Source organism: Pseudomonas sp. KU26590, from assembly GCF_026153515.1.
Classification (GTDB): Bacteria; Pseudomonadota; Gammaproteobacteria; order Pseudomonadales; family Pseudomonadaceae; genus Aquipseudomonas.
Genome location: NZ_CP110644.1, coordinates 2,300,672 through 2,358,342, shown reverse-complemented (window position 1 = coordinate 2,358,342; position 57,671 = coordinate 2,300,672). Strand labels below are relative to the sequence as shown.

Annotated in this window: 51 protein-coding genes and 1 pseudogene (2 of these 52 running past the window's edge); all 52 read right to left on the bottom strand. The window is 61.2% G+C overall.

From position 1 onward, the window contains the following. Nucleotides 1-490, bottom strand: partial view of a flagellar motor protein gene (locus tag OKW98_RS10525; RefSeq protein WP_265389089.1) — the 5' portion only. 251 nt of this gene lie to the left of the window's left edge; only the first 490 of its 741 coding nucleotides appear in the window; the start codon lies at nucleotides 488-490; its stop codon lies beyond the left edge, outside the window. Beyond that, nucleotides 490-1,641, bottom strand: coding sequence for a protein-glutamate methylesterase/protein-glutamine glutaminase (locus OKW98_RS10520; protein ID WP_265389088.1), 1,152 nt, complete (start codon nucleotides 1,639-1,641; stop codon nucleotides 490-492). The genes OKW98_RS10525 and OKW98_RS10520 overlap by 1 nt, the downstream gene beginning before the upstream one ends. A 328-nt stretch (nucleotides 1,642-1,969) precedes the next feature. Next, nucleotides 1,970-4,387, bottom strand: coding sequence for a chemotaxis protein CheA (locus tag OKW98_RS10515; RefSeq protein WP_265389087.1), 2,418 nt, complete (start codon nucleotides 4,385-4,387; stop codon nucleotides 1,970-1,972). Between the two features lie 144 nt (nucleotides 4,388-4,531). Next, the gene (locus OKW98_RS10510; RefSeq protein WP_265389086.1) at nucleotides 4,532-5,320 is read right to left on the bottom strand and encodes a protein phosphatase CheZ; all 789 of its coding nucleotides are present in this window, start codon (nucleotides 5,318-5,320) and stop codon (nucleotides 4,532-4,534) included. A gap of 19 nt (nucleotides 5,321-5,339) precedes the next feature. Further along, the gene (locus OKW98_RS10505) at nucleotides 5,340-5,714 is read right to left on the bottom strand and encodes a chemotaxis response regulator CheY (protein ID WP_172612850.1); all 375 of its coding nucleotides are present in this window, start codon (nucleotides 5,712-5,714) and stop codon (nucleotides 5,340-5,342) included. A gap of 240 nt (nucleotides 5,715-5,954) precedes the next feature. Continuing rightward, nucleotides 5,955-6,698: an RNA polymerase sigma factor FliA gene (gene fliA / locus OKW98_RS10500; protein ID WP_074892894.1), complete on the bottom strand. Its 744-nt coding sequence runs from the start codon at nucleotides 6,696-6,698 to the stop codon at nucleotides 5,955-5,957. Then, nucleotides 6,695-7,528, bottom strand: a complete 834-nt coding sequence (gene fleN / locus OKW98_RS10495) for a flagellar synthesis regulator FleN (RefSeq protein WP_037011520.1) — start codon at nucleotides 7,526-7,528, stop codon at nucleotides 6,695-6,697. Before fleN ends, fliA begins: the two co-directional genes overlap by 4 nt. A gap of 118 nt (nucleotides 7,529-7,646) precedes the next feature. Continuing rightward, nucleotides 7,647-8,990 carry a flagellar biosynthesis protein FlhF gene (gene flhF / locus OKW98_RS10490; protein WP_265389085.1) on the bottom strand — a complete coding sequence of 448 codons (1,344 nt, stop codon included), beginning with the start codon at nucleotides 8,988-8,990 and terminating at the stop codon, nucleotides 7,647-7,649. 11 nt (nucleotides 8,991-9,001) lie between these two features. Next, nucleotides 9,002-11,131: a flagellar biosynthesis protein FlhA gene (flhA, locus tag OKW98_RS10485; protein WP_265389084.1), complete on the bottom strand. Its 2,130-nt coding sequence runs from the start codon at nucleotides 11,129-11,131 to the stop codon at nucleotides 9,002-9,004. Nucleotides 11,132-11,887: 756 nt separating this feature from the next. Beyond that, the gene (locus OKW98_RS10480) at nucleotides 11,888-12,619 is read right to left on the bottom strand and encodes an anti-sigma factor domain-containing protein (RefSeq protein WP_265389083.1); all 732 of its coding nucleotides are present in this window, start codon (nucleotides 12,617-12,619) and stop codon (nucleotides 11,888-11,890) included. Beyond that, nucleotides 12,616-13,179 (bottom strand): sigma-70 family RNA polymerase sigma factor, encoded by a 564-nt coding sequence (locus tag OKW98_RS10475; RefSeq protein ID WP_265389082.1) that lies wholly within the window; start codon nucleotides 13,177-13,179, stop codon nucleotides 12,616-12,618. Before OKW98_RS10475 ends, OKW98_RS10480 begins: the two co-directional genes overlap by 4 nt. Before the next feature lie 111 nt (nucleotides 13,180-13,290). Next, a complete protein-coding gene (locus tag OKW98_RS10470; RefSeq protein ID WP_265389081.1) occupies nucleotides 13,291-13,833 on the bottom strand; it encodes a DUF3455 domain-containing protein in 543 nt (180 codons plus the stop codon). A 234-nt stretch (nucleotides 13,834-14,067) separates the two neighbouring features. Next, nucleotides 14,068-14,625 (bottom strand): fasciclin domain-containing protein, encoded by a 558-nt coding sequence (locus OKW98_RS10465; protein ID WP_265389080.1) that lies wholly within the window; start codon nucleotides 14,623-14,625, stop codon nucleotides 14,068-14,070. A 74-nt stretch (nucleotides 14,626-14,699) separates the two neighbouring features. Beyond that, nucleotides 14,700-15,392 carry an anti-sigma factor domain-containing protein gene (locus OKW98_RS10460; protein ID WP_265389079.1) on the bottom strand — a complete coding sequence of 231 codons (693 nt, stop codon included), beginning with the start codon at nucleotides 15,390-15,392 and terminating at the stop codon, nucleotides 14,700-14,702. Between the two features lie 11 nt (nucleotides 15,393-15,403). Further along, the gene (locus tag OKW98_RS10455; RefSeq protein WP_265389078.1) at nucleotides 15,404-15,982 is read right to left on the bottom strand and encodes a sigma-70 family RNA polymerase sigma factor; all 579 of its coding nucleotides are present in this window, start codon (nucleotides 15,980-15,982) and stop codon (nucleotides 15,404-15,406) included. Nucleotides 15,983-16,954: 972 nt separating this feature from the next. Beyond that, entirely contained in the window at nucleotides 16,955-18,094 is a 1,140-nt protein-coding gene (gene flhB, locus OKW98_RS10450; protein WP_265389077.1) for a flagellar biosynthesis protein FlhB, read from the bottom strand. Nucleotide 18,095: 1 nt separating this feature from the next. Continuing rightward, on the bottom strand, nucleotides 18,096-18,881 hold the full coding sequence (fliR, locus tag OKW98_RS10445; RefSeq protein ID WP_265389076.1) for a flagellar biosynthetic protein FliR: 786 nt from the start codon (nucleotides 18,879-18,881) through the stop codon (nucleotides 18,096-18,098). A gap of 7 nt (nucleotides 18,882-18,888) precedes the next feature. Next, nucleotides 18,889-19,158 carry a flagellar biosynthesis protein FliQ gene (gene fliQ, locus OKW98_RS10440; protein ID WP_065987304.1) on the bottom strand — a complete coding sequence of 90 codons (270 nt, stop codon included), beginning with the start codon at nucleotides 19,156-19,158 and terminating at the stop codon, nucleotides 18,889-18,891. A gap of 25 nt (nucleotides 19,159-19,183) precedes the next feature. Next, nucleotides 19,184-19,927, bottom strand: coding sequence for a flagellar type III secretion system pore protein FliP (fliP, locus tag OKW98_RS10435; protein WP_265389075.1), 744 nt, complete (start codon nucleotides 19,925-19,927; stop codon nucleotides 19,184-19,186). 119 nt (nucleotides 19,928-20,046) lie between these two features. Further along, nucleotides 20,047-20,439 (bottom strand): annotated as a pseudogene (gene fliO, locus OKW98_RS10430) (flagellar biosynthetic protein FliO); the annotation flags it as partial. Nucleotides 20,440-20,499: 60 nt separating this feature from the next. After that, entirely contained in the window at nucleotides 20,500-20,958 is a 459-nt protein-coding gene (gene fliN, locus OKW98_RS10425) for a flagellar motor switch protein FliN (protein WP_265389074.1), read from the bottom strand. 62 nt (nucleotides 20,959-21,020) lie between these two features. Next, on the bottom strand, nucleotides 21,021-21,989 hold the full coding sequence (gene fliM / locus OKW98_RS10420; RefSeq protein WP_237251446.1) for a flagellar motor switch protein FliM: 969 nt from the start codon (nucleotides 21,987-21,989) through the stop codon (nucleotides 21,021-21,023). Between the two features lie 9 nt (nucleotides 21,990-21,998). Then, complete coding sequence (gene fliL, locus OKW98_RS10415) at nucleotides 21,999-22,505, bottom strand: flagellar basal body-associated protein FliL (RefSeq protein ID WP_265389073.1); 507 nt, start codon at nucleotides 22,503-22,505, stop codon at nucleotides 21,999-22,001. 521 nt (nucleotides 22,506-23,026) lie between these two features. Continuing rightward, a complete protein-coding gene (locus OKW98_RS10410; RefSeq protein WP_265389072.1) occupies nucleotides 23,027-24,472 on the bottom strand; it encodes a flagellar hook-length control protein FliK in 1,446 nt (481 codons plus the stop codon). Nucleotides 24,473-24,611: 139 nt separating this feature from the next. Continuing rightward, nucleotides 24,612-25,004, bottom strand: a complete 393-nt coding sequence (locus OKW98_RS10405) for an Hpt domain-containing protein (RefSeq protein ID WP_265389071.1) — start codon at nucleotides 25,002-25,004, stop codon at nucleotides 24,612-24,614. 29 nt (nucleotides 25,005-25,033) lie between these two features. Continuing rightward, nucleotides 25,034-26,743 carry an ATP-binding SpoIIE family protein phosphatase gene (locus tag OKW98_RS10400; protein ID WP_265389070.1) on the bottom strand — a complete coding sequence of 570 codons (1,710 nt, stop codon included), beginning with the start codon at nucleotides 26,741-26,743 and terminating at the stop codon, nucleotides 25,034-25,036. Continuing rightward, nucleotides 26,743-27,045 (bottom strand): STAS domain-containing protein, encoded by a 303-nt coding sequence (locus OKW98_RS10395; protein WP_265389069.1) that lies wholly within the window; start codon nucleotides 27,043-27,045, stop codon nucleotides 26,743-26,745. The genes OKW98_RS10400 and OKW98_RS10395 overlap by 1 nt, the downstream gene beginning before the upstream one ends. 1,190 nt (nucleotides 27,046-28,235) lie before the next feature. Beyond that, nucleotides 28,236-28,685 carry a flagellar export protein FliJ gene (gene fliJ, locus OKW98_RS10390; protein WP_265389068.1) on the bottom strand — a complete coding sequence of 150 codons (450 nt, stop codon included), beginning with the start codon at nucleotides 28,683-28,685 and terminating at the stop codon, nucleotides 28,236-28,238. A 6-nt stretch (nucleotides 28,686-28,691) separates the two neighbouring features. Beyond that, nucleotides 28,692-30,050 carry a flagellar protein export ATPase FliI gene (gene fliI, locus OKW98_RS10385; RefSeq protein WP_265389067.1) on the bottom strand — a complete coding sequence of 453 codons (1,359 nt, stop codon included), beginning with the start codon at nucleotides 30,048-30,050 and terminating at the stop codon, nucleotides 28,692-28,694. Continuing rightward, a complete protein-coding gene (fliH, locus tag OKW98_RS10380; RefSeq protein WP_265389066.1) occupies nucleotides 30,040-30,855 on the bottom strand; it encodes a flagellar assembly protein FliH in 816 nt (271 codons plus the stop codon). Before fliH ends, fliI begins: the two co-directional genes overlap by 11 nt. A 15-nt stretch (nucleotides 30,856-30,870) precedes the next feature. Continuing rightward, entirely contained in the window at nucleotides 30,871-31,887 is a 1,017-nt protein-coding gene (gene fliG / locus OKW98_RS10375) for a flagellar motor switch protein FliG (protein WP_265389065.1), read from the bottom strand. Then, nucleotides 31,880-33,658 carry a flagellar basal-body MS-ring/collar protein FliF gene (gene fliF, locus OKW98_RS10370; RefSeq protein WP_265389064.1) on the bottom strand — a complete coding sequence of 593 codons (1,779 nt, stop codon included), beginning with the start codon at nucleotides 33,656-33,658 and terminating at the stop codon, nucleotides 31,880-31,882. Before fliF ends, fliG begins: the two co-directional genes overlap by 8 nt. A 14-nt stretch (nucleotides 33,659-33,672) precedes the next feature. Further along, the gene (fliE, locus tag OKW98_RS10365) at nucleotides 33,673-34,002 is read right to left on the bottom strand and encodes a flagellar hook-basal body complex protein FliE (protein ID WP_065987290.1); all 330 of its coding nucleotides are present in this window, start codon (nucleotides 34,000-34,002) and stop codon (nucleotides 33,673-33,675) included. Nucleotides 34,003-34,250: 248 nt separating this feature from the next. Beyond that, nucleotides 34,251-35,657 (bottom strand): sigma-54-dependent transcriptional regulator, encoded by a 1,407-nt coding sequence (locus OKW98_RS10360; RefSeq protein WP_265389063.1) that lies wholly within the window; start codon nucleotides 35,655-35,657, stop codon nucleotides 34,251-34,253. Continuing rightward, complete coding sequence (locus OKW98_RS10355) at nucleotides 35,654-36,901, bottom strand: sensor histidine kinase (RefSeq protein ID WP_265389062.1); 1,248 nt, start codon at nucleotides 36,899-36,901, stop codon at nucleotides 35,654-35,656. Before OKW98_RS10355 ends, OKW98_RS10360 begins: the two co-directional genes overlap by 4 nt. A gap of 139 nt (nucleotides 36,902-37,040) precedes the next feature. Next, a complete protein-coding gene (gene fleQ / locus OKW98_RS10350; RefSeq protein ID WP_265389061.1) occupies nucleotides 37,041-38,516 on the bottom strand; it encodes a transcriptional regulator FleQ in 1,476 nt (491 codons plus the stop codon). 169 nt (nucleotides 38,517-38,685) lie between these two features. Further along, entirely contained in the window at nucleotides 38,686-38,982 is a 297-nt protein-coding gene (gene fliT / locus OKW98_RS10345) for a flagellar protein FliT (RefSeq protein WP_122534872.1), read from the bottom strand. Between the two features lie 11 nt (nucleotides 38,983-38,993). After that, entirely contained in the window at nucleotides 38,994-39,389 is a 396-nt protein-coding gene (gene fliS / locus OKW98_RS10340) for a flagellar export chaperone FliS (protein WP_265389060.1), read from the bottom strand. A gap of 121 nt (nucleotides 39,390-39,510) precedes the next feature. Then, nucleotides 39,511-40,938 carry a flagellar filament capping protein FliD gene (fliD, locus tag OKW98_RS10335; protein ID WP_265389059.1) on the bottom strand — a complete coding sequence of 476 codons (1,428 nt, stop codon included), beginning with the start codon at nucleotides 40,936-40,938 and terminating at the stop codon, nucleotides 39,511-39,513. A gap of 77 nt (nucleotides 40,939-41,015) precedes the next feature. Then, entirely contained in the window at nucleotides 41,016-41,405 is a 390-nt protein-coding gene (locus OKW98_RS10330; protein ID WP_265389702.1) for a flagellar protein FlaG, read from the bottom strand. A gap of 73 nt (nucleotides 41,406-41,478) precedes the next feature. Continuing rightward, nucleotides 41,479-42,330, bottom strand: coding sequence for a flagellin domain-containing protein (locus OKW98_RS10325; RefSeq protein WP_265389058.1), 852 nt, complete (start codon nucleotides 42,328-42,330; stop codon nucleotides 41,479-41,481). 299 nt (nucleotides 42,331-42,629) lie between these two features. Continuing rightward, a complete protein-coding gene (locus tag OKW98_RS10320; protein ID WP_265389057.1) occupies nucleotides 42,630-43,766 on the bottom strand; it encodes a flagellin in 1,137 nt (378 codons plus the stop codon). A 287-nt stretch (nucleotides 43,767-44,053) separates the two neighbouring features. Next, the gene (locus OKW98_RS10315; RefSeq protein WP_265389056.1) at nucleotides 44,054-44,302 is read right to left on the bottom strand and encodes a hypothetical protein; all 249 of its coding nucleotides are present in this window, start codon (nucleotides 44,300-44,302) and stop codon (nucleotides 44,054-44,056) included. Then, the gene (locus OKW98_RS10310; protein ID WP_265389055.1) at nucleotides 44,299-45,594 is read right to left on the bottom strand and encodes a motility associated factor glycosyltransferase family protein; all 1,296 of its coding nucleotides are present in this window, start codon (nucleotides 45,592-45,594) and stop codon (nucleotides 44,299-44,301) included. The genes OKW98_RS10315 and OKW98_RS10310 overlap by 4 nt, the downstream gene beginning before the upstream one ends. A 117-nt stretch (nucleotides 45,595-45,711) precedes the next feature. After that, on the bottom strand, nucleotides 45,712-46,644 hold the full coding sequence (locus OKW98_RS10305) for a ketoacyl-ACP synthase III (protein ID WP_265389054.1): 933 nt from the start codon (nucleotides 46,642-46,644) through the stop codon (nucleotides 45,712-45,714). Nucleotides 46,645-47,559: 915 nt separating this feature from the next. Next, nucleotides 47,560-48,612, bottom strand: a complete 1,053-nt coding sequence (pseI, locus tag OKW98_RS10300; protein WP_265389053.1) for a pseudaminic acid synthase — start codon at nucleotides 48,610-48,612, stop codon at nucleotides 47,560-47,562. A 70-nt stretch (nucleotides 48,613-48,682) separates the two neighbouring features. Beyond that, nucleotides 48,683-49,804, bottom strand: a complete 1,122-nt coding sequence (gene pseG, locus OKW98_RS10295; RefSeq protein WP_265389052.1) for a UDP-2,4-diacetamido-2,4,6-trideoxy-beta-L-altropyranose hydrolase — start codon at nucleotides 49,802-49,804, stop codon at nucleotides 48,683-48,685. After that, entirely contained in the window at nucleotides 49,801-50,508 is a 708-nt protein-coding gene (pseF, locus tag OKW98_RS10290; protein ID WP_265389051.1) for a pseudaminic acid cytidylyltransferase, read from the bottom strand. Before pseF ends, pseG begins: the two co-directional genes overlap by 4 nt. A gap of 30 nt (nucleotides 50,509-50,538) precedes the next feature. Continuing rightward, nucleotides 50,539-51,717, bottom strand: coding sequence for a UDP-4-amino-4,6-dideoxy-N-acetyl-beta-L-altrosamine transaminase (gene pseC, locus OKW98_RS10285; RefSeq protein ID WP_265389050.1), 1,179 nt, complete (start codon nucleotides 51,715-51,717; stop codon nucleotides 50,539-50,541). Then, nucleotides 51,714-52,715, bottom strand: coding sequence for a UDP-N-acetylglucosamine 4,6-dehydratase (inverting) (gene pseB, locus OKW98_RS10280; protein WP_265389049.1), 1,002 nt, complete (start codon nucleotides 52,713-52,715; stop codon nucleotides 51,714-51,716). The genes pseC and pseB overlap by 4 nt, the downstream gene beginning before the upstream one ends. Before the next feature lie 25 nt (nucleotides 52,716-52,740). Further along, nucleotides 52,741-55,635, bottom strand: coding sequence for a glycosyltransferase family 2 protein (locus tag OKW98_RS10275; protein ID WP_265389048.1), 2,895 nt, complete (start codon nucleotides 55,633-55,635; stop codon nucleotides 52,741-52,743). Between the two features lie 1,325 nt (nucleotides 55,636-56,960). Then, nucleotides 56,961-57,671: the final stretch of a glycosyltransferase gene (locus OKW98_RS10270; protein ID WP_265389047.1), read on the bottom strand. It continues 2,865 nt past the right edge of the window; only the last 711 of its 3,576 coding nucleotides appear in the window; its start codon lies beyond the right edge, outside the window; the stop codon is at nucleotides 56,961-56,963.

Sequence of the window (57,671 nt, the reverse complement as noted above, 5' to 3'; positions counted from 1 at the left end):
CCATGACCGCGCCGATGATGCCTATCGTGGGCGCATAGCCGCCCATGCTTTCGTAGACCTTGGCGGCCTGGATGTCGCGGCTTTCCTGGGTGATGAAATCCACTTCCAGAATGCCGCGTATAGCCGCCGGTTCAGCGCCGTCGACCAGCAGTTGCAGGCCTTTGCGTGAATAGTTATCGGGCTCCGAATCCGCCACGGCTTCGAGGCCAAGCAGGCCCTCCTTGCGCGCGGTGAGGCTCCAGGACACGACGCGATCGATGCCGCCCGCCAGATCAATCCGTGGCGGAAACAGAATCCAGATGAAGATCTGCATCGCCCGCTTGAACGCGCTCATCGGCGTCTGCACCAGGCAGGCCGCCAGCGTCCCGCCGAGCACAATCAGCGCGGCCGGACCGTTGAGCAAGGCGCCCAGGTGACCGCCTTCAAGGAAGTTGCCGCCGATGATCGCGACGAACGCCAGAATGATCCCTATGAGCGTCAAGACATCCATCAGCTGCAGGCCTCCACCAGGTGGCGCCCGATGTCGTCGAGGCTGTAAACGGCGTCGGCCAGTTCGGCTTTGACGATCGCCATGGGCATGCCGTAGATCACACAACTGGCTTCGTCCTGCGCCCAGATCTGGCTGCCGCTCTGTTTGAGCAGACGCGCGCCTTCACGGCCGTCAGCGCCCATCCCGGTGAGGACGACCGCGAGGACTTTATCGCTGTAGGATTTTGCCGCCGAGCCGAACGTGATGTCGACGCAGGGCTTGTAGTTCAAGCGCTCGTCCCCCGGCAGGATTTTCACCGCACCGCGACCATCGACCATCATCTGTTTGCCGCCCGGGGCCAGCAATGCCAGACCGGGACGCAGGATGTCGCCGTCTTCGGCTTCCTTGACGCTGATGCGGCAAAGCTTGTCGAGACGCTCGGCGAAGGCTTTGGTGAACGCGGCTGGCATGTGCTGGATCAGCACGATGGGCGCCGGGAAGTTGGCCGGCAGTTGGGTCAACACCCGCTGCAAGGCCACCGGGCCACCGGTGGAGGTACCGATCGCCACCAGTTTGTAGGCTTTGCGCTTGGGCGCACCCGAGGTTGACGCGTGATGATGGGACGCCGGCGCGGCTGAACGTGCAGGCGCAGGGGCTGGCCCCGGACGCGACGGGCTGGGTGCGGCAGACGTGCTGCGCGGGGCAGCAGGTGCAGCAGACGGCGCGGGTGCCGAAGTGGCAGAAGGCGTGCTGCCGTAACCGCTGAAACGACGGTTGCTGCGGGAGATGCTGTGTACTTTCTCGCACAGCATCTGTTTGACCTTCTCGGGGTTGCGCGAGATGTCTTCGAAATTCTTCGGCAGGAAATCCACCGCGCCAGCGTCCAGCGCATCGAGGGTCACTCGGGCGCCTTCGTGGGTCAGGGAGGAGAACATCAACACCGGGGTCGGGCAGCGCTGCATGATGTGACGGACCGCGGTAATGCCATCCATCATCGGCATTTCGTAGTCCATGGTGATCACGTCAGGCTTGAGGGCCAGGGCTTGGTCAATGGCTTCCTTGCCATTGGTGGCGGTACCGACCACCTGGATCGTGGGATCTGAAGAGAGAATTTCCGAAACACGACGTCGGAAAAAACCCGAATCGTCCACGACGAGAACCTTGACTGCCATAAACACTCCAAAGAGCGCGCCGCCCCATGAGGAGTCTGCGCGCCCTGTATTACGTAGCTTGGGTCACATTGGCGAGTGGAACAGGCCAGTGGGACCGGTTTTCGCGCTTTAAACAGGGCCTGTAGGACCGGCTTTAGCCGGGAAGGCGTCGGACGTCACACCGCAAAATCCGGAGTGTCCATACCGGGCTCTTCCCGTGTAGGACCGGCTTTAGCCGGGAAGGCGTCGGGTGTCACACCACAAAACCAAGGGTGTTCACCCTGCCCTCTTCCCGGCTAAAGCCGGTCCTACAGAACATCACAATCCGCCCTACCGAAGCCGATCCTGCTTAACCCATCCGTCGTGCTGCGTAGCGCTTGAGCATGCTCGGGACATCGAGAATCAGTGCGATGCGGCCGTCACCGGTGATGGTGGCGCCCGACATGCCCGGCGTGCCTTGCAGCATTTTGCCCAGCGGCTTGATCACCACTTCTTCCTGACCGACCAACTGATCAACCACGAAGCCGATGCGTTGCGTGCCCACCGACAGAATCACCACGTGGCCTTCGCGCTGCTCCTCGTGAGCCGCCGAGCTGACCAGCCAGCGCTTGAGGTAGAACAGTGGCAGCGCCTTGTCGCGGACGATGACCACTTCCTGACCGTCGACGACGTTGGTGGTCGACAGGTCCAGGTGGAAGATCTCGTTGACGTTGACCAGCGGGAACGCGAAGGCCTGGTTGCCGAGCATGACCATCAGCGTCGGCATGATCGCCAGGGTCAGCGGCACCTTGATGATGATCTTCGAACCCAGGCCTTTGGTGGAATCGATGCTGATCGAGCCGTTGAGCTGGGCGATCTTGGTTTTCACCACGTCCATGCCCACGCCACGCCCGGACACATCGGAAATCTCGGTTTTGGTCGAGAAGCCCGGCGCGAAGATCAGGTTGTAGCAGTCGGTGTCGCTGAGGCGATCCGCTGCATCCTTGTCCATCACACCACGCTTGACCGCGATCGCACGCAGAACCGCAGGGTCCATGCCTTTGCCGTCATCGGAAATCGACAGCAGGATGTGATCGCCTTCCTGTTCGGCCGCCAGAATCACACGACCGTTGCGGGGCTTGCCCGACGCTTCCCGCTCTTCCGGCGACTCGATACCGTGATCGACCGCGTTGCGCACCAAGTGGACCAGCGGGTCGGCCAGGGCCTCGACGAGGTTTTTGTCCAGGTCGGTTTCTTCACCCACCAGTTCAAGGCTGATTTCTTTCTTCAGCTGACGTGCCAGATCGCGAACCAGTCGCGGGAAGCGACCGAACACTTTCTTGATCGGCTGCATGCGGGTCTTCATGACCGCGGTCTGCAGGTCAGCGGTGACCACGTCTAGGTTGGACACGGCCTTGGACATGGCTTCGTCGGCGCTGTTGGCGCCCAGGCGCACCAGGCGGTTACGCACCAGCACCAGTTCGCCGACCATGTTCATGATCTCGTCCAGCCGCGCGGTGTCGACGCGCACGGTGGTTTCCGCTTCAGACGGCGGTTTTTCGCTAGGCGCGGGAGCAGCAGCACGAGCCGGTGCAGGGGCAGCGGCAGGGGCAGCGGCAGCGGCAGCGGCAGCGGCAGCGGCAGCGGCAGCGGCAGCGGCAGCGGCAGCGGCAGCGGCAGCGGCAGCGGCAGGAGCGGCTTTGGCCGGAACCGCCGCAGCAGGCGTTGCTTTTACCGGTTCGGCTTTGACAGGCTCGGGCTTCTTGGCCGGTGCAGCAGGCGCGGCAGCAGGTGCGGCGGCAGCGACTGCAGGTTCGAACTTGCCTTTGCCGTGCAACTGATCCAGCAAGTCTTCGAATTCGTTGTCGGTGATTTCGTCCGGGGCAGCGGCTTTCGACGGGGCAGCGGGCGCAACCGGTGCGGCAGGTGCAGGGGCAGCAGGAGCCGCAGCGCCAGGAGCAGCAGCGCCAACGGCATCCGACGAGAACGAGCCTTTGCCATGCAACTGGTCCAGCAGCGACTCGAATTCGTCGTCAGTGATTTCGTCACTGGCCGGTGCGGCAGACGGCGTCGCAGCCGCCGGCGGTTGCACGGCATCGACGGCGAACTGCCCTTTGCCATGCAGCTGATCGAGGAGTGATTCGAATTCGTCGTCGGTGATTTCATCGCTGGCCGCAGTGCCGGCCGGTGCAGCGGAAACCGCTGCCGCCGGTGAGGCTGCAACAGTTGCCGCGGCTACTGGTGCAGACGCAGCCGGCGCAGGAGCGCCTGCCGCTTGCGCCTTGACGGCGTTCAGCGAATCCAGAAGCTGTTCGAATTCAAGATCGGTGATGTCTTCGGAAGGCGCTTCAGCAACCGGCTCTTCAACCACCGGTGCCGCAGCGATCTCTTCTGCCGATGCCGGCTCGGCCAGGCGAGCCAGCGCGGCGAGCAATTCAGGCGTGGCCGGGGTGACGCTGGAACGCTCGCGCACTTGACCGAACATGCTGTTGACGGTGTCGAGTGCTTCGAGCACCACGTCCATGAGCTCCGAGTCGACGCGGCGTTCACCCTTGCGCAGGATGTCGAACACGTTCTCGGCGATGTGACAGCATTCAACCAGCTCGTTGAGCTGGAGGAAGCCGGCGCCCCCTTTTACAGTGTGAAAACCGCGAAAAATTGCATTGAGCAGGTCCGCATCGTCAGGTCGGCTTTCCAGCTCGACCAACTGCTCTGACAACAGCTCGAGAATCTCGCCGGCCTCTACCAGAAAATCCTGAAGGATTTCTTCATCGGCGCCGAAGCTCATTGGGGGGTGCTCCTAAAATTAACCGTCAAACCGATCCGGAGGCTGCACTGAGGGCCTGCGCGCATTGCTCTCGTCGAAGCATTGGCGCGCGGGCCCAGCAGCCACTTTCACAGAAAACCTGAAGTCCGAATAAGAATGACCGAATCAGAATCCGAGGCTGGATAGCAGATCGTCAACATCATCCTGTCCGGATACAACGTCTTCACGTTTATCGGCATGAATCTGCGGACCTTCACCCTTGGAGTGAAGTTTTTCTTGTTCTTTTTCCTGACGGAACACTTCCTGGTCGTGCTCGATGCCCGCGAAGCGGTCCACCTGGCTCGCCATGAGCACCAGCTTGAGCAGGTTGCGCTCGACTTCGGTGACCAGCGTGGTCACGCGCTTGATCACCTGACCGGTGAGGTCCTGGTAATCCTGAGCCAGCAGAATGTCATTCAGGTGCGCGGAGACTTCGGTGGTCTCCTTTTCGCTGCGGGTCAGGAACACATCGACGCGGCGTGCCAGATCACGAAACTCTTCAGCGCTGATCTCTCGGCGCATGAAGCGTCCCCAGTCGGCGCTCAACGACTTGGCGTCATCCGTGAGCCCGTGCATCAACGGCGTGCTCAGCTCCACCAGGTCCATGGTCCGGTTGGCCGCGTTTTCAGTCAGCCTGACCACGTACGACAGCCGCTCGGTGGCGTCGGTGATCTGAGAGACCTCCTCGGCCTGCGGCATGTTCGGGTCGATCTGGAAGTTGACGATCGCGCTGTGCAGCTCGCGCGTCAGTTTGCCGACTTCCTGATACAGGCCGCGGTCGCGGGTCTGGTTAAGCTCATGGATCAGTTGCACGGCGTCGCCGAACTTGCCTTTTTCAAGGCTCGCGACCAGCTCTTGTGCGTGTTTCTTCAGGGTTGACTCAAAGTCACCCATTGTCGAATCTTTGGAATCCATAGCGCCCTCGCAGCGGACATCAGCTATTGACGCGCTCGAAGATCTTTTCGATTTTCTCTTTGAGCACTTGCGCCGTGAACGGCTTTACCACGTAGCCGTTCACACCGGCCTGAGCGGCTTCGATGATCTGCTCGCGCTTGGCTTCGGCAGTGACCATCAGCACCGGCAGACTGCGCAGACGCTCGTCGGCACGCACCTGACGCAACAAGTCGATGCCGGACATGCCAGGCATGTTCCAGTCAGTGACGAGGAAGTCAAAGGCGCCGCTTTGCAGCATCGGCAATGCGGTGAGTCCGTCATCTGCTTCGGCCGTGTTGGTGAACCCAAGGTCACGCAACAGGTTTTTTATGATCCGCCGCATCGTTGAGAAGTCATCAACGATGAGGATTTTCATGTTCTTGTCCAATTCGACCTCCAAGCAGTCTTTAACGCGTTCAGCACCTGAACGCGCGTTCAATCAATACCGGCTGTGCCGAACATGAAGAGGGGTTTTAATCGACGGGGACAAGCGCAGCGAAACCGGATCCTCTACGACCCGGTTCGACCGACTCCTGCCGTGTCTCTTTACTTCCCGCTCACGTCTTGCACAGCCGGTCTTACACGCAACGCGCAGGCCTCGCAGCCTGCGCCTCATTCATGAACGTGCGCGCCACTCGCCAAGACGACCGCGCAAACGCGCCGCGCATTGGCTGTGCAGCTGGCTGACCCGCGACTCGCTGACCCCCAGGACCTCACCGATTTCCTTGAGGTTCAGCTCTTCGTCGTAGTACAGCGACAACACCAGGCGTTCACGTTCGGGCAAGTTGGCAATGGCCTCGGCCAGCGCAGCCTGGAAGCGCTCGTCTTCCAGATCCCGCGACGGTTCGAGGGACTGGCTCGCGCCGTCCTCGTGCAGCCCTTCGTGTTCGCCGTCCTGCAACAGGTCGTCGAAACTGAACAGGCGGCTGCCCAGGGTATCGTTCAAAATCCCGTAGTAATCGTCGAGACTCATTTCAAGTTCGGCAGCAACCTCGTGATCTTTAGCGTCACGACCGGTTTTCGCTTCGATTGCACGAATTGCGTCGCTGACCATGCGCGTGTTGCGGTGGACCGAGCGCGGTGCCCAATCCCCCTTGCGCACTTCGTCGAGCATCGCGCCACGGATACGAATACCCGCGTACGTCTCGAAACTGGCCCCTTTGGTGGAGTCGTATTTGGTCGAGACTTCGAGCAAGCCAATCATGCCCGCCTGGATCAAGTCCTCGACCTGCACGCTGGCCGGCAGACGCGCCAGCAAGTGGTAGGCGATTCGTTTGACCAGCGGGGCATACCGCTCGATCAGCTCATACTGGGAGTCTTTGGACGATTTGCTGTACATGCGATAGCCACTTGCTGTCATGAGACGGGCCCTGCGCTGGTGTGATGCACGAGGCGTTCTACGAAAAATTCCAGATGGCCGCGCGGGTTCGCCGGGAGCGGCCAGGTGTCGACTTTCTGCGCGATGGCCTTGAACGCCAACGCACATTTGGAACGCGGAAACGCTTCGTACACGGCGCGCTGTTTCTGCACGGCCTTGCGTACGCATTCGTCGTACGGCACAGCGCCTACATATTGCAGGGCCACGTCGAGAAAACGGTCGGTGACTTTCGTCAGCTTGGCGAAGAGGTTGCGCCCTTCCTGCGGGCTCTGGGCCATGTTGGCCAGGACGCGGAAGCGGTTCATGCCGTAATCGCGGTTGAGCAGTTTGATCAGGGCGTAGGCGTCGGTGATCGACGTGGGCTCGTCGCACACCACCAGCAGCACTTCCTGGGCGGCGCGGACGAAGCTCACCACCGACTCGCCGATGCCGGCGGCGGTATCGATGACCAGCACATCGAGGTTGTCGCCGATGTCACTGAACGCCTGAATCAACCCGGCATGCTGCGCCGGGGTCAGGTGGACCATGCTCTGGGTGCCCGATGCCGCCGGCACGATGCGTACGCCGCCCGGGCCCTGCAGCAGGACATCGCGCAGTTCGCACCGCCCCTCGATGACGTCAGCCAGGGTGCGTTTGGGGGTCAGTCCCAATAATACGTCGACGTTGGCCAGACCCAGATCGGCGTCCAGCAGCATGACGCGACGTCCCAGCTCGGCCAGTGCCAGTGAAAGATTCACTGAAACGTTGGTCTTGCCTACGCCACCTTTGCCACCGGTTACCGCGATAACCTGTACGGGATGCATGCTGCCCATGTTAATTGTTTACCTTGTCTTGCTTAGACCTAAGCCACATGTCGGGCTGCACGTTCAGTGCCTGAACAATGCCTGGCAGACCATCGATGCAGGAAAATTCCACTGTCATTTTCTATACCTAGCCCGCGCGCTTGCCGGTGCTGTGATAAAGATCCGCAAACATATCCGCCATCGCTTCCTCGCTAGGCTCCTCCTGCATCTGCACGCTGACTGCCCGGCTCACCAATTGGTGCCGACGCGGCAAATGCAGATCATCCGGTATCCGTGGGCCATCAGTGAGATAGGCCACAGGCAGTTCGTGTGTCACGGCCAGGCTGAGCACTTCGCCCAGGCTGGCCGTTTCGTCGAGCTTGGTCAGGATGCACCCGGCCAGGCCGCAACGTTTATAACTGTGATAAGCCGCTGACAGCACCTGCTTCTGGCTGGTTGTCGCCAGCACCAGGTAGTTGCGCGCCTTGATGCCACGCCCGGCGAGGGTTTCCAGTTGCAGACGCAGGGCCGGATCGCTGGCTTGCAGGCCGGCGGTGTCGATCAACACCACGCGCTTGCGCAACAGCGGCTCCAGCGCCTGTGCCAGGGACTGGCCCGGGTCGACGTGGGTGACCGGTACATTGAGGATCCGACCCAGGGTTTTCAGCTGTTCCTGAGCGCCAATGCGGAAACTGTCCATGCTCACCAGCGCGATATTTTGCGCGCCGTATTTCAACACATATCGGGCCGCCAGTTTAGCCAGCGTGGTGGTTTTGCCCATGCCGGCAGGGCCGACCATGGCAATCACACCGCCCTCTTCCAGTGGCTCGACGTCAGGCGTGGCAATCATGCGGGCCAGATGGGCCAGCAGCATGCGCCAGGTGTGGGCCTGATCACTGGATTCCGGGACCATCGCCAGCAGATCGCGGGACAGCGGGCCGGAGAGGCCGACGCGTTGCAGACGGCGCCACAGGTTGGCCTGCTGCGGACGGCTGCCTTGCAGCTGGTTCCAGGCCAGCGAGCCCAGCTGGACTTCCAGCAGTTCGCGCAGACCGTTCAATTCGGAGCGCATCGCTTCGTAGGCACGATCGCCCACCGCCGGCTCAGCCTTGCGCTCGGCACGTTCAGCGGCCACAGCGGCGTGGATCGACGGGCGAAACGGTTCTTCCAGGGTCGGTTCGATCTGCTTGCTGTCATCCATCGCCAGGCCAGCGAACAACTGGCGATTGGCAACAGTGTCCAGCTCGCTGCGATGGGTCAGCTCAGCCTGAGCGGTGACGATGCGCGACTGGGTCTTGCGCAGCTCTTCTTCGAGTTCGATGTTCGGTACACGCGGGGCCAGCGCAGACAACTTGTAATCCAGGGCGGCGGTCAGTTCCACGCCGCCGGCGATCCGCCGGTTCCCGATGATGGCAGCTTCAGCGCCCAGCTCATCGCGAACCAGTTTCATGGCTTGTCGCATATCGGCGGCGAAAAAACGCTTAACTTGCATGACTCACTACCTCAGCCGTTAGGCCCGACAGTCGCTACGATGGTGACTTGCTTATTGTCAGGAATTTCCTGGTAAGCCAAAACATGCATATTCGGTACAGCCAACCGTCCAAAGCGGGACAACATGGCGCGAACCGGACCTGCGACCAACAAAATAACCGGCTGCCCCTGCATCTCCTGACGCTGCGCCGCTTCGATCAACGAGCGCTGAAGTTTCTCAGCCATGCTCGGTTCGAGGAGAACGCCTTCTTCCTGACCCTGACCTGCCTTCTGCAGACTATTTAGCAATATCTGTTCCAACCTTGGCTCAAGGGTGATCACAGGCAGCTCCGGCTCAATGCCGACAATGCTTTGGACGATTGCGCGGGACAATCCGACCCGTACGGCAGCCACCAGCGCGGCAGTATCTTGACTACGCGCAGCGTTGTTGGCGATGGCTTCGGCGATGGAACGGATGTCGCGAACCGGCACCTGTTCGGACAGCAGCGCCTGTAGCACCTTCAGCAGGGCCGACAGCGACAGCACGCCCGGTACCAGTTCTTCTGCCAGTTTTGGCGATCCCTTGGCCAGCAGGGTCATCAATTGCTGGACTTCCTCGTGGCCGATCAGCTCATGAGAGTGCTTGTAGAGAATCTGGTTCAAGTGGGTCGCCACCACGGTACTGGCGTCCACCACGGTGTAACCGAGGGATTGCGCCTGGGCACGCTGGCTGATTTCGATCCACACGGCCTCCAGACCAAACGCCGGGTCTTTGGCAGTGATGCCGTTGAGGCTGCCAAATACCTGGCCGGGGTTGATGGCCAGTTCGCGGTCCGGGTAGATCTCGGCTTCGGCCAGGGTCACGCCCATCAGCGTCAGGCGATAGGCGCTGGGCGCCAGGTCGAGGTTGTCGCGGATGTGCACGGTCGGCATGAGGAAGCCCAGCTCCTGGGAGAGCTTCTTGCGCACACCCTTGATCCGCGCCAGCAACTGACCACCCTGGTTGCGGTCCACCAGCGGAATCAGGCGGTAACCGACTTCCAGACCGATCATGTCGATCGGGGTGACGTCGTCCCAGCCCAGCTCCTTGGATTCCTGCGCACGGGTCGGCGATGGCAGCAGCTCTTGCTGACGCTTGACCTCTTGCACCGCCGCGAGCTTGACCTGGTTCTGTTTCTTCCACAGCAGGTAGGCGCCGCCGGCAGCCACCAGACCGAGGCTGATGAAGGAGAAGTGCGGCATGCCCGGGACCAGGCCCATGACGATCATGATCCCGGCCGAAACCGCGAGCGCCTTGTGGGAGGCGAACATCTGGCGGCCAACCAGTTTGCCCATTTCTTCCGAACCGGACGCACGGGTCACCATGATCGCGGCAGCGGTGGACAGCAGCAGGGATGGCAATTGCGCCACCAAACCGTCACCGATGGTCAGCAGTGCATAGACCTTGGCGGCGTCGCCGAAGCTCATGCTGTGCTGCAGGACGCCGACCAGGACGCCGCCGATAAGGTTGATGAAGAGGATCAGCAGGCCGGCGATGGCGTCACCGCGGACGAACTTGCTGGCACCGTCCATGGAGCCGTAGAACTCGGCCTCCTGGGCGACTTCGAGGCGACGGCGTTTGGCTTCGGGCTGGTCGATGAGGCCGGCGTTGAGGTCGGCGTCGATGGCCATTTGTTTGCCGGGCATGGCGTCGAGGGTGAAGCGCGCGCTCACCTCGGAGATGCGGCCGGCACCTTTGGTCACCACGACGAAGTTGATGATCATGAGGATGGCGAAGACGACGACACCGACGACGTAGTTGCCGCCGATGACGACTTCACCGAAGGCCTGGATGACTTTACCGGCGGCGGCGTGGCCGTCCTGGCCGTGGAGCATGACGACGCGGGTGGAGGCGACGTTGAGTGCCAGTCGCAGCAGGGTGGCGACGAGGAGGATGGTCGGGAATACGGAGAAGTCGAGGGGCCGCAGGGCGTAGATACAGACGAGCAGGACGACGATGGAGAGGGCGATGTTGAAGGTGAAGAAGACGTCCAGCAGGAACGGCGGCATGGGCAGCATCATCATGGCGAGCATGACGAGGAGCAGCAGCGGTACGCCAAGTTGTCCACGGCCCAGGCCGATCAATCCGGTTCTGGCGTGGGAGATGAGTTGTGAGCGTTCCACCGTTTGGGCACCTGCGCGTTAAATCAATCTTTTGACGCCGAAGCGTTGTATCGGGGTTATTGCAAGAAGGGGTCCAACATTTGGGATTGGGGTAAAATATCAGAGTGCCAGTATTAAGATTTGTGGTCGTCCGACGGTTTTGCATTGCTGCGGTGGGGATCAAGATCAAGAGCGTCGGCCTAACGGCCTCGGTTTCGCCTTCGGCGAGTTACTTGGAAAAGCACCCCAAGTAACCAAGGGTGCCTGCTCCTGGTTGGGCTCCTCCTTCGTCGGAGTACCCTCACTCCGACGACGCTCCGTGGGCCCGCGCCGAACGGACATCCATGTCCGCAACGGCGCTCTCGCCGCATCCATGCGGCTCGGCCCACTGCGCGTCGTCTGCGTTCAGCCTGCACCCAAGTCGCGTTTTGTGGTGTCTGGACTTTTTGTGTTCGGAGATCAAAAGCAAAAGCTTCCCGGCTAAACCCGGTCCCACTGACTGCACGCGGTTTTACTGGCTGAATGCATTCCCCTGTAGGAGCGCGCTTGCCCGCGAACGCGGTGGTTCGGCTGCATTTCAATTCCCTGACACCCTGGGTTCGCTGGCACGCTCTGCAAACCCGATCGTTCCCCCTGAATGCACGCGCTGCTTTTTGGGGGACCGGCTTTAGCCGGGAAGGCGTCAGGTGTCACGGCGCAAATCTGGCGTCGCGCACCGCTGATCGTTCCCACGCTCTGCGTGGGAATGCCGCCCTAGACGCTCCGCGTCCAGCCGGTTCAGATCACTTTCACAGCGCGCCCGATGAACTGAATCGGGCCGGTAGGCTTGCCGGTCGGGGAGCCGTTGGGGTTTTCGAGGGTGAGTTCGAAGAGTTGGTTGGCTTGCAGCGGCGGCAGTTTGTTTACGGGGATGGAGAGGGTCTGGCCGGGTTTGACCAGGCCCAGGGACACGGGGCCCTGCCAGCCGTCAGCCTTGGTCCAGAATTGGAGGGCTTTGTCGGTCGGGACTTGGGTGGCGCCCAGGGGGATCAGCTGGATTTCTTCCGGGTTGCTGGCCTGGATGACCCACCCAGGGGCCTGGTTCTGTGGGGCGACCAGCACCACCAGATACGTCGTGGGGTTCACCGGGGCAGTTCGGGTCAGGAGCATCGAGCCCAGCAGCAGTGTCGCCACCAAGCCTGCGCCGGCCAGTCCGCGCCACAGCGCAAGCACATCCCACCACGAATGCCGTTCAACAGCAGGCGTTGCTCGGGGGGCTCGGCGTGCCTGGCTTTCCATGCTGCGCTCGATCCGTCCCCACAGCCGCGGGCTTGGGGCTTGTGGTTCGGCGAGTTCGGTCAAGGCGAGCAGGCGCGCTTCCCATGCGTCCACCGCCGCGCGCAAATCGGCATCCGTGGCGAGGCGGTTTTGCACGTCGAGTCGTTGCTCGGCCGGTAACGTACCCAATACGTATTCGCTGGCCAGTGCGTCCAGTTCATCGGCGCTGTCTTTCAACGGATAGCCTGTCATCCCATGCACTCCCGCAATGCCACCAGACTGCGTTTGATCCAGGCTTTCACCGTGCCCAGCGGCGCGCCGACTTTCTGCGAGATCTCCGCGTGCGAGTATCCGTCGACGTACGCATGAAGGATGCAGTTGCGACGCGCCGGTTCCAGTTGTTCAAGGCACCCGTAGATGCGCCCCGAGCGGGCGCGGTATTCAAAACTGTCGACTTCGGTTGCAACGTCCATCGCAGCCTCGGCCAGCACCGCGTTTTCACTTTCCTCGCTGACCTGAATGATGTGCGCGCTATCACGCATGAAGTTCAGCGCCAGGTGCCGCGTCACGCTGAAGATCCAGCCACGGGCAGTGCCTCGCGCCGCGTCGAAACTGCCGGCGCGGGTCCAGATTTTGATGAAGGCGTCGTGCACGATGTCCTCGGCCAGCGCGTCGCTGCGGGCGATCCGCTTGGCGACGCCGAGCAGGCGTGCGCTTTCCTGGGTGTAGAGGTCGTGCAAGGCCCGCCGCTCACCTCGAGCGCAGGCCGCCAGACAGGCTTCGTAGTCAAAACAGTCTTCAGGTAGGGACAAAATGTTCAACCGCCAACGAAAAGAAATACCCCGGCCCAAAGGCCGGGGTTGCGTCGATGCAGCGTAGATGACTTTGTGCGTCAGCGGCGCGGCATGACGTGGGACGTTGGTCTACTTGGCGGCCCAGAAAATATAGTCCGCCTGATATTTCACGACTTCTTGCTTGCCCTTGGTCGCCATCGAGCACTCCATCTTCGGCGCCACACCGCCTTTGGTCGCCACGCGCTGGATGTAACTGACGTTGCTCATCGCGCCCTTGCCTTCGGCAGGGTTGGCTTTCACCAGCTGATACGGAATATCGCCCGTGCCGGCGGGGGCCACGGCGAGCTGGGTACCGGTGATCTTCGAACCGTCAGCGGCCTGCCACGTCGCCGGTGGACCGAAGTACGTGCCGACCTGCTTGCCGCTGCGATCATTCAACACCGCTTTCGGGCCGACGAATGTCCACTCTGTCTGGCCGGCAGCGTTGGGCTTGTCGCGGCACTCATAGGTGATCTCGCCCACGCCCACCGTCTCCATCGCGATCTTGTGACCGTCCGGAACCTTCACCGCGTCAGGCAGCGCCATCTGCGCGTAAGCCGCCGGCGCCGTGGCCAGCAGGCAAGAGGCTGCCAATGAAACACCGAACGAGCCCAGCCATTTTTTAGCGTTCATGCGATCTCTCCATTAGATAAACAGGTCAGCAGCCATCGCTACTTCTTGTACTACCCGGGGGAGAACGAACTGGATGCAGTGAATTGAAAATAAATGTGCGCAGGGAATAGCGGCGGTGCGGGAGGATGAGCAGAGGGAGTCCGTTGCCCGACATGACGTCAGTCGCCAGTCAGGCCCTGGACCCCGGTGGACAGGGCTTATGTCCACCGGGTACAGCAGCGATTACACCCGTGGTTAAGGCATCAGTACCGAGTCGACCACGTGAATGACGCCGTTAGACTGCATCACGTCAGCGATGCTGACCGCGCTTTTGCCGCCTTTGGCGTCCATCACCCACAGCTTGCCGTCATGGGGCATCACGGTGAGGGATTCGCCTTGTACGGTTTTCAGCATCACCTTGCCGCCATTCATTTTGGCGTCCGCCATCAATTGTTTGGCGGTGTGGGTACCGGCGACGACGTGGTACGTCAGAATTTTGGTCAGGTCCGCTTTGTTCTCAGGCTTGACCAGGGTCTCGACGGTGCCGGCGGGCAGTTTGGCAAAGGCCTCGTTGGTGGGGGCGAAGACGGTGAACGGGCCCTTGCTGTTCAGCGTGTCCACCAGACCTGCAGCTTTGACCGCCGCAACGAGGGTGGTGTGGTCCTTGGAGTTGACGGCGTTCTCGACAATGGTCTTGGTCGGGTACATGGCGGCGCCACCGACCATGACGGTATCGGCGGCAAAGCCTGGCGATGCAGCAAGGCAGAGTGCGGCGAAGGAGGCAGCGGCAATGCGTTTGGCAATGGTCAACATGGTACTTCTCCTAGATTCTTCGGTCCTTCGGATGAAGGTGAGAGATATACGGAGCAGCAGCCAGAACGGATGCATCACAGCGAAGATATTTTTCCCTGGGCGACGACCGGTCCGGTCGGCAGCCCGCTCGGTGACCCGTTCAACGGCTCGAGGGTGACGGCGAGCACCGCGCCGCTGGCGAGCAGGTCAGCCAGTTGCGGCGTGACGTTCAACGTCGCGGAAGCATTGGCCGGCAGCACGCCCAGCGACCGTGGTTTGCCATCGGCGGCGATCACCCAAACCTCAGCACTTTTGCCCGGCCATTCAGCGTGGCCCGTGTTGACGAACAGCACGCCTCGGCGGTCAGGGTTTATCGTGGCGGCAAACAGGGTATTGCCGTCGCTCTGATCGAGACGCGCCAGCAGTGCAGGCCCCGTTCCAGAACCAGGCTGCTGAAGGGTCAGCACCGACGCCAGCAACCCGGCAGCCAGCGCGGCTGACGTCCAGCGCCAGAGCCCAAGGTTGTTCCACCAGCCTGACGCCCGTGACGGCGAACGGCTGGCACCGGCAAACAACCGCTGCTCAATCTTGCTCCAGGTACCCAGCGGAGGACTGGACGCGGGCAATTGGCCGAGCCACTCGGCAAACTGCTCCTGCCATTGTGCCAGGGCGCGTTGATGACGAGGGTCCAGCGCAATCATCGCCTCCACCCGCTCCCGCTCTTCGCGGCTGAGCACGCCCAGCACGTACTCTGCGATAAGCAGGTCCGGGTTCTCTTCGGGAGACACGGGATGCTCGTTCATAGGCCGAGGCACAGGCGCAGTCGAAGGAGCCCGCGACGAATCCAGCTTTTCATCGTCCCCAGCGCAATACCGTGACGCTCGGCCAGTTCGGCATAGGAGCAACCCTCGAAGAACGCGACGCGGATATAGCGTTGCTGTGCCTCTTCCAGGGTTTCCAGGCAGCGATCCAGCTGACTGCCCTGCTGCTCGCGCTCGAGGGAGTCCGGGATGGAGTCGTCTTGGGTGGGTAATTCGGGGATCGTTTCAAGAGTGTCGTGAGGGCGATGGGCCCTGCGCCGGTCAATTGATTTGTTGCGCGCCATGGTCGAGAGCCAGGTCATGGCGCTGGCCAGTTGAGGATCGAATCGAGATGCCTTCAGCCACGCCATGATGTACACCTCTTGAAGCACCTCTTCAGCCTCGGCCCGATTGCCGGAATAGTGCAGGCAGATACCGAACAGCCTCGCTGATGTGGCGTGATACATCGCTTCGAACGCCAGTCGATTGCCTTTGGCGCACGCCAGTAACAGGACATTCAACGCCTCGGCGCTGGATTGAGCGTCAGTGGATTGCGCTGCATTCGATCGAATGGTCAAGTGGCAAGGCCTTGAAGGAGACTGCGGTCACTCTAGACGGTTTTTGTTTGCGCTGTCATCAGGCTTGCCCTAAGCACGAAGATCAAGAGCGTCTGCCTGGGGGCAGACTGTTTCGCCTTCGGCGAGTTCCTTTTAAAAAGCACTAAAAGTAACCAAAAGTGCCTGCTCTCGGTTGGGCCCGACTTCGTCGGGTTCCCTCACTCCGACGACGCTCCGTGGGCCCGCGCCGAACGGACATCCATGTCCTGACGGCGCTCTCGCGGCATCCATGCCGCTCGGCCCACTCCGCGTCGTCTGCGTTCGGCCTGCACCCAAGTCGCGTTTTGTGGTGTCTGGACTACCGCGTAGAAGATCAAAAGCGAAAGCAAAGCAACAGCAGAAGCTTCCCGGCTAAAGCCGGTCCTACGGGGTGCGCGGTGTGTCAGTTGATCGTTCCCACGCTCCGCGTGGGAATGCATCCCGTGACGCTCCGCGTCACCTGCCCCGGCTTTGAGGCGCGTCGTATGCGGGACGCGGAGCGTCCGGGGCGGCGTTACCACGCGGAGCGTGGGAACGATCAAAGCAAAAGCTTCCCGGCTAAAGCCGGTCCCACAAACAGCAGCGCATGCAGTCAGTGGGACCGGCGGCGAGCCCTGTAGGACCGGCTTCAGCCGGGAAGCTTTTGCTTTTGATTTTCGAACACAAAAAGCCCAGACACCACCAAACGCGACTTGGGTGCAGGCTGAACGCAGGTCTCGTGGAGTGGGTCGAGCCGCATGGATGCGGCGAGAGCGCCGTCAGGACATGGATGTCCGTTCGGCGCGGGCCCACGGAGCGGGACCGGAGTGAAGGAACCCGACGAAGTCGGGCCCAACCAGGAGCAAGCACCCTTGGTTACTTGGGGTGCTTTTCCAAGTAACTCGCCGAAGGCGAAACAGTCTGCCCCCAGGCAGACGCCCTTGATCTTGATCTTGATCTCAACGATCTAAAGCCCTACGAATCGCGCCTCAAATCCGGCGGAATCGGCAGATTATCCCTAAGCGGATCAGGCCGCTTGCCACGCCCCGCCCGATACTGCCGAATCTGATACACATACGCCAACACCTGCGCCACCGCCAGATACAACCCCGCCGGAATCTCCTGATCCAACTCCGTACTGTAATAAATCGACCGCGCCAGCGCCGGCGACTGCAACAACAAAATCTGATGCTGCGCCGCAATCTCCCGAATCTTCAGCGCCATGAAATCACTGCCCTTGGCCAACAGAATCGGCGCCCCGCCCCGCTCCGCGTCATACTTCAACGCCACCGCATAATGCGTCGGGTTCGTGATAATCACATCCGCCTCGGGAATCGCCGCCATCATCCGCCGCTGCGACATCTCCCGCTGCAACTGACGAATCCGCTGCTTGACCTCCGGACGACCCTCACTGTCCTTGTGCTCATCGCGCACCTCCTGCTTGGTCATCAGCAGCTTCTTGTGGGCGTCCCACAACTGCACCGGCACATCGATCGCCGCGATGATCAACAGCCCCAGCGCCATCCACAGCGTGCTCCAACCCACCAACTGCAAACTGTGCACCACCGCCATCTCCAGCGGCTCATGGGCGATGGACACCAGATCGCCCTTGTCCTTCATCAGCACCACCAGCGCCACCGCCAGCACAATCAAAAACTTCGCCAGCGACTTCAGCAGCTCGATCAGCGCCTTGGGCGAAAACATCCGCTTGATGCCGGCAGCCGGGTTCATGCGGCTGAACTTGGGCGCCAGCGAGCCGGCAGCAAACAGCCAGCCGCCCAGGGAAATAGGACCGACGAACGCCGCCACGGTCAACGCCAGCAGAATCGGCTGCACCGATAACAAGGCCGCCTTGCCCGAGGCCATCAGCATGATCGCCATGCTGCGCTCGTCGAGAATCGCCTCGCGGGTGATGGTGAAATTGTCGCGCATCAACTGCATCATCATTTCCGCCATGGAGCCGCCAAACGCCAACAGCCCCGCAGCGCCCACAATCATCACCACAACCGTGTTCAGCTCCTTGGAGCGTGCGATCTCGCCCTTCTCCCGGGCGTCGCGCTTGCGTTTGTCCGTGGGGTCTTCTGTCTTGTCCTGACCACTCTCGCTTTCGGCCATGTCAGCGCGCCTTGACCAGGTCTCTGAGCAACTGCAGGGCGTCGACCGCCAGCGGTTGATATTGGTTGAGAATGTCGCCGAGGGTGATCCACAGAATCACCATGCCCAGCACCAGCGTCAGCGGGAAACCGATGGAAAAGATGTTCAACTGAGGTGCCGCGCGGGTCATCACGCCCATCGCGATGTTGACCACCAGCAGCGCCGCGACGGCCGGCAGCACCAGCACCAGCGCCGCGCCGAGCACCCAGCCCAGACGCATCACCAACAACCAGATGTCCGCCGTAGCGAAGCCCTGCCCGACGGGCAAGGTGGTGAAGCTCTCGATAAGGATTTCGAACACCACCAGGTGGGCGTTCATGGCCAGGAACAGCAGGGTCACGAGCATGGTGAAGAATTGCCCGACCGTCGCGATCGACACGCCGTTGACCGGGTCGACCATGGACGCAAAGCCCATGCCCATTTGAATCCCGATGATCTGCCCGGCGATCACAAACGCCTGGAAAAACAGCTGCAGCGACAGGCCCAGCCCGGCGCCGATGATGATTTGTTGCGCGATCAGCAGCAGTCCGCTGAGGTCGAGGGCACTCACGGCGGGCATCGGTGGCAGGCTTGGCGCAACCACGACGGTGATCGCCAGCGCCAGATAAAGCCGCACGCGCTTGGGCACCAGCGCGGTCCCGATCATCGGCATGGTCATCAGCAGCGCGCCGATGCGAAACAGCGGCAGCATGAACGCCGCCACCCATGTGCTGATCTGGATGTCGGTCAACGCCAGCAGAGGTTGCATCGAGGGGTCAGCCGATCACTTGGGGAATGCTGGTGTACAGATTGGTGATGTACTCCATGAAGGTGCGCACCATCCACGGGCCGACCACGATCAGCGTGACCAGCATGACCAGCAGGCGCGGCAGGAAGCTCAAGGTCTGTTCGTTGATCTGCGTCGCGGCCTGAAACATCGAGACGATCAGGCCGACGATCAGGCTCGGCACCACCAGAATGGCGACCATGGTCGTGGTCAGCCACAGCGCTTCGCGAAACAGGTCGACAGCTACTTCCGGGGTCATGCTGCGCACTCCACGTCAAACAGGTTCATACGCCACCAAAACTGCCGGCCAGGGTGCCGATGATCAGCGCCCAGCCATCCACCAGCACGAACAGCATGATTTTGAATGGCAGGGAAATGATCAGCGGCGACAGCATCATCATGCCCATGGCCATCAGAATACTTGCCACCACCAGGTCGATGATCAGAAACGGAATGAAGATCATGAAGCCGATCTGAAACGCCGTTTTCAATTCGGAGGTCACGAACGCCGGCACCAGAATCGTCAGCGGCGCCGCATCAGGGGTCTGAATATCGGTGCGCTTGGACAGTCGCATGAACAGCTCAAGGTCGCTGGAGCGGGTCTGCGCCAGCATGAAATCCTTGATCGGCACTTCGGCCTTGGCCACAGCGTCCTGGGCAGTGAGTTTTTCTGCCAGATAAGGCTGCAGGGCATCGTTGTTCACCCGGTCGAACACGGGCGCCATGATGAACATCGTCAGGAACAGTGCCATGCCGGTGAGGATCTGGTTGGACGGCGTCTGTTGCAGGCCGAGGGCCTGACGCAGGATGGAGAAGACGATGATGATCCGCGTGAAGCTGGTCATCAGCATGACGAACGCCGGGATGAAGCTCAGCGCCGTCATGATCAACAGGATCTGCAGGTTGACCGAGTATTCCTGCTGACCGTTGGCGCCGGTGCCCAGCGTAATGGCCGGGATCGACAACGGATCGGCGCCGAACGCCAGCGGCGCTGCAAGCAACAACAGCAGCGTCAAAACAATGCGCATCAGTTCGTGTCCTTCTGATCCGTAGTACGTGTCGCGCCCGTCGTGCCGGGCGTACCTGCATTTCTACTCGCACCGCCGAACACATTCTTGCCCGTGCGTGGCCCGGCCGCGCCCTTGTTGCCCAATGCTTCAAGCAGGCGCCTGGCGAATTCCGGCTGCGCGCCCTGGGCGTCAGGGACCTCGACCGGCTCGTTCATCACGTGCAACGCGGTGATGCTGCCGGGGGAGACGCCAAGCAACACCTGCTCATTGCCGACCTGCACCAGCACCAACCGATCGCGGGTTCCCAAAGCGCGGGAGCCCACCAGTTTGATCACCTGATTGCCGGCCGGCCCGGCGCGCTGCACCCGGCGCATCAGCCAGGCCAGCACGAAGATCAGCCCGATCACCAGCAGCAGACCCAGCACCAGTTGCAGCAACTGACCGCCCATCCCGCTGTTCAGCGTACCGGCCACCGGTGCGGCGACCGCAGGCGTTGCAGTCGTGGCGGGCGTCGCCGGATCGGCCGCCATCACCGTCCAGGACAATGCCAGCAACGGCAGGCTCGACAGGGTTCTGATCACGCCGCGCACTTAACGCAGCTTCTTGATACGTTCGCTCGGGCTGATCACGTCGGTCAGACGGATGCCGAACTTTTCGTTCACCACAACCACTTCGCCGTGGGCGATCAGGGTGCCGTTAACCAGCACGTCCAGCGGCTCGCCGGCCAGACGGTCCAGCTCGATCACCGAGCCTTGGTTGAGTTGCAGCAAGTTGCGAATGTTGATGTCGGTGCTGCCCACTTCCATGGAAATCGACACCGGGATGTCAAGGATCACGTCCAGGTTCGGGCCGTCCAGGGTGACCGCGCCGTTGCTTTTCGGCAGGCCGCCAAACTCTTCCATCGTCATGCGACTGCCGGAGTTGCCGGCGTCGGCGGCCAGCAGCGCGTCGATGTCCGCTTGCCCGTCACCGGATTCACCCAGTGCAGCCGCCCACTCGTCGGCCAGGGCCTGGTCTTCAGCAGAAGTCATTTCGTTGTCATTAGCCATGGTTGCCTCGGGGGAACATTGATTCGTTTACGCAGCACATTCGTTTTGCCGGCGACGGAGCGTCAGCGGCGTTCTATGGGTTCGACCACTTGCAGGGCCAGGTTGCCCTTGTGCGAACCCAGTTTGACCTTGAAGGACGGCACGCCGTTGGCGCGCATGACCAGGTGTTCCGGCAGCTCGACCGGGATCACGTCGCCCGGCTGCATGTGCAGGATGTCGCGCAGCTTGAGCTGACGCGTGGCGACCGCGACGCGCAATGGCACCGACACGTCGAGCACGTCCTGCTTGAGCGCGTTGACCCAGCGTTCGTCCTGATCGTCGACATCCGACTGGAAACCGGCGTCGAGCATTTCGCGCACCGGCTCGATCATCGAATACGGCATGGTCACGTGAAGATCGCCGCCACCGCCGTCCAGTTCGATATGGAACGTGGACACCACGATCGCTTCGCTCGGGCCGACGATGTTGGCCATGGCCGGGTTCACTTCCGAGTTGATGTACTCGAAGTTGACTTCCATGATCGCCTGCCAGGCTTCCTTCAAATCAATGAAGGCCTGATCCAGCACGATGCGCACCACGCGCAGCTCGGTCGGGGTGAATTCACGGCCCTCGATCTTGGCGTGACGTCCGTCGCCGCCGAAAAAGTTGTCCACCAGCTTGAACACCAGCTTGGCGTCGAGGATGAACAGCGCGGTGCCGCGCAGGGGTTTGATCTTGACCAGGTTGAGACTGGTCGGCACGTACAGCGAGTGCACGTATTCGCCGAACTTCATCACCTGTACACCCCCCACGGCCACATCGGCCGAGCGGCGCAGCAGGTTGAACATGCTGATGCGGGTGTAACGGGCGAAACGCTCGTTGATCATTTCCAGGGTCGGCATGCGTCCGCGGACGATGCGATCCTGACTGGTCAGGTCATAACTTTTTACGCTGCCAGGCTCGGCAACACTATCGGTCTGTACCAGACCGTCGTCGACGCCATGCAGCAGCGCGTCGATCTCATCCTGGGACAGCAGGTCTTGCACGGCCATGTCGTGGTCCTACTGCAGTACGTAGTTAGTGAAAAGTACTTGTTCGATCACGCTCTTGTTCAGCTCTTTCTGACCCACTTCCTGGACCACGGCGGCAGCCTTCTGGCGCAGCATTTCCATACCCACCGGCGTTGCGATGGTATCGAATGGCTGACCGGAGAACATCATCACCAGGTTATTACGGATGACCGGCATGTGCGCTTTCAACGCTTCGAGGTCGGCCTTGTCACGGGCCAGCAAGGTAATGCTGACCTGCATGTAGCGCTGACGGCCGTTGACGTTGTAGTTGACGACGAAGGGCGGCGTCAGGGGTTCGAAGATCGCCTCTTTTTTGGCATTCGCCGCTTCCGCAATGGCGGCTGCATCCGGCTTGCTCTCGGCCTTGTGCATGATGAACCAGGTCGCACCTACCGACACACCAATGGCCAGCAGCAGCCCCACCACAATGAGGATGATGACTTTCAACTTGCCCTTTTTTGCGGGGTCCGCCACTGCTGCGTCGTCGCTCTTCGCCATGCCAATAATCCGTCACTATCCAAGGGGTTCGGTGTTGCGTGACAGAGGAAGAGCAAGGGTTGTGCCAGAGTTGGCGAGAGGGGTCGGCTGATTGTGCCTGGCGGGCCGAACCGTGATGTCGGTTCTGGATTCTGCCCGAGGGCGAAACCGCAATGCCGGCTTAGGATTCTGCCCGAAGTCCGAAACCGCGAGGTCGGTTTTGGATTCTGCCCGAAGGCCGAAACGGCGACGTCGGTTCTGGATTCTGCCCGAAGGCCGAAACCGCGACGTCGGTTCTGGATTCTGCCCGAAGGCCGAAACCGCGACGTCGGTTCTGGATTCTGCCCGAAGGGCGTAGGAGCGCGCTTGCCCGCGATCGGCTGCGAAGCAGTCGCAAAACCTGCCAAGGGGGTTAAATCTGACACACCGCATTCACTGGTTTACTGCCGCTGCGTGACAGATCGCGGGCAAGCGCGCTCCTACGCCTGCGGCAGAAGCGGAACCGGTGTTTGCGTCCCGCAGAAACGTGCTTGCCGTTTAGATCAGGCGTAATAATCGACTGCGCTGGAACCCACCACGGTCAGCGATGCGTTGGCAGCCGCCGATGCGGCGTCCACCGGAGCACCGTCGGCGATGAGGTCGCTGCCGCCGGCACCGTTGACGCGGCTGCTGCCGCCGTTGCGCTGACCATCACCGCCAGACTGCTGCTGAGCCTGTTGCTGCCAGCCCTGGGACTGGTCGGAGACGTTGACGTTGACCTGACCCATGCCCTGCTGAACGAAGGAATCACGCAGGCGCGACATCTGGCTTTCCAGTGCTTCACGCACGCCGACGTGGGCGCTCATGAACGTGACCTGGGTCTGCTGGTCCGCCGCCATATTGACGCGGATGTCCAGACGGCCCAGTTCAGCGGGTTCCAGCTGGATGTCGGCCTGCTTGAGGTTCTGGCTCGACAGGTACATCACGCGGTTGACCACGCCCTCGGTCCATCCCCCCTGATTCATCGCCAGTGGCTGATTGAGCAGCGGCGTGGCCGGAGCCGAAGCCGGGGTATTTTTCACTTGAACGGCCTGGGACAACGCTGCGAGCCGATCGGCGAAGTTATCCACCCGCGTGTCGCTGGTGGCGCCCTTCACGTCTTTCAGGCCGTCAGCCAGCAGGCCGCTGAACGCCTTGTCGCCGCCGCCTTCAGTAGTGCTCTTGTCCACGGGTTGGTCGCCCAGCGCTGCCAGGTTAGTGGCCAGCAGTTGCGAAGGATCGGCGTTCGGGTCTTGCTTGCCCCCGCCCTTGCCATCGCCATGCACACCGTTGTTCTGCGCCGTCTGCTGCGCCTTGTTTTCCAGGGCGACCTGCACGGCGGTCAAGCCTTCCAGCGGATCGGCTGAAGGGTCGAAACCGTCCCCGGCCGCGTAGGTGGCGTCGGTTGCGGCGGTGGCTTGGGTAGGCGCTTGCACCGCAGGCGGCGGCATCACTGGCAGCGCGCCGGCGAGAAGCGCCGGATCCACGACCGGGTCAACGGGAGGCGCGACGGCCACGGGCTCTTGAACAGGCGGCGTGACGGCCAAAGTCGGGTCCAGCAAGGGATCGACCGCAGGCGCATCCGCCACTGTCGGATCCTGCGTGGTGTCCGAGGCGTCATCCTTGTCGTCGGCCTGACCTTTGCCCGCGCCCGCCTCATCGTCGGCCTTGCCGTTCACCGGTTTGGCAGGCAAGCCGTTGCCGTTATCGGCAACGGCCTTGTCGTCGGCGGCAGACGTGTGGCTGGCGGCCGGCTTGTCGTCGGCTGCCGAACTCTTGGCGCTTGTCGGCTTAGGCGCCGGGTTATCAGCGCTTTGGGACTTTACCGGCGCCTGTTTGGCGAAGACGTCAGAGAAGCTGGAAGTGTTGTGCTTGACGGGGTCCGGCGCCTTTGCCGGGGAGGTATTCCCGGCTTTCTGGACTTTGGCCGCTGTCAAAGCCGTCAGTAATGGGTTGTTGGCGAGGGCCATGTGAATCTCCGCAAAAGCACAATTGCAGGGAGACAAAGCAAATGGCGGGCCAAGTACCGAGAGAGGCTGGATTGAGCGTGCGCTTCAGACCAACGGGCAGGCTGAAAAGCCGGGCCAGGCACCTATGCAGAGAGCAGGCTCAGTGGCTGGCATGGCAGAGTTCAAGCTCACGTTCGAAAATCGCCCGCACCTCGAAGAACTCGTCCCTGATCTGCGACACCAGCGAGCGAATCCGCGCGTCATCCGCTGCCACCATGCCGCGCCCCTGCTCTTCGAGCTGCAGGCACAGCTCGGACAAATGCGTGGCGCCCATGTTGCCGGTGCTGCCTTTGAAGCTGTGCGCCATCAGCCCAAGGCATTGCAACGACGCCGTGGAGGACGCCGTGAAGGAAGGGTCGCGCAGCAACAGGGTCATGTCGTTGACGCGAAGGCTGGAATCGGAAATGAACACCTTCAGCAGCGCCGGGTATTCAGCTTCCATCACCTCACGCAGCGTGCTGAGCACGTTGAAATCCACCGGATTATTCGACACTTGTTCACTCCTTGATCAAGACGCGCGGATTATGCCAGACCCTCCCAGGCAAATTCCACGCTGGCCGTCCGGCCATCATCGGACCACTGACAGCATTCGCTGAGTTGCCGGACCAGCGCAAGGCCGCGGCCGGACAATTGGGTGACCGCAGGCGGCAACGCCAGCACGCGATCGGCATCGAAACCTGCGCCGCTGTCCTGCACCCGCACCGTCAGGCGACCGCCCTCGCCGTCCGGGACAATCTGGAAATCGATGCGGATAAAACCTTCCTCCAGACGATCGAGGCGTTCGGCGCGTTGCTGGTAGTAAAGCCCAAAACCTGCGGCGTCCCGCTTCAGCGCCGAGTCGAGCCCAAGCACGCCATGCTCCAGCGCGTTGCTGTACAGCTCCGACAGCACGATATACAGCTCACTGCTCTGCATGCGCAAGCCATGTACTTCCTGCAGCAATTGCAACAGATACGGCAGCGGATTGAAGCGTTTGAGCGTTGCAGCACGGTACTCGAACGAAGCGGACCAATCCAGCGGGCTGGAATCGCCGCTGTCGGTATAGATGACCGACGGCGGGCCGAGCAAGTCAGGCTCGGTGAATGCCACTTCGACCATGCTCACGTCATCCCGCGCCTGGCCACGAAAGCGCGCCAGGGCCCACTGCACTTCCTCGATCAGCAGCGCCGGGTTGCGGTTGCTCACCAGCACGTTCTGCAGACGCCGGGCGCCGAACAGTTCGCCGTCCTGCCCGGTGCTGTCGACAACGCCGTCGGACAGCAGAAACACCCGGTCCCCCGGCCCGAAAGGATAAACCTGGGTGTTGTCGTCAAAGCTGCCGGCGCTCAACACACCGAGGGGCACGTTCGACGAAATCAGCGGCGTATGCGCCCGGCCGTCGCCATGCAGCAGGTAACCATCCGGCAGGCCGCCGTTCCAGACCTCGACCAGTTGCTGCTTGAAGTTGAGGCACAGCAGCGCGGCGCAGCAGAACATGTCCACCGGCAGGATGCGTTTGAGCTTGGCGTTCATCTCGCGCAGGGTTTCGGGCAGGCCATAACCCTTGGCGGTCATGCCGTAGAACACTTCGGCCAAGGGCATCGCCCCCACCGCTGCCGGCAAACCATGGCCGGTGAAATCCCCCAGCAGCAGGTGCATGTTGCCGGACGGCGACCACGCGGCCAGCAGCAGGTCGCCGTTGAACAGCGCGTACGGTGATTGCAGGTAGCGGATGTTGCGTGAGCTCAGGCACCCGGAGTGGGCGATCTGGTCGAACACCGCCTTGGCCACGCGCTGTTCGTTGAGCAGGTATTTATGGTGACGGGTGATCAGGTCGCGCTGGTGCAGGACGGTTTCCTGCAACACGCGAAGGCGGTTCATGGCGTTGATCTTGGCGGCCAGCACCACTTGGTTGTAGGGCTTGGCAACGAAGTCGTCACCCCCGGCGTCGAGGCAACGGGCGAGGTCTTCGCCTTCGGTCAGCGACGTCAGGAAGATGATCGGCACCAGCGCGTCACCCGCGAGGGTCTTGATCTGGCGCGCCGCTTCGAAACCGTCCATGACCGGCATCATGGCGTCCATCAGCACCAGTTGCGGCCGCCGGCGCTCGAACAGCCCGACGGCCTCGGCGCCGTCGCTGGCCGTCAGGACATCATGGCCCTGGCGGCTGACGATGGCGGACAGAAGCATCCGGTCGCTGACGTTGTCATCGGCGATGAGGACCGTCAGGCGATCGGCGACAGACGAAATCATCAGACGATTTTGAAGAGTTTGGAGAAGTTGGAGATGGTAAGGATTTTGTGGACGTCGGCGTTGCAGTTGACCAGCTGGACTTCGGCTCTCTCGCCACCGGCATGGTCGCGCAGCAGGAGGAGCATGCCCAGCGCGGAGCTGTCGAGGTAAGTTGTGCCGGTGAGGTCAACCGTATAGCGCTTGGCCTGGTTTTCTCTTTCGTAGGCGCCGCGAAAATCCTGGTGCGTCGAAAAGTCGAAGCGTCCCTTGATGGTGATGGTCAGCTCTTGGCCATCGGCGGAGCGTTCGGAGGTTACTGACATTGGCAAATTCCTTGTATGAAACAGCGCCAGACGCTTGAGTTTTAGCAGCCCTTGTGAGGCGTGGCAAATGGTTAGCTTTTACTTGGGTTTCAGGATCAAGAGCATCTGCCTAACGGCAGATCGTTTCGCCTTCGGCGAGTTACTTGGAAAAGCACCCCAAGTAACCAAGGGTGCTTGCTCCTGGCTAGGCCCGACTTCGTCGGGTTCCCTCACTCCGACGACGCTCCGTGGGCCCGCGCCGAACGGACATCCATGTCCTGACGGCGCTCTCGCCGCATCCATGCGGCTCGGCCCACTCCGCGTCGTCTGCGTTCGGCCTGCACCCAAGTCGCGATTGGCGGTGTTTGGGCTTTTTGTGTACGAAAATCAAAAGCAGATCAGAAGCAGATTAGAAGTAGAAACACATCAAGAGCTTCCCGGCTAAAGCCGGTCCTACAGGGTGTACGCGGTGCTTTGTAGGACCGGCTTTAGCCGGGAAGCCTTTGGTCCGTGATCGTTCCCACGCTCCGCGTGGGAATGCATCCCCTGACGCTCTGCGTCACCTGGCGCAGGGGGCGAAATTTGCGGCGACTGCGGAACGCGGAGCGTTCTGGGCGGCATTCCCACGCAGAGCGTGGGAACGATCAGCGAAGCCGGTCCTACGGGTGCGCGCGTTGATTCGGTGGCCTTTCGTACATTTTCAATGATCGGATGCAATTTCCCTGTAGGAGCCGGCTTGCTGGCGAAAGCGTCCGGCCAGGCACCACAGCAGTGAATGATCAACCGCGTTCGCCAGCAAGCCGGCTCCTACAGACCTCATACCCATCTTCTACGCGCTAGCCGAAAAGCGCCGGTTATTTCCAGCCCGATCATTCACCAATACCCTTCAGCCCTACCATTACTTTGCTTTGCTTTTGATCTTCTCCCACGCCAGCCCAAACACCACAAAACGCGACTTGGGTGCAGGCCGAGCGCAGGTTTTGCGCAGTGGGCCGAGCCGCATGGATGCGGCGAGAGCGCCGTCAGGACATGGATGTCCGTTCGGCGCGGGCCCACGGAGCAAGACCGGAGTGAGGGAACCCGACGCAGGAGGGCCAAACCAGTAGCAGGCACTTTTGGTTACTTTTAGTGCTTTTTAAAAGTAACTCGCCGAAGGCGAAACAATCTGCCCCCAGGCAGATGCCGTTGATCTTGATCTTGATCTTGATCTCTTAAAACTGCTCGGTCCTGGGCAACCTCTGTACCAACTCATCCAACAACTTCTGCTCGCGTTTATCTTCCAGCGCACGCGCCTCATCGATATACCGCTGCACCAACTTACGCAGCCCCTCCACCCGCGCATACGCCTTCTGCCACTCGCCGCGCGCCTTGTTCAGATTATTCTCATGCCACGCCAGACTCTGGCGCTGCTGCGCCACCGCCGTCTCCAACTGATTGAGAAAGCGCTGATAATTCATCAACCATTGACCCGACACCCCATGGGCGCCCTTGTCGATCCACTGCTGCTGATAATCAGAACGAAATTTATCCAGCTCGCCCAGCTTCGCCTCGGCCAGCCGAACCTGACCCTGAAAATGCCCCAGGCGCTGCACGGCGGCCTTCTCGACCTTCTCGGCCATATCGACCACCGGCGCCAGACGGGCTGCGCGACTGAGAGCCATAACCGATTAACCGCCGGCCTGAGGATTGAAAATCTTCGCCAACTGCTCCTCACTGCTCTGCATGCTCTCGTTCTCCGTCAAGCCCTGGCGCAAATACTTCACCAACTGAGGCTGCAGCGAAATCGCCAGGTCAGTCTCGCGATCGCCGCCGGCCACGTAGGCGCCGACGCTGATCAAATCGCGGCTCTGCTGATAACGCGACCACAACTGCTTGAAATACTGCGCCTGAACCATGTGCTGCGGATCGACCACGGACGGCATCACCCGGCTGATCGACGCTTCGATGTCGATGGCCGGGTAATGGCCTTCCTCGGCCAGCCGGCGCGACAGTACGATGTGGCCGTCGAGCACGCCCCGGGCCGAGTCGGCGATCGGGTCCTGCTGGTCGTCGCCTTCTGACAAAACGGTATAGAACGCGGTGATCGAGCCACCGCCCGCCTCGGCGTTACCGGCGCGTTCCACCAGCTTGGGCAGCTTGGCGAACACGGACGGCGGATAACCCTTGGTCGCAGGCGGCTCGCCGATGGCCAAGGCGATTTCCCGCTGGGCCTGGGCGAAACGCGTCAGCGAATCCATCAGCAACAGGACGTTCTTGCCCTTGTCGCGAAAATATTCGGCGATGCGCGTGCAATACATCGCCGCGCGCAGCCGCATCAAGGGCGCGTCATCCGCCGGAGAAGCCACAACAACCGAACGCTTGAGACCCTCCTCGCCCAGGCTGTGTTCGATGAATTCCTTCACCTCGCGACCCCGTTCGCCGATCAGCCCGACGACGATGATGTCGGCCTCGGTGAAGCGGGTCATCATCCCCAGCAGCACGCTCTTGCCCACGCCGGTACCGGCGAACAGGCCCAGACGCTGACCGCGCCCGACCGTCAACAAACCGTTGATACAACGGATGCCTACGTCCAGCGGCTGGCTGATCGGGTTGCGATTCAGCGGGTTGATGGTCGGGCCGTCCATCGGCACCCAGTCCTCGGCTTTCATGCCGCCCTTGCCGTCGAGGGGGCGACCGGCGCCGTCGAGGACGCGGCCGAGCATGGTCATGCCCATCGGCAGACGGCCGGTGTCCGGCAGCGGAACGACGCGGGCGCCCGGCGCAATGCCGGAGACGCTGCCGACCGGCATCAGGAACACCTTGCCGCCAGAGAAGCCCATGACTTCGGCTTCAACCTCAACCGCATGATGACTGCCGTCGTTGATCACCATGCAGCGGCTGCCCATGGCTGCGCGCAGGCCCTCGGCCTCGAGGGTCAGGCCGACCATGCGCAGCAGTCGTCCTTCGACGATCGGCTGCGCAGGCAGGGAAATGGCCTCGGGATAGGTGCTCAGGCGCTTGGCGAAACTGGTGCGTTCAAGGCGCATCGACAGCACCCAGCGGGTAAGTGGTTTTCTCGGCGCTCTGGATCGCCTCTTCCAGTTCGATGGTCACATCCGGCGGCGCCGGGTGCAGGGCCTGCTCGTGCAACTGATCGAACATTTTCCCGAGGGCCTGGCTGATGCGCGCCTCGACCGTGGCGTCGATGCGGCTGTGCTCGCTCTCGACCCGGCAACCGCCGGGTTGAAGTGTCTCGTCCTCGAGGATGCGCCAGGTTTCTTCGTGACGCTCACGCATGGCTTTGACCAGCGCAAAGTCTTGCGGGTTGATCAGAATGCGCACGTTGGCTGCGCCCATCGGCAGCAGCCGCAACGCTTCGCGCAGCACCGTGCCAATCTGGCTGGAGTCGGTTTTCAGCTCGCGCTGGATGACCTGGCGGACCACATGCTCGACCAGTGACACCATCGATTTCTCGATCTGCGCGTCCTGGTCGGCGATGGGTTCGAACAGATGCCCCATGAGGACTTCCATGCTGTCGAGCTTGGCCGCCAGAGCCACTTCCGCTTCCTGACGAACCTTGAGCTGGGTGCTGTGAAAACCCTCTTTTTCGCCGATGGCGAACCCCTCGTTGTAGGCGTCCTGACGGATGCTTTCCAACTCTTCGAGGGTCATCGGCTGGACTTCCTCCAGCGGCACTTCCTGGCTTTCGGCGAGCTCGGCTTCCTCGACCACCGGTTCCGGCTCGGGCTTCTCGACGAGCGGATCGAAGCTGGGCAAGGCCCAGACGTCAATCCCGCGCAAATCCTGTGCGCGGATGAGCTCACTGGGTGGTGCTTTATCGGAGCTGGACATCAACGGCACCTGGGCTTAAATCATTTCCTCGCCACCTTTGCCGCCAAGAACGATCTCCCCGGCCTCCGCCATACGACGGGCAATGGTGAGAATTTCTTTCTGGGCGCCTTCCACATCGCTGACGCGAACCGGGCCTTTGGCTTCCAGGTCGTCGCGCAGCAGTTCGGCGGCACGTTTGGACATGTTCTTGAAAATCTTTTCCTTGATGGCGTCGTCGGAGCCCTTCAGTGCCAGTACCAGCACATCGGAGGAGACTTCGCGCAGCAAGGCCTGAATACCGCGGTCGTCGACGTCGGACAGGTTGTTGAAGACAAACATAAGGTCTTCGATCTGCGTCGACAGGTCTTCGTCCACTTCGCGGATCGAATCCATGAGCTGGCCTTCGATCGAGCTGTCGAGGAAGTTCATGATATCCGCCGCACGCTTGATACCACCCAGGGTGGTACGCGACGTGTTGGCGTTGCCCGAGAACTGCTTCTCGAGGATCTGGTTCAGTTCTTTGAGCGCCGCCGGCTGCACGGTGTTCAACGACGACACGCGCAGGATGATGTCCAGGCGCACTTTGTGGTCGAAATGGCTGAGCACTTCACCGGCCTGATCGGCGTCCAGGTAGGCGACGACGATCGCTTGAATCTGCGGGTGCTCGAAACGGATGACGTCGGCCACCGCGCGCGGTTCCATCCACTTCAGGCTGTCGAGACCGCTGGTGTTGCCGCCCAGCAGGATCCGGTCGATCAGGCCGTTGGCCTTGTCCTCGCCCAGTGCCTGGGTGAGCATCTTGCGGATATAGCCGTCCGAGCCGATGCCGACGCCGGTCTGGTCACCGACCACGTCGACGAACTCGCTCATCACCTGCTCGACCTGCTCGCGGTGCACATTGCGCATCTGTGCCATGGCCACGCCCACCCGCTGAACCTCTTTGGGGCCCATGTGGCGCAGGACCTGCGCGGCGTCCGTCTCACCCAGGGTGAGGAGCAGGATCGCGGCTTTATCCACGCGGCTCAATTTAAGCGCAGCAGCTCTATCACTCATCAGCGTTGATCCACTCTTTGACGACCTGGGCTACACGCGCCGGGTCCTCGGCCACAAGGCTCTTGATTGCGTTGAGCTGTGCGTCATAACCCTCGGTAGGGCTCGGCAACAGAATACTTTGCGGACCGCCCAGACTGACGCGGTCGTTTGACAATTCACCGTCCATCCCGACCATGCCGCCCAGCTCGGAGTCGCCCTCGAGGCGCTTGCCTTGCGGGTTGGTGATGCCCTTGAGCACCGGACGCAGCACGCCGAACACCAGCACCAGGATGAACAGCACGCCCATGGCCTGTTTGACGATGTCCCAGAACCACGACTGCGAGTAGAACGGAATGTCCGGGATCACTTCGCCGCGATCGGTGGAGAACGGCACGTTGATCACGCTGACGCTGTCGCCACGGCTGGCATCGAAGCCGACGGCGTCCTGCACCAGACGGGTGAAGCGCGCCAGTTGATCGGCGGTCCACGGGATCATTGTCGTCTCGCCGTTGGCCGGGTTGACCTTGACCTGATCATCGACCACCACCGCAACCGACAGGCGATTGACCTTGCCCTGCTGCTGCTTGGTGTGGCTGATGGAACGGTCGAGCTCGAAGTTCTTGGTCGACTGGTTACGCTTGTCGGCCGGGAACGGCGCCAGCATCGGCTGGCCAGTGGCCGGGTCCATGATCTGTTGACCGTTGGCGTCCAGCAGCGGTTGTCCCGCAGCAATGGCGCCTGCGGCACCGGCAGCACCGGCGGCGGCGTTCTGTGGCGCAGTCGCCGGGCCTGGCGGCTGGTTGCTCAGTGCACCCGGCACGCCTTGCGGACCGCTGCTGCTGGAGCGTTGTTCGTTGACCGTCTGCTCGCTGCGCAGTGCAGGCTGGTCCGGATTGAAGCTTTCGGCGGTGGATTCGACGGCGCTGAAATCAACGTCTGCCGACACTTCTGCCTTATAGCGGTCATTGCCCAGCACTGGCTGCAGGATGTTCTGCACACGCTGGGTCAGCATGCTTTCCATGCGGCGGGTGTAGTCGAACTGCTTGCCGGCCATGGACAGCTCGGAGTTCTCGGCCTGATCGGACAGCAGGTTGCCCTTCTGATCGACGACGGAAATCTGCGACTTGTTCAGCTCAGGAACACTGGTGGCGACCAGGTTCATGATTGCCAGCACCTGACCCGGCTCAAGCGAACGACCGGCGTACAGCTCAACCAGAATGGAAGCGCTGGGCTTGCGATCGTCACGCACGAACACCGAGCTCTTCGGAATCGCCAGGTGAACACGGGCGCCCTTGACGTTATTGAGGCTGGAGATGGTCCGCGCCAGTTCGCCTTCCAGGCCGCGACGGTAACGAGTGGCCTCCATGAACTGACTGGTGCCCAGACCCTGATCCTTGTCGAGGATTTCAAAACCGACATTGCCATCGTTCTGCGCAATGCCGGCGCCGGCCAGCTTGATGCGGGCGCGGGACAGGTCATCGGACTTCACCAGCAGCGCGCCGGAGTTGGGCTCGACGGTGAAAGGAATGTCAGCCTGGGCCAACGTGTCCATCACCTGCTTGGTGTCGATACCTGACAGGCTGCCATAGAGCGGCTTGTAATCAGGCTGCTGCGACCAAAGCACGACGGCGAAACCAATCGCCACGCTGGCAGCCAGACCGACCATAAGGCCGACCTGACGCAGCATGGTCATCTCGGAGAGATTTTGCAGGAAGGCCAGGCCGAACATCGGCGGCTTGCTTCCTGGCGCACCCGTTTTGGCGGGTACGTTATCGACGACGGCTTCGGCCATGACTTAAATCGTCCTCAAACCGGCATTTGCATGATGTCTTGGTACGCCTGAACCAGCTTGTTGCGTACCTGGGTCAGCGCCTGAAACGACACGCTGGCTTTCTGCGAGGAGATCATCACGTCGGTGAGGTCCACGCCGCTCTTGCCCATCTCGAACGCGGTCGACAGCTGATTCGACGCCTGCTGGGTGTCGTTGACCTTGTTCACTGCCATGCCGAGCATGTCAGCGAAACTGCTCGCACCGGCCTGTTCTGGCGCTGCGATTGCCTTGGGCTGAGCCATGGCGTCCATTTGCATGGAGCGCATGTCCAACATCAAGCGATTAAATTCAACACCTTGGGTCATGACGTTTCTCTCAGAAGGGCCGCAAATTTTTGACACGGATTCAGCGGTTACCTAAGCATTAGCAACAAGGGTGCCAGACCAATAGCGGCCATGTGCCACGTTTGATGAAAGTGTTCGGATGGGTATTGAGACGGATACATAGACGCAGGAGCCGGCTTGCTGGCGAACGCGACGGGCAGGTAAAAATGATGCGTCTGACCCTCAGCATTCGCCAGCAAGCCGGCTCCCACAGATCCTTTTACAAAGGTTCAGGAGGCAAACAGAAACCCTTCGACATCCATCCCCGCATCACGCATCTGCGCCAGCTTGTAGCGCAACGTACGCGGGCTGATACCGAGGCGTTCGGCGGCCTCTTTGCGACGGCCGCGCTCGGCGCGAAGGGTGTCGATGATCATCTGGAACTCGCGGCGACGCAGGTCTTCGCCCAGGGCGCCGGCCCCTTCCCCGCTGCCTGTTTCGGGTGACGCTTGCGTGGCGCCGACAGCGGGTGCCGACACCTGAGGCGCAGGCGCTGCGGCGAACGTGACCGGCCCGACAAGACAAAAGTCCTCGGCCTGAATCACCCCGCCCTGCTGCAGAATCAGCGCCCGCTGTACGGCGTTGTCCAGCTCGCGGACATTGCCCGGCCAGGCGTAACTGACCAGACACTTCTGCGCCTCGGCCGACAGCCGCACCGGGGCATGCTTCATTTTATTGACGTGCTTGGCCAGCAGACGCTCGGCCAGCGGCAGAATGTCGGCGGGACGCTGACGCAAGGATTGCCACGCGAGCGGGAACACCGAAAGACGATAAAACAGATCTTCGCGAAAGCGCCCTGCGGCCACTTCGCCGGCCAGATCGCGGTTGGTGGTTGCCAGCACGCGGATGTCCAGTTCGATGGGCTTGCGCGCGCCGACCCGTTCCACTTCACGCTCCTGCAACACACGCAACAGCTTGGCCTGCAGGCCCATGGGCATTTCGGAAATCTCGTCCAGCAGAATGGTGCCGCCTTCGGCCTGCTCGAACTTGCCCGCCTGGGAAGCAATGGCACCGGTAAACGAGCCCTTCTCGTGGCCAAACAGCGTGGCTTCGAGCATGTTGTCCGGGATCGCCGCGCAGTTGATCGCGATAAACGGCTTGCCGGCACGGGGCGATTGCTCATGAATGAAACGCGCCAGCACTTCTTTACCCGTGCCCGATTCACCCGAAATCAACACCGTCGAATCACTCTTCGCCACGCGACTGGCGAGGCTGAGCAACTGCACGCTGGCGGGCTCGACCGCAATCGGACCCTCGCCATCGGCCGGCTCGAGACGACCCAGTGCATGGCGAGCCACCAACGCCAATAACGCCTTGGGCTCGAAAGGCTTGACCAGATAATCGACCGCGCCCTGACGCATCGCATCCACGGCGCGGTCGACCGTGCCGTGGGCAGTCATCAAGAGCACCGGCAACTGCGGGTAGCGGCTGCGCAACTGGCCGAGCAACTGGTGACCGTCCATGCCGGGCATGTTGACGTCGCTGACCACCAGGCTGAACGACGAGTCGGCAGCGGCAATCAATGCCTCTTCCGCCGACCCGACTGCCTGATAAGCATGGCCGGCCAGCGCCAGGGTTTCGCCCAGCGCTTCACGCAGAGAAGGATCATCCTCGACCAGCAGCACCTTGATGGTCATGAGCGCTCACCTGCCGTTATTGCCAACACGCAAGGCCCAGTCCCGGCGCCAGGAACCAGCGGCAACGACACGATGGCGCAGGTGCCACGGCCTGGACGCGAGCGGAACTCGACACGCCCCTGATGCGCCCGCGCCACGGCTGTCACAACGGCCAGACCGAGGCCGGTGCCGGTGGTCTTGGTGGTGAAGAAGGGTTCGCCGATGCGGGCCAGGGCTGCAGGCTCAATGCCGCTGCCACTGTCGCTGACACACAGGCGCAAGGTGTTGCCGCGGTTGTACGCATGAATCTTGATGCGGCGCCGCCCGTCACTCTGCCCGGCACTTGCCTGAACGGCATTTTCAATGAGGTTGAGCAGTGCGCCGACCAGCGTGTCGCGGTTGCACAGCAATTCGCCCGTCGGGCTGTCGCACTGCCAGCGCACGGCCACGTCACGCACATGGGTCTGGGCGGCGGATTCAAGGGCGGCGACCAGCGCGGCCGGCGTCACCCGGTCAGTCAGCGGCAGTTCGCCACGGGCAAACACCAGCATGTCGCGGACCTGATGCTCGAGCTCGTGCAAACGCTCCTTGAGCCGTCCGGCGAAGCGCTGTTGGGTTTCGACGTTCAAGGCCTGTTCGGCCAGGTGGCTGGCGTAAATCATGGCGGCGGACAGCGGCGTACGTATTTGATGGGCCAGTGACGCGACCATGCGGCCCAGGGACGACAAGCGCTCATGGCGCGCCAGCTGGCTTTGCAGATGGCGGGTCTCAGTCAGGTCGTTGAGCAGCACCAATTGACCTGGCTCGGCGTCCAGGGAACGGGTGGCAATGGACAGCCGGCGCCCGTCCTTCAGGGAGATTTCGTGGCCGTCATCTTCGCGCGGCGCAAAGCAGCGGGCGATGACGTGGCGCCAGAGCATGCCGATCAACGGCTCGCCCAGCAGATCAAGCGCGGCAGGATTGGCCTCACGGACCATGCCGGTGCCGTCGATCACGATGACGCCGCCGGGCAGCAGATCGAGCAGATGCTGCAAGCGGTTCGCCAGACGTTCTTTTTCCGCCAGCTCCTGCATGCGCTGGGCGCTGACCACGGCCAGCTCGCCCTTGAGCTCGGTGACCCGTGCTTCCAGCAGGCCGTAGGAATCGGTCAGCTGAGTCGACATCTGGCTGAACAGCGCGAAAGCCTGTTCAAGCCCTTGCCTGCTCGCCACTTCCGGGGACTGCTGCACTAACGAACCAATGGCTGAAACGGGTTCGGAAGACATCTGAGCGGCCTGGGGCATAGTTGATCTCTCGGGTAGCGAACCGTCAGTAAACGGTATGTTCCAAGAGACATAGCAATCCTCGTGCCGAAAAAAAACCGCTGAAAAATCAGCGGTTTATTTTTGACGCGTCAATCGACAGTCAGTCTTCGACCTGTTCGTCGCCTTCACGGCGGCTCATGCCGTACTTGCGCATTTTCTCCACCAGCGTGGTGCGGCGGATGCGCAGACGTTCGGCGGCGCGTGCCACGATCCCATTTGCATCATCCAGCGCCTGCTGAATCAAGCCCTGCTCCAGACCACCCAGGTAGTCCTTCAAGTCCAGACCTTCAGGCGGCAGCAACGCACTGCTGGCGAAGTTCGGCGCATGACCGTTGATAGCCACGCGCTCTTCGAGATCGCTGCGCAGGCTGTCGACCAGTTGCTCGTCTTCGTCGTCGACGTAACGGAATTTCTTCGGCAACTCGGAGACGCCAATGACACCGTACGGGTGCATGATTGCCATGCGCTCGACGAGGTTGGCGAGTTCGCGAACGTTGCCCGGCCAGGCGTGACGGCACAGGGACATGATGGCGGCGGAATTAAAACGAATCGAACCGCGCTTCTCGTGTTCCATGCGCGAAATCAGCTCGTTCATCAGCAGTGGAATGTCTTCCACTCGCTCACGCAACGGTGCCATTTCGATCGGGAACACGTTGAGACGGTAGTAGAGATCCTCGCGGAAACTGCCGATCACGATCATGTCTTCAAGATTTTTATGGGTCGCGGCAATGATGCGCACGTCGACGCTCTGGGTCTTGTTGCTGCCCACGCGCTCGAAGGTGCGCTCCTGCAGGACGCGCAGCAGCTTGACCTGCATCGGCAGCGGCATGTCGCCGATTTCATCCAGAAACAGCGTGCCGCCGTTGGCCAGTTCGAAGCGCCCTGCCCGGCTGGTGATGGCGCCGGTGAAAGCACCCTTCTCGTGGCCGAACAGTTCGCTTTCAAGCAGCTCGGCCGGAATCGCACCGCAGTTGACCGGCACGAACGGCGCATCGCGGCGCTTGGAATGATAATGCAGGTTACGTGCGACGACTTCCTTGCCGGTCCCGGACTCACCGAGGATCAGCACGCTGGCGTCGGTGTCGGCGACCTGCTGCATCATCTGGCGCACGTGCTGAATCGCACGGCTGGTGCCGACGAGGCTGCGGAAAAGATTGGGTTCGCGCTGACGCCCACGTTCACGGGCCTGGTCGTACATCTCGCGATAGACCTGGGCACGGTGCAGGGAATCCAGCAGTTTGCTGTAGCTGGGCGGCATTTCGACGGTGGAGAGGACCCGGCGGCGCAGATCGTCCGCCAGTTCGGCCGAGGAGTTCTCGCCCATCAGCAGGACCGGGAGAAACTCGTCCCATGCGGCCACGGTTTTGAGCAGGCCTTGAAGGCTGCCCGGGGCGTTCACGCTGCCGACCAGCACGCAGAGCACTTCTCGGGTGGATGTCAACGAACCCACGACTTGCTGCCAGTCTGTGCTGGAGCAGGACAGGTTCTCATCACCCAGAAAGTTCAGAATCACCGCCATGTCACGGCGGCGCTGGCTATCGTCATCGATCAGCAGGATTTTGATTTCACGCCACATGCAATAGCAACTTCCCTAGTCAACTCGATGCCCGATCACGGGCAAGCTTGGCTTTCGTTTCGTCCGTTGAGACGTGTCAATCACCGAAATTAGTGAACTTCACTAGTTAAGTCAAAAAACCGTACACAGTCAATTTTATGGCGTACATATTTTGGCTATGGACCAAGTGTCAACCGAACAGATGGTAAACCTTTGCCGCGCTTTTCGCTCGCTGGATCTGCGACATTTCGTCGACGATCGCTTGACGTTCGCCTACAGCTACGTCAATAAGCTTGCGATAGACGCCTAGCAGCTCTTCCAGATTGTTGCGCAACTCAGGCTCATCGTTGCTCGCCTGGCTGATGACTTCATCGACGCAAGCCCGGCAGGCCATATCGAGCTGGCCGATCGCCTCCCAGTCACGCTGCTCGAGGGCATCGACCAAGGCTTCACGGGTTTCTTCGATTCGCTTGAGTGCAACGCTCATGGGGTTCTCCTTCAGAGCACGGGTTGCTGGTCGCCGATCGCATCCCAGCCTTCCTTGACGGTGGTCAGCAGGCCGCTGACTTCATCGAGGATCTTCGGATCGGATTTAATATTCGCTTCCGCCAGACGCTTCATCAGGTAGACGTACAGGTTGTCGACATGGGCCAGGGCTACCGCCTGTTTTTCCATGTCCAGACCTTCGCGCAGGCCACCGACGATTTCAATCGCCTTGCCAATCAACAACCCCTTGGCGGGGATGTCCTTGCGCCCGATGGCGCCCTTGGCCTGGGCGATACGGTCCAGCCCGGCTTCCATCAGCATCTGTACCAGACGGTGCGGCGTGGCCACGGCGGTCTGGGCTTGTGAGTTGACCTTCTGATACTGCCGAAGGGCTGCCATACGGTTCATTGTCTTACCTCGCACAACTCGAGTTTCTGTATTGAGGGTATCGACACGGCCTGAAAAAACTTTAAGGCCAGATGCCAAAAACCCGGCACTGGGGGCCGGGTCTTGATCAACTCGTCAACGGTCAGCCACTTTGCTGGGCGTTGAGCGTGTCAAAGAACGACGTGATGCTCGTCGCAGAGGCTTTCAACTGCCCTACCAACAAGTCCATCGCGTTGTATTTGGCAGTGAGCGTGGCGGTCAGCGTGGTCACGCGCAGGTCGAGGGCTGACTGTTGGGCCGTCAGATCGGTCTGCTGCTTGTTGAGGCTGGTGGTGCGCGTGTCGAAAATACCGCCGGTCTGGGTGTAAGGCGTGATGGCAGCCTTCATCCGTGACAGCAAGCCGTTGGTGCTGTCCGTGCCGCTGAATAGCTGCTGCACGTCGCCCGCCAGGCCCTGGTTCATCGCGGCGGTAAACTTGGTGGCATCGAGGCTGAGCGTACCGTCGGATTGACCGGTGGTGATGCCCAGCTGAGAGAGCACGGAAAGGCCGCCTGGTGCACCGGTCGTCACCAACTGATCGCGGATCGCCGAAAGAATCGAGCGCGGCATCGCGTCGCCAGTCAACGCCGCAGCCGTCACAGTTGCGCCGGTGGTTTTGTCAGGGGTATCGCTGACCGTCGCCTTGGTGACGCTGGACACGGCTTTGACGACGGTGTTGTAAGCATCGACAAAGGTTTGCAGCGAGGCCTTGAGGCCGTCGTTGTTCGCCGACACCGTCACAGTAGACGATAGAGTCCCCAGCAGCGTCATTGACAATCCACCGACGCTCTTGTCGATGGTGTTGCTGGCACTGGTGATGCTCAGGCCGTTGACCGTCAGACTCGCGTCGACCGCTTGCTTATCGATGTAGCCGGCGCTGGTGGTGCTGGTCGGATCAAGTTTGGCGCCGGCAGCGATGTTGAATTCACTGGACGTGGTGCTGGAGGCCGTGATGTCCGTGCCTTTACCCGTCACCGTTGAGCTGAACACCAGGCGCGAGCCATTGTCATCGGTGATTATGTTGGCGCTGATGTTCGACGTCGCGCTTTGCGCGTTGATCTGTTTGGCGACTGACGCCAGGGTGGCACCAGTCGGAATGGTGATCTTGGTGTCAATGCCATTTTGAGTGAGGGTCAAATCGCCACTCGGAATAGCACTGGTGGACCCACCCGAAAATGAAGCGCTGGCGACACTGGAACTAGTGGCGAGGTTTTGGACGTTAATGCTGTAGGTACCGGGCACGGCCGAGTTATCGGACGTAACGGTCAGCTTGGTGGCGTCGGAGGCTTTTGCCGCATAGCCGGCAAAGGCAGGCGTGTCGGTTTTGCCGAGATTGGTCAGCGCGGTCTGGAACGCAGTCATCGCGCTCTGCAGCGTGCCGATGCCGGAAATCTTGGTGGTGACCAGCTTGGTCTGGGTGGTGATCTGGGTTTGTTTGGCCAGCTTGTCGGAGTTGACCAGCGCATCGACGATAGAACCGATTGCCAGGCCCGAGCCGAGGCCGGTGGAGGGGGTAATTGGACTAGCCATGTGAGTCTCCTTTCAGTTGTAGTCGGCATTTTGACGAGCACGCCACACCGAAGTGCCGCGTTCACGTTTCATGCCATTTAAACTTTTGCTTCGAACAACAGGCTGTTTGCGTTCTTCAGACTGTCGGCGAGTTTCAACGCCTCAGCAGACGGCAATTGCCGCACCACTTCGCCGGTTTCCGTGGCGATCACTTTCACTACCACTTTGCCCGACTTGTCGTCGATGGAGAATTCCAGATTGCGATGAACCGACTGAAAGAACTTTTCCATTTGCTTGACGGCCGCTTGCAGCTCTTCGGTTTTCTTTTCCGGATCTGAGTCTTTACTTGTCGATGTGCCTGACTGCGATGAGGCAGCCGGAGCAGAAACGACTTGAGGCGCCACGGCTGGCTTGTCAGCAACCACAGGCACCGCGGGCAACGACTGGATCACTGGATAAGACACGTTCAGCCTGGTACTTATGTCCATGTCCACTCACCTCTCGAAAGTAAAAAGCGGGAGAGCACGCAAGCATACTCCCCCGCCAAAACTCTAGCCGTTATTACTGAAGCAGTTTCAGAACAGCGGATGGCAGCTGGTTAGCCTGGGCCAGAACAGAGGTGGAAGCCTGTTGCAGAGTCTGTTGTTTGGTCAGGTTAGCGGTTTCAGCGGCGAAGTCGGTATCTTGAATACGGCCCAGTGCAGCAGTGGCGTTTTCGTTAACGTTTTGCAGGTTGGAGATGGTGCTGGTCAGACGGTTCTGCGAAGCACCCAGGCTCGAACGGGTGCTGTTGATCTGTGCCAGTGCAGCGTCGATTGCCGAGATAGCGGCGTCAACGTTGGTGTGGGCAGTGGCGTTGTCGCCGCCGCTGATCGAACTCGAACCGCTCGAAACGCCCAGGGCCGAAGCAGTGAAGCTGCCGGTCAGGACCAGGTCGATGTGGTTCGAAGTACCGGTGTTGGAACCGACTTGCAGAGTCACGGTGCTAGCGGAACCGTCGAGCAGGTTCTTGCCGTTCAGGTTGGTCGAATCAGCGATACGGGTCAGTTCGTCTGACATCTGGCCGTATTCGGCGTTCAGAGAGGTACGGTCAGCAGTACCGTTCGTGTCGTTTCGGGACTGAACAGCCAGTTCACGCATACGCTGCAGAATGTTGGTCGATTCTTGCAGAGCGCCTTCAGCGGTCTGAGCGATCGAGATACCGTCGTTGGCGTTCTTGATGGCAACAGTCTGGCCGCGGATTTGCGAAGTTTCGCGAGTTGCGATCTGCAGGCCGGCTGCGTCGTCTTTAGCGCTGTTGATTTTCAGACCGGAAGACAGACGAGTCATCGAAGTCGACAGTGCATCGGAAGCTTTGGACAGGTTCTTCTGAACAGCCAGGGAAGCTACGTTGGTGTTTACGCCTAAAGCCATGATGAATTCCTCGTGAGTTGTTTGCTGCGGCTATCCGGCCCTGGCAAGCGCCGGGTGTGGCCTAGAGAACCTACGTAATGTTTATCGTCGCGGTTGCCAGGAGCTTGAGGGCTTTTTCAAATTTATTTGCCACCAGAGCGCCACCCCCGCAGTTTGTTGTCCGGGGATACACAACGTTTCGGCGCAACCCCTGGAAGCTTTAACCTGACCCGGCGATTTGTTAACCAGTTCTCAAAAAGACGGGCGCCCCCTACGGTGCGCCCGGTTGCGGTTGCCTCTATCTATAAGAGGCGTGAGGGTTATTGCAGCAGCTTGAGGACGGCGGCCGGGAGTTGGTTGGCTTGGGCCAGGATGGCGGTGGAAGCTTGCTGGAGGGTCTGTTGCTTGGTGAGCTCGGCGGTTTCGGCGGCGAAGTCGACGTCTTCGATCTGACCTCGGGATGCTGTGGCGTTCTTGGTCATGTTCTGGAGGTTTTCGATCGCACTGGTCATCCGATTCTGCTTGGCACCCAGATCGGCACGACCTGAGTTGATCAAACCGATAGCTTTATCAAGAATCTTGATGGTCTCCTCGATGTTCTCTATCCGTGCGGGCTTATTGAGCGGATTAAGCTCATCTTTAGCTTGAGTGTCGGCAACCACTTTCTCCGCATCAGCCAGTACCTGTTTTGCGTCAGCCAGCGTTTTCCGGTCGGCATCGGAAGGCGCTGGAATGCCATCAAACTTTTGCTGAGCCGCATCAAGGTCAGTAGTAGCTTGATCTACCGCGTCAGTCATGGCGGTAGTCACGGTATTGACGAGATTTCTGAATCCAGTCCCATCGATGGCCAAAGGGGTGTACTCACCTTTAAGTACAGCCTTGGAACCCGTCGTTGTCGCATCCGCAAGTACCTCAGCTCGACTTTCCAATGCTGAGAGAATTGACTCAGATGAAAAATCATCGCTCAACGACAACGTTATTTTTTCAGTGACGCCAACATTTGCGCCTATTTGGAAACTCAATTCCCCCGCGCTGCCATCCAGCAAATTAAGCTCGGCACCAAACGTGGTGCCCTTGGCTAGACGCGTGACCTCAGCCGTAAGCTGCTGAAATTCAGCATTCAACGCGCTGCGTTCTTTAGGGCCTTTATCACCGTTGGCGGCCTGCACTGCCAGATCTCGCATACGTTGAAGATTATTGAGCGATTTATCCATTGCCCCTTCAGCAGTTTGAATAATCGAAATCGCCGCCCCGGCATTGCGCGTCGCCACAGTAAGACCGCGAATCTGGGTGGTCAGACGCGTCGCAAGTTGCATACCCGCAGCATCGTCTTTTGCAGTATTGATCCGAAGCCCCGAAGACAGGCGACTCATGGCGGTGCTCAGAGAATCAGAAGACCTGTTCAAGTTCCGTTGAACAGACAGTGATGCGATATTGGTATTTACGGTTAAAGCCATTTTGAATTCCTCGTTGATAGAAACGGAGAGCTCTCTAAGTTCGGGGAAGTCCCTTTCTCCCGGAGAACCTACAGTCCAGCTATCGACGAACTGCAGAGTGGCTTTAATAACAAACAACGCACGCAGGCTGCGCCACCACGACAGTTGCAGGGTAATAAAACAGCTAAGTTATTAAAGGGACTGAACATTAAAAAAACCGAAAAAAAAGGCCCACGCGGGCCGCTTGATTCAGATCAAACTGAAACTAATGTAGGAGATTTCTCTCACTTTCCCGTAACAGGAAAGTCTCAGACTTCAATAAACTCAACTTCCAGCCAATCCGCTACCCCCAACCAGTCCTGCCGCTCCTGGCACGCCAGAATCGCACTCAATACCCTGCCCCATTCAGCCTGTCTCTCGGCAGACACCCCTTCCATCAGCGGCAGCGACCGATCGATCAGCTCGACCATCTTCAGCGCGCCTTCAATATCGCGGCCCAGGCGAAACAGCTTGGCGCACTCGCGGGCTTCTTCTACGACGTGTTCAGGCAGGGTCATGGCGCGGTCCAGTCCGGGTCGAAGTCGGCGCCGGTGATGAGCGCACCGTCGCGGCTGGTGTTGAGGAACGTGACCTCTGGGTGGCGGGCGATGAAACGTTCGAGTTCGATGAGGTAGCTGCGGAAATTGAGCTGCGTCTTGACCTTGTTGCCCCGGCCGTCGCGCACCCAGTGTTTGGCGATACTCAGGGCAGGGCCCAGATCGCCATCGTGCCAGCCGGTGTGGGTCTTGCCGCCGGGGAAGGCGAAGTCGGCGCCGAACAGGGTGACCCGCGCGGCGCCCATTTTGACAGCGAGATCGACGGCGGGATGAATGACGCTGCCGCCCACGTGCAGGGTGGCCTTGGGAATCTGCTCCCGCAGCCGGGCATACAGCGGGCTGGTGGAATAGCCGACGTAGCGCGGGCCTTGCCATGCCTCCAGCATCCCGGCGTCCTGGCCCGGCACATAGACCAGCGCGATGTGTGCCGAACCCTCGGTGGGTAGATGCCGCGGGGTGATGCGGTGATCGATGCTCACCACCACATCCGGGGTGATGCCCTGGTTGCGCAGGGGCACGTAGGCGGTGTCGACGCAGATGATCAGCGGCCGGTTGGCGCTGTTTGATGTGCTCAAGAGGCGCGGCAAATGCTGTTGAAGACTTGGCCCCGTCGCGATGACGAACACGTCGCACCCCTGCTGAGTGCCGAACAGCGACGCGACGTCGGTATCGTGTTGCAGCAGCGCCCTGCCCTGTTCCAGCAGGCGCGCGTTGTCGGGAGTGTCGGCGGCGAACGCCTGATTGTTGAAATCGACATGCACTTCGCTGACCAGCCGATCGCGGATCCGCGCGCTGCTGTCGTCGGCCAGCACCAGTTCGGCCGGCAACGCAAAGAATGGCAGCTGAATCTCGCTGCGGGCATCGGCGTACGCGAGGTTCACGCGGGGGTCGGACAGCCAGTCATCCTGTTCCAGCAGTTGGAGCACCAGGGCGAACAGCGCGCCATTGAGGATATGGACGTGCAGCGTTTGCAGGGAATGTTCGGCCAGCAATACCCGCTGCAGATCACCGAGGGCGGTGCCGTAAAGATGCACGACGGGGCTGTTGGCGGGGAGGCTTTGTGCCTGGGTTTGTGCTTCGGCAAGGCGATCATGGCGGCTGGTGAGCTGGATGCCGCCAATGCTGAGGGTTGATTGTCGTCCTTCGATCAACTGCGCAGGAATGGTTTCAACGTTTTCGGCGCGCAATCGCTGGGCCACGTCGGGCCAGCGCTGTTCGATCACGGCGAGGTTGTGCTGGAGAATCTCGCCCATGACGGCAGTCCTTTCGGTTCGGCACGGCGTTCCCGTGAGAGGTGCAGAAAGCACAACGGCGACCTGAAAAATCAGCGTCGCCGTTGTGCAGGCTGAGGGCAGCCCGGTGACGCGATGTCAGGGACGATAAAGGATCGCCGAGCCCCACGACAAGCCCACGCCGAAACCGCTGACCGCAATGCGTTTCCACGTGGCGTTCATGACGTGTTTTTCCAGCAGCAGCGGAATGCTGGACGACACCGTGTTGCCGGTCTCGAGCATGTCCTTGAGGAATTTCTCCGGCGACTTGCCGTCCTCGAACCGACGGGCGACCGCATCGACGATAGCCGCGCTGCCTTGGTGGATGCAGAACGCATCGACGTCGGAGGATTGCAGGCCGGAGTCTTCGAGCAACTCGTTGAGGTGCGCAGGCACTTTGACCAGCGCGAAGTTAAAGACCTGACGCCCGTTCATGTAGAACGCGCCGTCGGTGGTCTTGAGAAACTCTGCGCCCGAACCATCAGTGCCGAATTTGCATTTACCCAGCTGCCAGGGCGCGTCGTCGCCCATCCAGGTGGCGGTGGCGGCGTCGCCGAAGAGCATGGTGGTGTTGCGGTCTTCCGGGTTGACGATCTTGGAATACGGGTCGGCGGTGACCAGCAGGCCGTTTTTCAGGCCGGTCGCTTCCATGAAGCCTTTCAGCGCATAGATGCCGTAGACGTAGCCCGAGCAGCCAAGGGAAATGTCGAACGCGGCGATGTGGGTCGGCAGGCCGAGTTTGTGCTGGACGATGGCGGCCGTGTGCGGCAGGCCTTCTTCGTCGCCGTTCTGGGTGACGACGATCAGTACGTCGATGGCGTCCCGCGACAGCCCGGGGTTGTTGGCGAACAGCTGGTTGACCGCTTCGACGCACAGGTCCGAGGTTTCCTGAGTGTCGTCTTTGCGCGGCAGAAACGCAGAACCGATCTTGCCAAGGATGAAGTCTTCATCCTTTCCGAATTTGGCACCCTGGGCGTAATTGTCGACGCCGGCTGTGGGCACATAACTCGCTATGCTCTTGATGCCAATCATCATGGCTTCCCAATAAAAAACTGCTGAACATCACCCGGCGCGGTTAGGCGGGGCGTTGAAAATCCGGGGCTTGACGCCTGAAAAAGGGGCGACGGGAACGTTGTGGCGACACCAGAATCGCTCTGGCATCAGCCCGACGACGTCACGGCCCGCCAACACGATACAGTGAAGATGCCCGTTATGACCCATAGGTCACCAAAAGTTTTACAAGCTTTTAGCTGACCGACAGGTGCTGCGCAACATCAGATCGCCGGTCAGACAGGCAATTGACATGAAGATGTCACGGGATTGTGGCGGGTGGTTGAACATCTGCGAGGCTTCAGTGGGACCGGCTTCAGCCGGGAAGAGGCCTTGGTGCGCGACGACAATTTTGCGGTGTAGCGTATGCCGTCTTCCCGGCTAAAGCCGGTCCCACATTCGCGCTTACACCCAATATCACTGACTGCACGCGCTGTTTTAGTGGGACCGGCTTCAGCCGGGAAGAGGCCCTTGCGTGCGTCGACAATTTTGCGGCGTGACGAGTGCCGTCTTCCCGGCTAAAGCCGGTCCCACATTTGCGTTCACATCCAATATCACTGACTGCACGCGTTGTTTTAGTGGGACCGGCTTCACCGGGAAGAGGCCCTGGTGCGCGACGACAATTTTGCGGTGCAGCGTATGCCGCCTTCCCGGCTAAAGCCGGTCCCACATTCGCGTTCACATCCAATATCACTGACTGCACGCGTTGTTTTAGTGGGACCGGCTTCAGCCGGGAAAAGAGGCCCTTGTGTGCGTCGACAATTTTGCGGTGCAGCGTATGCCGTCTTCCCGGCTAAAGCCGGTCCCACATTTGCGTTCACATCCAATTCGCGGCTAAAGCCGGTCCCACATTCGCGTTCACAGCCAATTCGCGGCTAAGGCCGGTCCCGTATTTGCCTAACCCACCACGTCCCAACTCAACGCAGTCCCGCGTTTCAGCGCGTGGCGGGCCTTGCGTCCCAATACAGCGTCGATGTGTTTGGGCGCCAGGCCTAGGCCGGGGCGGATGGCGCGGATGTTGTCGGTGCTGAAAGCCTCGCCCTCGGCGATGTCCCGCACCACGTATAACGATCGGCGGTATTGCAACGATTTCTGCTCGGCTTCGGTGGCGCCGTATTGCACGTGGCCCATGCCTTGCCAGGCGCGTTCGGTTTCGATCACCAGGCTGGCCATTTCCGCCGGTTCCAGGGAAAAACTGGCGTCGACCCCGCCGTCGGCGCGGTCCAGGGTGAAGTGCTTTTCGATGACCGTCGCACCCATGGCCACCGCTGCCACCGACACGCCAACGCCCATGGTGTGATCGGACAAGCCCACCTGGCAGCCGAACAACCCGGCCAGGTGCGGAATCGTGCGCACGTGGCTGTTGGCCGGTGTCGCCGGGTAGGTGCTGGTGCATTTCAGCAGCACCAGGTCCTTGCATCCAGCGGCCCGCGCCGCGCGCACGCTTTCGTCCAGCTCGGCGATGCTGGCCATGCCGGTGGAAATAATCATCGGTTTGCCGGTGGCCGCCACTTTGCGGATCAGCGGGATGTCGGTGTTTTCAAAGCTGGCAATCTTGTAGGCCGGCACGTCGAGGCTTTCAAGAAAGTCCACGGCGGTCTCGTCGAAAGGCGTCGAAAATGCCAGCAGCCCCAATTCCTTGGCTCGGGCGAAGATCGGCGCGTGCCACTCCCACGGCGTATGCGCCTGTTCATACAACGCATACAGCGAAGTCCCGGCCCACAAGCTGTTGGGGTCTTTGATGAAGAACTCGCCCTCGGCGATGTCCAGGGTCATGGTGTCGGCGGTGTAGGTTTGCAGCTTGAGGGCATGGGCGCCGGCCCTGGCCGCGGCCTCGACGATGCGCAATGCCTGATCCAGCGACTGATTATGGTTGCCGCTCATCTCGGCAATGATGAACGGCGGCGCGTCGGGGCCGATGGTTCGCGAACCGATCTTGAAAGAATTCATCGTTGCTCACTCGCTGCATTGACGTCGGCCGGCACAAGGCCGGTCCGTAAAAATAGAAACGGGCAGCGGCTCATGCGCCCTGCCCCGTTGCGACTTTGTCGGGGCTGTCTGTCTCGGGGCTGCCTGTGTCGGCCGGCGCCGCCAAGGCATCAGCGATTCGCCGGGCACCACGGCCATCCACCAACAACCTCGAGTGTTCGGCAAACGACCGGCGTAAAACCGCATCACCGCAGAGCTGCCCGATCGCATCACGCAAACGCCCGGGCTCAAGTTGTACGTGTGGCCCGAGGTACAGATGCACGCCCGCCTCGGCCAGCAACTGCGCATTGAGCTGCTGATTGTTCGCCACCGAAATACAGATCGTCGGCAACCCCAGCGCCGCACGTTCCCAGGTGGTGCCGCCGCCGGCGCCAATAAACAGATCGGCCGCCTGCATCAGCGCGAAAAAATCACCGGTCAGCGTGTGCAAATGCCACCCAGGTCGAGAGGCGGCGAGATCGCTCATCGCCTGCCAGTGGGGGTTGTGCAGACCGGCGACGAAGTCCACCTGCAGATCATTGAAGCCTTCAAGCGCCAGCATCGTGGCGTACACCTGACCGGCCGCATCGAAGCCACCAAAATTGACCAGTACCCGCTCGACACGTGGATTGATCGCGATGGGCTCGCACTGAAACTCGTCGCGCAGCAGCGCAAAGCGCGGCCCCAGAAAGGTCTGGCACTCAGGCCCGACCCAGGCGGCATAAGGCTCGTCCAGTGCATGGGCGCTGTAATTCTGGTCCAGCAACACCTCGACCCCATGGGACCGGTTGGCCAGATCGTCGATGGCCATCACCCGATCAGCGAGACCGCGCGCCGCCGTTTCCCAGCGCGCATCCAGCCCGTAATGATCAACGATCAGCCAGTCAAACTGGGGCTCATCCTCAATCTCTTCGGCCAAGGCAGACAGGTCCGCCTGCCACGGCAACGCCGCTTCGATGTCCTGATCTTCATCAGCGTCATAGCGTGCGGGCAGCGCATAGGTGACGTAGCCCTGATCCGCCAGCCGCTGGAGCAAATGGCCCGGCAGTTCGCGGCAGGCAAAGCGCACATCGGCGCCGTCGGTGCGCAGCGTGTTGGCCAGCGTCAGGCAGCGGGCGATGTGGCCGCTGCCGATGGTCACGGACGCGTCAGCACGAATCAGCACGCGCATCATTGCAGTTCCCCGCCGGCCTTGAGCGCGGCGTAAAGGTATTCCGCGCGCAGCCAGTCTTCCGGGCTGTCGATGTCCTGCACCAGATGCCGGGGCAGAATCACCGGCAAGCTCAGTTCGGAAAACACCGTGTCGCCGCGCCGCCAAGCGTCGCTGCGGCCCCAGTAGAACTGGCCGGCGTCCTGATACGCGACGGGCAGATCCTGGGAACGCACGCTGCGAAATTCCGGGTGCATGGCGCTCAGGCTGCCGTCGCTGTCGATCAACAGCGCACGCTGCACCGGGAAGCCGAAGCTGCACACCGAAAACCCATAGGATTTTTCCGGCGCCGCGTCGAGTGCTTCCAGGCCCTGACGCAGATAACGCGCCTGCAACAGCGGCGCAGTGGCGTAAATGCAGCAGGCGTAATCAAAGGATCGGTCGAGGGCGTCTAGAGCACCAAGCGCGTGCTGAATCACCGCCGCCGTGCCGGTGAAGGCATCAGCCAGATTCGCCGGGCGCATGAACGGCACCTCAGCGCCCTGGGCACGGGCGACGTCGGCGATTTCTTCATCGTCGGTGCTGACGACAACCTGATCGAACACCCCGCTCGCCAACGCGGCACGAATGGAGTGGGCGATCATCGGCTCGCCGTTGAACAGCTTGATGTTCTTGCGTGGGATGCGCTGACTACCGCCCCGTGCAGGGATGATGGCGACGGCGCTCATGCTCGTGGGCCTGTCATTGGTTCGCTCGCATCAAATGGCCGCCGGGCTCGTTTCGCCGAGCAAACGGTGAAGCTGTTCAACGACGTAATCCTGCTGCGCATCGGTCATTGCCGGGTAAATCGGCAGGCTGATGGCCTGGGCGTAATAGGCTTCGGCCTCGGGGAAATCACCTGGCTTGAAGCCCAGGTCGCGGTAATAGGGCTGCAGATGCACCGGGATGTAATGCACGTTCACGCCAATGCCTGCTGCACGCAACCCTTCAAACACCTGGAGATGGCTCACCGCAAGCAGGTCGGTCTGCACGCGGACGACATACAAGTGCCACGCCGACTCGGCTTCGGCCTGGGTTGTCGGCAAGGTCAACGGCAGGTCGGCCAGCAGCGTGTGATAGCGCGCCACCAGCTCGCGCCGCCGTTCAAGAAAACCGTCCAGCTTGCCCAGTTGCGAAAGCCCCAGCGCCGCCTGCATGTCGGTCATGCGGTAATTGAAGCCCAGTTCGACTTGCTGGTAATACCAGGGGCCTTGGCTCGGCTCGTCCATCTGCGCCGGATCACGGGTCATGCCGTGGCTGCGTAAACGGCGCAAGTGCTCAGCCAGTTCAGGCCGATGGGTCAGCACCATGCCGCCCTCGCCGGTGGTCACGATCTTTACCGGATGAAAGCTGAACACCGTCATGTCGGCGAATTCGCCACACCCCACCGGGCGTCCGGCGTAATGCGCACCGACCGCGTGGGAGGCATCTTCGATGACCACAAAACCGTATCGCCGGGCCAGCTCGCCGATGGCGCGCATGTCGCAGCTCTGGCCGGAAAACGCTACCGCGACCAGCACCTTGGGCAGCCTACCGGTCGATTCGGCCGCTTCAAGTTTTCGCGCCAGGGCGTTGGTGTCGAGGTTCCAGGTCAGCGGATCGATGTCGACAAAATCCACATCGGCGCCGCAATAGCGCCCGCAGTTGGCGGAGGCCAGAAACGTATTCGGGCTGGTCCACAGCCAGTCGCCCTGCCCCAGTCCGGCCGCCAGACAGGCAATATGCAGCGCCGCCGTGGCGTTGCACACCGCCACAGCGAAACTCGCTTCGCAGCGCTCGGCCAGGGCAGCTTCGAAGCGCTCCAGGGTCGGGCCCTGGGTCAGCCAGTCGGACTTGAGCACCTCGACGACGGCGTCGATATCGGCCTGATCAACGCTCTGCCTGCCGTAAGGAATCATGGCCGGACGTCAGCGTGGAGCTCGCCGATCTGGCGGATCGACAGGAAATCCGGGTTGGTGTCGGAGCGGTATTCGAACTCGTCGTGAACCGCTTTGCCCTGCGCGCCCGTTGCGTCAACGGCAAAGTCGGTGTCAACGTTGTTGAAGCGGATCGACGGCACGATGGTGTAGTGGTCGTCGAATTCCAGGGTCATGCGCGCGTCGTCCTGAGGGACCATCAGCTCGTGCAGTTTCTCGCCGGGACGAATGCCGACGATCTTGTGCGGCAGGTCGGGGGCCATGGCCTGGGCCAGATCGACGATGCGCACCGACGGAATCTTCGGCACGAACACTTCGCCGCCGTGCATGCGCTCGAAGCTCTGCATGACGAAATCCACGCCATGGTCGAGGGTGATCCAGAACCGCGTCATGCGCGGATCGGTGATCGGCAATTCAGCCGCGCCGCCGGCCAGCAGCTTGTTGAAAAACGGCACGATGGAGCCCCGGGAGCCGGCGACGTTGCCGTAGCGCACCACTGAAAACCGCGTCTGCTCGTCACCGACGATGTTGTTGGCGGCGACGAACAGTTTGTCCGACAGCAGCTTGGTGGCGCCGTACAGGTTGATCGGGCTGGCGGCCTTGTCGGTCGACAGCGCCACGACCTTCTTCACGCCGTTGGCGATGGCCGCAGAGATGATGTTTTCTGCACCATTGACGTTGGTGCGGATGAACTCGGTCGGGTTGTATTCCGCCGCCGGCACATGCTTGAGCGCCGCTGCGTGAACCACGTAATCGATGCCGCGCATGCCCTGCTGCAAGCGATCGGCATCGCGCACGTCACCGAGGAAATAGCGCATGCACGGGGCGTTGAATTCCTGCTGCATTTCGTACTGCTTGAGTTCATCGCGGGAAAACACCACCACGCGCCGGGGCTGATAACGCGCCAGCAGCGTGCGGATGAACATGCGACCGAACGAGCCGGTCGCCCCTGAGATGAAGACTGATTTGCCGTTGAACATGACGTAGTCCTTTAACCCGGAGGCTTTAAGCGAGCAGCTCGGCCCAACTGGAACCGTCGGCCTGAGCGAGGGTGAAGCCCTTGCCGTTCAGTTGCAGATTCTTGTTGTACGCCAGGTCTTGGGCGAACGCCCCGGACCATTTGTTTTGCAGCGCGGCCAGCGTCTGTGGCGCATCGGGCAACGAACCCGGATGCACCAGCTGCACGTAAGGCGTCCACACCGTCAGGTAGCCGGCCTGGGCCACTTTCAGGCACAGGTCCACATCGGCGAAAGCGTCGGAGAAATACCCTTGATCCATACCGCCGACGTCGTCAAACAGCGCCGAGCGGACCATCAGGCAGGCGTCGGACACCGCCGAATAATTCTGGTCCAGCAGCAAACGGCTCATGTAACCGGCGGCGTCTTTTGCTTCGCCGACAAACGCGGAACCGACACCGCCGTTCATGCCGAGAATCAACCCCGCCTGGCTGACCGTGCCGTCGCGCTCAATCAACTTGGCACCGACCACGCCGACTTCCGGGCGCATCGCCTGATTGAGCAAAGCGTCGATCCAGTTCGGGCTGATGACTTCGCCGTGGGCCGAGAGCAGCGCCAGGTATTCGCCGGTGGCCTGTTCGCGCAGCGCGTTGATCAGCGCGGACTGACTCAACGGTTGATCCATGGCAATCACGCGCACGCGGCCTTTGTGCTGGCGGCCCAGCCATTCGCTGAGGTCTGCCGACACGCTGTGATCGTCCGCGATCAGCACTTCATAGTTCGCGTAGCGGGTGCGCAGCAGGACACTGGCCAGGCAACGCTGCAGCACCGGCAGGTCGTCAACGCCATGCACGAGGATCGACACCAGCGGGCGCTGGATGTGGCGGTAGTCGATGCGCCACGCGCCGGGTGCCGCCGGACTGATCTGGGCCTTGAAGCCCCGATTGCTCAAGTGGCGGGTCAGGGCCAGACGTTGCTGGGGGTTTTCTTCCAGCGGTTGCGCGTCGGTGATCAGCAGTGGCTCGTCCAGATGGGCCAGCCAGCCCATGCCGCCCTGCTCGATGATGCGCAGCAGCAGTTCGAATTCGGCGGCCTGGGCGAAGTCGGCGGAATAACCGCCGGCCTCGACCAGCACGTCGCGGCGGACCAGCCAGTGACGGGACATCAGCGTCGGGTTGCTCAGCAGCAGGTCGAGGTTGAAGCCCGGGCGCATGACATGGGTCAGCGCACCACTGGCCTCCCGTTGAACTTCATCGGCGAACACCGCACGGCACTCAGGCGCGGCCTGCAGTTCCAGCGACGCGCGCAACAGCCCGCCTTCTGTGAAGGCATCGCCCACTTCGGCCAGCATCAGCCAGTTGCAGGTCGATTGGCGGGCGATCTGGTTGACCTTGTCAACCCAGTTGCTCTTGCTGACTTTGACGAAATGCAGGGTGTTTTGCGCACTGGTCGCCGCCGGTGGCTCGCCAGTGGTGAACACCACGACCTTGAAGGTCTTGCAGTGGCCTTCGACCAGGCTGTCCAGGGTGACCTGCAGTTTGTTCATGTCATCGTTAAGGTCCAGCAGCAGAATGCCGAACTGCGGCCCGCCGCCAAGACTGTCGATGCGGTTGAGGACGGCCTGTGCATCGCCCGGGCTCGGCTGACGTGCGTTCAGCCACTGCAACAGCTGGCCCGATGGCATGTCGGCCAGGGTCACGCGATGGTCTTGGCGATGGACCGAGTTCAAGCGCTCCAGCCAGCGCGACATCTGCGCGGCCTCTTCGGGATCGCCCTGACGTGCCATCAGACCGGCGAGGGGCTCGACGATGTGCGGGTTGAAAATGTTCAGCGCCATCGCTTCCCACATGCGGTTGGCGATGGTTTCGGGGTTGTCGTTGCCGTGGGCGCGCAGCAGCACTTCGTGCTGAACCCAGGTGCCCTCGAGCTGTTCCATTTGCAGCTTGCCCGCTGGCAGCGCGTGGATCAGAAACTCGATCTCGGTCAGCACATCGAAAAAGGCCTGGTTGTAAAACGGCATTTCCACGAACTGCCGGGGACCGAACTGGCGGTCCGCGGGTTTGAACACGTCATTCCAACGCGACAGCACGATGCTGGTCAGGCCCAGGGAGCGCTGATCTTCCAGACAGTCTTGAAGGCTGGAATAGGCCCTTTTGACCTGCTCAGTGCCGTCGGCTGCATTCAGGTCGCCAGCGGCCGTGGTCAGATCTGCCAGAAAACCGGCGAATTCGTGGCGTTCGAGGACGGCTGACGGATCGCTGTCACTCAGCTTTTTCAGCATGTGCGTCGGGCGGTCGGAGAGCCGGTGGTTGAGCTCGCGGACCACGTAGGGGATCGGCAGGATCCGCGCCTTGGCGGCCGAGAGCAGGAAATACGCGTGACCGAACTCCTGCAGTTCGCCGCTGATGCCTTGGGGCAGTGCGCCAAACCACTGTTGCAGCAACGCCGTGCGGGTGACGGCGTAGAACGGCGGAATGTAGTGGTCCATGAAGCTCAGGACGCGCTCGTCGCTGTTGTCGGCGGCGAAGTCTTCCTGGCCCTTTTTGTCGCGACGGAAGTATTCGACCTTGTCGCCGTGGGCTTGGTACATCAGGCAATAGCCGTGGCACAGGCCGTAGTCCGGGTGGGTGGCGAGGAACTCCACCGACTGGGCCAGCGCGTCATGCATCAGAAAGTCTCCGTCGCCCACGAACGCCATGAACGGCGTGGCCACCTGGGTCACGCCATGGGCGATCCTGCTCTGAACCCCGGTCTCGGCGAACTGCGGCACGTGGCGGTAATCCACCTGCGGGAACAGCGCGGCGATGTCTGCGGCTGATTGCAGCGAAGCATCCAGCACCAGCACGTGGGCCGCCAACGAACTGTAGTACTGCAATGTCCGGCGCAGGCGTGCAGGCCGGTCATGGGTGAGAACCACAAGAGTCAGTTGGGCATCGAGCGGCATGGTGTTTCCCGTAGATGGAGGACGGTGCATTACGTTTTCCCTGTGATGCGGCCAAGCGTCAAAAAGATGATCAATGGCGATATCGGGGAGACGAAGCAGGAAGCACGCCAACTCTGGATTGAGGGACCCCGCGCGATTGGTGCGACTGGCTTTGGCCGGGAAGGCGTCAGGCGTCACACCGCAAAATTGAGGGCGAACATGCGGGCCTCTTCCCGGCTAAAGCCAGTCCCACGAAAGCAGCGTGTGCAGTCAGTGATATTGGGTGAACGCGGATGTAGGACCGGCTTTAGCCGGGCAGCAGACACGGAGAATGGGCGGCGGGTATGAGGTCTGAGCCGGCTTGCTGGCGAATGCGTTGGACCAGGCAGCGCGGCAGTGACTGAACAACCGCGTTCGCCAGCAAGCCGGCTCCTACGGATCGTCCATACAATCGCGAGTAGTAAGACCCTGCAAACCCAATGTAGGAGCGCGCTTGCCCGCGAAGGCGTAGGCACAGACGATCAATATGCGTCGGATGTACTGGCCTCTTCGCGGGCAAGCGCGCTCCTACACCGATCAGCGCCGCATCATGAATGCTTGCGTCGCACGCACTCGCCCCTTCCCGGCTGAAGCCGGTCCCACGAAAGCAGCGTGTGCAGTCAGTGATATTGGGTGAACGCGGATGCAGGACCGGCTTTAGCCGGGAAGCAGCCAGGGGAATCAGCGGCGGGTATGAGGTCTGTAGGATCGTCCATACAATCGCGAGTAGTAAGACCCTTCAAACCCAATGTAGGAGCGCGCTTGCCCGCGAAGGCGTAGGCACAGACGATCAATATGCGTCGGATGTACTGGCCTCTTCGCGGGCAAGCGCGCTCCTACACCGATCAGCGCCGCATCATGAATGCTTGCGTCGCACGCACTCGCCACTTCCCGGCTGAAGCCGGTCCCACGAAAGCAGCGTGTGCAGTCAGTGATATTGGGTGAACGCGGATGTAGGACCGGCTTTAGCCGGGAAACAGACACGGAGAATGGGCGGCGGGTATGAGGTCTGTAGGATCGTCCATACAATCGCGAGTAGTAAGACCCTGCAAACCCAATGTAGGAGCGCGCTTGCCCGCGAAGGCGTAGGCACAGACGATCAATATGCGTCGGATGTACTGGCCTCTTCGCGGGCAAGCGCGCTCCTACACCGATCAGCGGCGCATCATGAATGCTTGCCCCGCACGCACTCGCCACTTCCCGGCTGAAGCCGGTCCTACAGTCACACCGCGCGCGATAGGTAGGACCGGCTTTAGCCGGGAAGGCGTCATGTGTCACACCGCAAGCACCAGCCGGAAAACGCAGGCTTAATCCGCCAGCCAGCCGTTGACCCAGTGTTGAAGGTTGTCGCCGCGCAGGACGTAGTCGCGCATGACCACTTCTTTCAGCTCATCGCCCATGCGGTAGCTGGCGTCCGGGTCGGCCAGGTGCATGCGGATCGCGTCCAGCCATTCGGCGGTGCTGTTGGTCATCACGCGGGTGCACGGCAGGTAACCGTCGTAAGCCCGGGTGTCGGTGCAGATCACCGGGTAGCCGCAGGCCCCGTATTCCAGCAGCCGCAGGTTGCTTTTGCAGTCGTTGAAGATGTGGTGCTCCAGCGGCGCCAGCGCGAGGTCGAGGTTCAACGCCGCCAGTTTGGCCGGATAGGCCAGCAAGCCCACTGACGGATGAAACTCGTGCACGTACGGGCGCAGCGACGCAGGGCACATGCCGAAGAACACCCACTCGACCTCATCGGCCAGTTCGCGCACCACCTCAGCGATGATTTCCAGATCGCCGGCATGGCTGGTCCCGCCGCCCCAACCAACCCGAGGCTTTTTCGAGGTGCGGCGCTGGCTGCGCAGGCCGGTCCAGAGCTGCGAAGCGAGCATGTTCGGAACAACGCGGATGTCGTGGTGCATCCCCGACAGCGCATCGGCCAGCGTCACGGTCGAGACCACCACCCGATCACACAGGCTGGTGCCCAGACGCACCATCGCTTCCATGTTCCCCGGCATGCTGCGCAAGTGGCCGTTCTT

Bases quoted from the DNA above. Each gene is read 5' to 3' on its own strand.
- OKW98_RS10520 (WP_265389088.1), bottom strand. From the start codon at position 1,641: ATGGCAGTCAAGGTTCTCGTCGTGGACGATTCGGGTTTTTTCCGACGT.
- OKW98_RS10515 (WP_265389087.1), bottom strand. From the start codon at position 4,387: ATGAGCTTCGGCGCCGATGAAGAAATCCTTCAGGATTTTCTGGTAGAG.
- OKW98_RS10510 (WP_265389086.1), bottom strand. From the start codon at position 5,320: ATGGATTCCAAAGATTCGACAATGGGTGACTTTGAGTCAACCCTGAAG.
- OKW98_RS10505 (WP_172612850.1), bottom strand. From the start codon at position 5,714: ATGAAAATCCTCATCGTTGATGACTTCTCAACGATGCGGCGGATCATA.
- fliA (WP_074892894.1), bottom strand. From the start codon at position 6,698: ATGACAGCAAGTGGCTATCGCATGTACAGCAAATCGTCCAAAGACTCC.
- fleN (WP_037011520.1), bottom strand. From the start codon at position 7,528: ATGGGCAGCATGCATCCCGTACAGGTTATCGCGGTAACCGGTGGCAAA.
- flhF (WP_265389085.1), bottom strand. From the start codon at position 8,990: ATGCAAGTTAAGCGTTTTTTCGCCGCCGATATGCGACAAGCCATGAAA.
- OKW98_RS10480 (WP_265389083.1), bottom strand. From the start codon at position 12,619: ATGACAGGCTATCCGTTGAAAGACAGCGCCGATGAACTGGACGCACTG.
- OKW98_RS10470 (WP_265389081.1), bottom strand. From the start codon at position 13,833: ATGAACGCTAAAAAATGGCTGGGCTCGTTCGGTGTTTCATTGGCAGCC.
- OKW98_RS10465 (WP_265389080.1), bottom strand. From the start codon at position 14,625: ATGTTGACCATTGCCAAACGCATTGCCGCTGCCTCCTTCGCCGCACTC.
- flhB (WP_265389077.1), bottom strand. From the start codon at position 18,094: ATGGCCGAAAGCGAGAGTGGTCAGGACAAGACAGAAGACCCCACGGAC.
- fliR (WP_265389076.1), bottom strand. From the start codon at position 18,881: ATGCAACCTCTGCTGGCGTTGACCGACATCCAGATCAGCACATGGGTG.
- fliQ (WP_065987304.1), bottom strand. From the start codon at position 19,158: ATGACCCCGGAAGTAGCTGTCGACCTGTTTCGCGAAGCGCTGTGGCTG.
- fliP (WP_265389075.1), bottom strand. From the start codon at position 19,927: ATGCGCATTGTTTTGACGCTGCTGTTGTTGCTTGCAGCGCCGCTGGCG.
- fliN (WP_265389074.1), bottom strand. From the start codon at position 20,958: ATGGCTAATGACAACGAAATGACTTCTGCTGAAGACCAGGCCCTGGCC.
- fliM (WP_237251446.1), bottom strand. From the start codon at position 21,989: ATGGCCGTGCAAGACCTGCTGTCCCAGGATGAGATCGACGCGCTGCTG.
- fliL (WP_265389073.1), bottom strand. From the start codon at position 22,505: ATGGCGAAGAGCGACGACGCAGCAGTGGCGGACCCCGCAAAAAAGGGC.
- OKW98_RS10410 (WP_265389072.1), bottom strand. From the start codon at position 24,472: ATGGCCCTCGCCAACAACCCATTACTGACGGCTTTGACAGCGGCCAAA.
- OKW98_RS10400 (WP_265389070.1), bottom strand. From the start codon at position 26,743: ATGATTTCGTCTGTCGCCGATCGCCTGACGGTCCTCATCGCCGATGAC.
- OKW98_RS10395 (WP_265389069.1), bottom strand. From the start codon at position 27,045: ATGTCAGTAACCTCCGAACGCTCCGCCGATGGCCAAGAGCTGACCATC.
- fliJ (WP_265389068.1), bottom strand. From the start codon at position 28,685: ATGGCTCTCAGTCGCGCAGCCCGTCTGGCGCCGGTGGTCGATATGGCC.
- fliI (WP_265389067.1), bottom strand. From the start codon at position 30,050: ATGCGCCTTGAACGCACCAGTTTCGCCAAGCGCCTGAGCACCTATCCC.
- fliH (WP_265389066.1), bottom strand. From the start codon at position 30,855: ATGTCCAGCTCCGATAAAGCACCACCCAGTGAGCTCATCCGCGCACAG.
- fliG (WP_265389065.1), bottom strand. From the start codon at position 31,887: ATGAGTGATAGAGCTGCTGCGCTTAAATTGAGCCGCGTGGATAAAGCC.
- fliF (WP_265389064.1), bottom strand. From the start codon at position 33,658: ATGGCCGAAGCCGTCGTCGATAACGTACCCGCCAAAACGGGTGCGCCA.
- fliE (WP_065987290.1), bottom strand. From the start codon at position 34,002: ATGACCCAAGGTGTTGAATTTAATCGCTTGATGTTGGACATGCGCTCC.
- OKW98_RS10360 (WP_265389063.1), bottom strand. From the start codon at position 35,657: ATGACCATCAAGGTGCTGCTGGTCGAGGATGATCCTTCTCTGCGTGAA.
- OKW98_RS10355 (WP_265389062.1), bottom strand. From the start codon at position 36,901: ATGTCTTCCGAACCCGTTTCAGCCATTGGTTCGTTAGTGCAGCAGTCC.
- fleQ (WP_265389061.1), bottom strand. From the start codon at position 38,516: ATGTGGCGTGAAATCAAAATCCTGCTGATCGATGACGATAGCCAGCGC.
- fliT (WP_122534872.1), bottom strand. From the start codon at position 38,982: ATGAGCGTTGCACTCAAGCGAATCGAAGAAACCCGTGAAGCCTTGGTC.
- fliS (WP_265389060.1), bottom strand. From the start codon at position 39,389: ATGAACCGTATGGCAGCCCTTCGGCAGTATCAGAAGGTCAACTCACAA.
- fliD (WP_265389059.1), bottom strand. From the start codon at position 40,938: ATGGCTAGTCCAATTACCCCCTCCACCGGCCTCGGCTCGGGCCTGGCA.
- OKW98_RS10330 (WP_265389702.1), bottom strand. From the start codon at position 41,405: ATGGACATAAGTACCAGGCTGAACGTGTCTTATCCAGTGATCCAGTCG.
- OKW98_RS10325 (WP_265389058.1), bottom strand. From the start codon at position 42,330: ATGGCTTTAGGCGTAAACACCAACGTAGCTTCCCTGGCTGTTCAGAAG.
- OKW98_RS10320 (WP_265389057.1), bottom strand. From the start codon at position 43,766: ATGGCTTTAACCGTAAATACCAATATCGCATCACTGTCTGTTCAACGG.
- OKW98_RS10315 (WP_265389056.1), bottom strand. From the start codon at position 44,302: ATGACCCTGCCTGAACACGTCGTAGAAGAAGCCCGCGAGTGCGCCAAG.
- OKW98_RS10310 (WP_265389055.1), bottom strand. From the start codon at position 45,594: ATGGGCGAGATTCTCCAGCACAACCTCGCCGTGATCGAACAGCGCTGG.
- OKW98_RS10305 (WP_265389054.1), bottom strand. From the start codon at position 46,644: ATGATTGGCATCAAGAGCATAGCGAGTTATGTGCCCACAGCCGGCGTC.
- pseI (WP_265389053.1), bottom strand. From the start codon at position 48,612: ATGAATTCTTTCAAGATCGGTTCGCGAACCATCGGCCCCGACGCGCCG.
- pseG (WP_265389052.1), bottom strand. From the start codon at position 49,804: ATGATGCGCGTGCTGATTCGTGCTGACGCGTCCGTGACCATCGGCAGC.
- pseF (WP_265389051.1), bottom strand. From the start codon at position 50,508: ATGAGCGCCGTCGCCATCATCCCTGCACGGGGCGGTAGTCAGCGCATC.
- pseC (WP_265389050.1), bottom strand. From the start codon at position 51,717: ATGATTCCTTACGGCAGGCAGAGCGTTGATCAGGCCGATATCGACGCC.
- pseB (WP_265389049.1), bottom strand. From the start codon at position 52,715: ATGTTCAACGGCAAATCAGTCTTCATCTCAGGGGCGACCGGCTCGTTC.
- OKW98_RS10275 (WP_265389048.1), bottom strand. From the start codon at position 55,635: ATGCCGCTCGATGCCCAACTGACTCTTGTGGTTCTCACCCATGACCGG.